A 57,671-nucleotide genomic window follows, 5' to 3' on the forward strand; every position below is an offset into this window, starting at 1 on the left:
CGGAATACTAAAGCCCAGCGCATAAGCGGCATTAACCTGCCCCTCAGGCAACGACTCAATACCGGTACGTACCTGTTCGACGATACGCGCGGCGGTAAATAGACCCAGACCAATACTCGCTGATAGCATGGCGGAGGTATTTGGCGATAAATCCTTATACCACCACTCTTGAATCGTGGGCGTAAGCCACCCAGGGGCAATATAAAACCAAAAAAACAGCTGAACAAGCAGTGGAATATTGCGAAAAAATGTCACATAAGCCGTACCAATTGTACGAGCGGTCTGATTGGGCAAGGTGCGCATGATACCAAAAACAGTACCCACCACCATGGCGATAACCCAGGCAATACTGCCAATCAGTAACAGCCAGCCAAGCCCCGTAATCATCCAATGGATATAAAGCTCGTTACCGATACCCGTATGCTCAAAGAGCACACCCCAGTTCCAGCTATAATTCATGCTTGTCTCTCCGAGCAGCGACCAAAAAGCCAACGCGCCAGATTAACTGTGTGTGTCAATCCGAGCGCGCAAGCAAGCTATGTTGAAGGACAGTAATTACTGTGCAGGCGCCGCTTTTGGCTGCGCGCTATCATGGGGATTGGCAATCAAGGTTTTTAAGTTGTCGGACATCTCAAAGTTTAGATTGACGTTTTTCGGCGGGATCGGGTTCAAGAACCACTTGTCATAAATGCTATTGATCTCGCCTGAACTAAAGACATCGGTCAGTGCTTCATCGACCACCGCTTTGAACTCTGGGTCATCTTTACGCATCATACAACCATAAATCTCAAACGACTGCGGCTCACCCACAATCACCCACTCATCAGGATTTTTTGCTTTGGCTTTTTCGCCAGCCAGCAAGACATCATCCATCATAAAGGCATCGGCGCGGCCATTTTCTAGCATAAGAAAGCTTTCGCCATGGTCTTTTGCTGAGATAATATTGATGTCCATGTTGTTTTCGTCATTGTATTGACGAATGTAACGTTCTGAGGTCGTTCCCGCTGTCGTCACCAAGGTTTTGCCTTTTAGATCAGCAAAGTCTTGAATACCAGAGTCTTTTTTGGTCAACAAACGTGTCCCAATTTCAAAGAAACCGTTAGAGAACGCCACTTGCTTTTGTCGCTCTTCGTTGTTGGTGGTTGAGCCACATTCAAAATCTACTGTGCCGTTTTGTACCAGTGGGATGCGAGTTTGTGAGGTAATCAAGTTATAACGAACATTGAGATCTGGCATGTTTAGCTTTTGCTTTACAGCCTCGACCACTTTCATTTCTAGATCATGCGCATAGCCAATAGGCTGATTGGGGTCATCAGCGATATAAGAAAATGGAATAGAGGAGTCACGGTGACCGACCACGATGGTGCCAGAGTCTTTGATTTTTTGTAGGGTGCCGTTGGTGTCTGCGGCGGCTTCTGTCGTTGTTGCATCGTCTGTTGACGCCGCATCAGTCGAAGTCTGATTGCTGTTATTACAGCCTACTAGGCCTAGCGCCATAAAGGCGGCCAGCGTCAACGGCTTGGAGAGTAAATAGCTCATGAAATACATCCTTTTATCACAATATTGAACGAGTGTTTTGACACACAGGCCTGACTATTCGACCTTATTGCCACGCATCCGTGTGGTTGTTGCTGTTGTTTATCACAATGCAACTTAATGTTACTGTACAACAAATTAAGGGGTGTAGGTAAACTTTTTTTAAGGAGACTGACATTTAAAAATTATTAGTCATTTGCGTTAATGACAGCGTAATAAGAAGACAGCATTTATGGACGACCCTTACCTCTATTTATCCCATACATTCTGTCAAAGAGGGACCATACCTCTCGGAAAACTGCTATAGGCAATTGATAAATCACAAGGAATCCCCATAAAGCTAACAACTTCTTAATACTACAAATGACCTATGACACAAGATACTCAAGCCCCAAATACAGAACGCCAAACCGCTGGCAACCATAGCGACAACGACGTACGCCAACGCTTCTTTATTGAAGATTCACCCGTGCGCGGTGACGTGGTGCGCCTATCACGCAGTTATGCAAGTACCATTGCCCAAAAGCCCTATCCTGAAGCCATCAAACGCCTGTTGGGTGAAATGCTAACAGCCGCAAGTTTGCTTATCAGTACCGTGAAAATTAATGGTCACCTGTCCATTCAACTACAGTCATCAGACAGCGACAGTTTGCTCAATTGGGCGATGGCTGAGTGCGATCAAGACGGCATCATTCGTGCCCTTGCCAGCTGGAAAGGCGAGACTGATGAGCAAGTGCAAGCTTGGGAAAACATGACGCATGCCAAAGAAGCATTTGCTGAACTGGGCGCAATGGGCCAAGGTGTGTTGTTTATCAATATTCAGCCGGAAGGTGGCGAACCGTATCAAGGTATCGTTGAGCGTAGCCATGATAATTTGGCTGACTGCTTAGCACATTATCAAAAACAATCGGCGCAGATTCCAACGCTCATTAGCTTAGCATCTGACGGCTTACAAGCAGGTGGCATGTTGGTACAAATGCTGCCTCGTACCGCTGAAGAAAACTATGAAGTTGAGCAAAACCAAGATGCGGGTATCGATGATGATTTGTGGACACGCTTGTCTGTATTGACACGCACCCTCAAGTCAGAAGAGCTGACCACACTGGATGCTAATGAAATTCTGTATCGCTTGTACCATGAAGAAAACGTGGTGGCACCCGAGCCGGTTGAGCTATCGTTTGGCTGCACCTGCTCACGCGAAAAATGTGAGATGGCAATCGAGCAAATTGGCGAGGCGGAAGCTTTGGATATCGTCGAAGAGCAAGGCGGCACGTTTGAGATGGATTGCGGTTTTTGCGGTGAAATGTATAAATTTGATAAAGATGATGTGGCAGCGATATTCGCCGACTAGTTTTTCTGAACAATCTAGGTTTAATCGTAAATTTAAAAACCCCTAAGCGTGATGCTTGGGGTTTTTTGTTTTTAGAAGTTTTAAAGGTTGTCTCACTACTCTATTTGAACCATTTTTATTTTTTTACTATTTTCTATATAGTTAAAAAAAATATCTATAGCGATAACGCCAAACTTTTAGGGTAAGAGTATATCCGAGGTTTGTCCACGTAGTCGCTGCGGCCATTGTCTAGTAACCATGCAACCACTTGCTCACGAACCCTTCTACTATGGATTAAGTTCACATGACTCACGCCATAAAACACCGCTTTATGCCCCTCTGGCACAAATAACGCGTGCTCAGCATCGTCCTCGCCCAGCGCAGATGCGACCGACACCAGACCATCACCCAAGAGACTGGTCATTTTAGAGTCATAATGCGTCTCGACCAAAGCGCTAGCGACAAAATAGGTTTTGATACCACTTGGCAAACGTGCAGGATGGCGAAAGTCTTGTGGCAGTACGCTGCGTCCCTCTAGCGCCTTCCAATCAGCATCACGGGTACTGCCATGCCGCAGATCAATAATACCCGCACTACGCATGTCACCAAGCTTGGCAAGTGAGCCTGCAAACGGCAGCTTGGCGATTATATCCTGTACATGATTGCCAATACGCTCTAGCATCGCACCATGATGCGGCGAGCCGAGCGTGATGAGATTGCCCACTCGTTTTACCCAGTCCAAGTGATCTTGCTCCCCGTAAAACAGCGCACTACGCGCGACCAAGCCGCCCATACTATGGCCGACCAAATCTATCTGACTGATATTGGGGCTATTATCGACCAATTCTTGCAGCACTTGCGAGAGCTTACGACCACTACGTGAGATACGTCGTCCCGTATTATAATCAAGATATAAAACTGTCGCCGCAGGCTGGCTGCGATCGATGGCATCGCCTAGTCCATGACCGTCTGTTGATTGCCAGCTCAAATGACTCATACACAGACCATGACATAAAATGATGACGCGCCCTGATAGAGCCTCGCATTGCGGATTGCCGTCTTTGTCATATAGCACCATCGGAATCGCAAGGGCGTTTTTATGATTCACCAGATGGTCGCCCATGACGCCATTGATCACATTGACCAGTTTTTTTAATGAGTCCGGCAATGGCTGAGCGTTTTTTTGGCTCATGACGGTTTTATACAGTCGCAGCACTGCTGCTAGATTGTTACCTACCTTCAGCATAATGTGGCGTATCGTGCCATAGATACGCCCAGTGATACCGCGCTGCCAATTATTCAGATGCCTGTCGTTAAATCGTCCTAAAGGACGCAATATCACTTCTCGGTGGATGGCCTCCACAATATCAGTCACCTCAACCACACCCATGGTCGCAAGCTGCGCCAATCCTTCAAAGAAGTCAGCCAATGTGACAGGCTTCGTTGTTGTCTCATTGCCATCATCCGCCAGCAGTTTGCCCAACTCTTCCACATCGATTGCTTCGAGTTGGTCGATCTGCTCATACACATCACTGTGTGATGGGACACTGCTGTCTGAGGAAAAATGCGCCTCAAGCTCATGCCGCGTCCGAGCACCGCTATTGGTGCTGCCACAGCGAATACTGTCGTTGTAAAACAAGTTGGGACTACTCATAGCGTTCATGACATTGGCACATTTAGCGAAAAAGGATAGCTTTCTATACTAGCTCTTAAACCTGATAAATAGAAGAGAGTGATTTGTATATAAGTTTGTTCGCAGAAAAACAAAAACCCCAAGCCATCACTTGAGGTTCTTACTGTCTAACCGTTCAATGCCTTTTAGATACCGATAAGCTTTTTATGTCGCACTATCTGTTGCATTAAATGACTCTGCCAGTATGACATCGCCATCTTCCTTAGTAATCATCACCGTTGCTGAGCGCGGCGTACTACCGCCTGCGACCGCTCCCCATGTATTACCGGGATGTTGGATATTAATAAAGAGTGTTTTGAAGTCTGGGGTCATGGTAATCCCAGTCACCTCGCAGCCTTCAGGGCCGACAAAAAACCGTTTGATATTATCATTACTGGCCGGCATCCCAACTCGCGTTTGCTGTCCTGCTGACGTGGTTATGGTAGTGCCATCGCTGACGTTACCAGGCAGCGCTGCCAGTAACATACAGCTGCTGGTATCGGTATAAGCCCCATCATCCGTCTGAATCCACAACACCCCGCGTGGATCAAAGTACAGACCATCAGGAGACGATAAGTCATTACTGGCATTTAATTGCGACAAGTTTTCTGCGGCCAGATCATAAGGCGTGGCAAACAGATAAATATCCCACTCAAAACTCAGCGCCGTATGATCGCCGCCCGCTTCTGCCCAGCGGATAATATGACCATTATCATTGCCACGCTCTTTGCCACCCACTTGATAGCTGCGCGGATTGGCTGCGGAAAGCGGTTGGTCGTCATCGACGCCGCGATTTTTATTGTTGGTCAAGGTCACATACACCTCGCCTGTCATCGGACTGACGGATACCCATTCGGGTCGATCCATTTTGGTGGCACCAACCACATCCGCTGCGGCACGAGCAAAGACCAGCACCTCATCTTGTCCATTAAAAGGCAACGCGCTGTTAGACGTATCCAAGCCATTTTGACCATGGATCAAGGCCTTCCATGCACCACTGCCATCTTCATTAAAAATAGCAACATATAGTGTGCCGTCATTTAGATATTTGTCGCCTGCTTTTAGGCCGCCGCCGATATCCGCATTTGACCACATGGCTTTGGAGACAAACTTATAGATATACTCGCCTCGCGCATCATCACCCATATAAAAGACCACGGGTTTGCCTTGTTCAACTGGCGCATACGCACAGTTCTCATGCGCGAAACGTCCCATTGCGGTACGCTTTTGTGGCACAGAGTTTTGATCAAAAGGGTCAATTTCTGTGATAAACCCAAAGGTGTTAAAGCCATTCCGATAATCTTCAGTAGCGTTTACACCAACCGCTGTCATATCCCAGCGTGAAAACTCATCTGTTAGGGTGGCATCTTTAGCATTAGGCGTGTGCCATAGATATTTTGAGCCGGGAGAATTTTCTGGTGCGCCGTAACGCTCGCGACCATAGTTATGCCCAGCACTTAGTTGACTGGCATCTTGCCCACGCGCAAACACGCCTAAAAAGTTTTCTTCTGTGGTCAGGTACGTGCCCCAAGGCGACAATCCTGCACCGCAGTTATTATTAATGCCGCGAGTCTGAAAACCCGTTGGGTCAAACTTAGTCTTCACCAAATCAGAGCCAGCGACAGGGCCGGCTAGTTGCGCTGTCGTACTGCTGGTGATACGCCGATTGTATTTTGAATTTGCTACCATCTCATAGCCCATGCCATCCGCTCGGCGGGTCATCTCCACCACTGCCACTCCATGACAGTTGACTTCACGGCGCACATCACTGGCAAGACGACGATTTTGAAACAAAGGCGCGGCATCATTGTCTCGAATGACATAGTAACCAAACGGACTTAAATCGCTACTGTTCACGTATTCATGATTCATCACCAGCAGACCATTTTCTGCCGCTTTGGCATCATAGGCATTGCCCTCTTTGCCAAAAAACCACATACCATCATGGTTGTCGCCCATGCGCCATTCAAAGGACTCAGCCGACTGCTCACGATTGTCTTTCCAATCTTCAATCCCAGACATCAGCGGTGTGCCAAGGGGCAATATCATTTCCGCTTTATAACCTTCTGCTACCGTCATGGTTTCGGCCGTTGAGTGCGCCACGGCTGTAAACTTCAAGGTTTCAGGGCGTTTTAAATCACCTTGGGCAGGAATAGCCGCATCATTGCCGTTTTCTATGATAGGCCTGCTACCGTTGTCATCATCGTCACTACAACCAACCAAAGGTAGCGCCCCAAAAAACGCCGCAGCCGTCAATCCTGTGCCGCCTTTTAGAATGCTACGACGGTTTAGACGACGATTGATAACGGTCTGAAAATCAGTGTTATTGGTCGGGTTTGAGTCTTCAACGATTTCGTGCGCGAGTTCTGGTTCTTTATTTAACTCTTTTCCTTTATTTAACAGTGTCATTATCAATCACCTTGCAGTTGGCTGGATTGGCGTAAAACGATGAGCGCGACTTAACGTTCCGTCCGCCAAAGTAAGAATTACGCCTAAGTCTACTGATGGTTTATGACAGTATGTTGAAAACTCGATGACAATCTAATGACAAGATTTGATGAGGGTGATAGCCATTAAGATACCCCTAAAAGCAACAACCCCCAAGCAATCACTTGAGGGTTGTTGAGAATGCACACTGAGTCGAAAAAATATACTATTGCTGCTATAAAAGACTTAGCGAACTTTTACCTGCCACTCATGGGCACCAAGTGTTAGTTTTAACTGGTCATTTTCTTGCAAGACACCCACGCCACTTGGCGTACCCGTCATGATTACATCACCTGCTTGCAAGCTAAAAGCGTGGCTAATCTCTGCGAGTAACTCATAAACCGAAAACAACATGAAGGCGCTATCGCCATCCTGTCGTAGCTCATCATTGATGGTGAGCTGATAATTTACCTGACTAAAATCAGCAAACGCTTGTGGTTCAAGCCAATCAGCCAGTACACACGCGCCATCAAAGCACTTAGCACGCTCCCATGGATGGCCTTTTTCTTTTAGCTTACTTTGAAGGTCTCGTAGGGTTAAATCCAGTCCTAATGTCACAGCGCCAATCGCTTGCTGCGCTTGTTCAACAGTTGCCGCTGACAGGTCCGCTGACAGCTGAATACACAGTTCCGCTTCGTAGTGAGTGTCGCCATATTTCGCGGGGTCAGGACGGACAATATCATTGCGCACACTGACCACGGACGATGCTGGTTTCATAAACAAGATAGGCGATTTTGGGATTTCATTGCCAAGCTCGCGAGCGTGTTCAGCATAGTTGCGACCGACGCAGACCACCTTACCGATGGGGGCTCGCATGCTATCATTAAAATTGGTGACGCTCGTATCCTCATTGACACTGGCAGCAATCGCATTGGCTAAAGACATGTGTGGTGATTGGCTCATACTAGGCGCTCACAGCAAATTATGGATATTTTGATAAGGCAGACGTGTCGCACTATCTACCCTTATTTTCTCACGCTATTTTCGTCACAAACACTCAGGGAACGGTGTTGGTCATCACATCTGGCGGCACATAGCTTGCATGGCGATTCATTCTTTTTTCAAACAATCTAAAGCTAAATAAAATCACCCATGACAATAACAGATAAATAATACCTGCCGCGAAGAACAGCTCCATTAAGGTATAAGTGCGCGCACTAATCGTACGAGCGACACCCGTGATATCCATCAATGCGATGGTTGACGCCAGCGCACTGCCTTTTAGCATAAAGATCACTTCGTTACTATACGCTGGAATCACAATACCAAAGGCGCGCGGTAAGGTAACACGTGTGAGCTTCTGCCACTTTGACATACCAATGGCGTCAGCCGCTTCCAGCTCCCCAACGGGAATCGTTTGGATAGCGCCACGAATGATTTCTGCCAAATAAGCACTGGTATTCATCGTAAAGGCAATAATGGCACACCAGTACGCTTGGCTTAGTACGGGCTCCCATAAGAAGGAATTACGTATGGCTTCAAACTGCCCCAGACCATAATAAATCAAAAATATCTGTACCAGTAGCGGCGTGCCACGAAAAAAGAAGATATAAGAAAACGGTAACACCTGTACCAGCCAGTTCTTTGACAAGCGCAACTGCGCTAAAATCAAACCAAAAAACAGCCCGATGATACCTGAGACAACGACCAGCTGTACGGTCAAAACAGCGCCGTTTAGTAACTCAGGAAGACTATCAAAAATAACCTGCCAATTCCAATCCATAGTATCTCTCCTCTATCCTATGGTCGATTGACGATGGGTTGACTGACGGCTCAGCTTTTTAGCATAGCGCGCCGCTGGATTGGCACGCCACTCAAGCCACATCATAAAACCGGTAATCAGCATGGTCAAACCCAAATAAATAATTGCCGCTGCCATATAAAAAGTAAACGGCTGCTGCGTTGATTGGGCCGCCCGCGACGACTGATACATGATGTCTTTTAGGCCCACCACTGATACCAGTGCCGTATCTTTTAGCAACACCAAAAACAAATTGCCCAAGCCTGGCAACGCAATCTGCCAAACTTGCGGCAAGGTGATGCGATAAAACGTCTGCAAAGGACGCATGCCAATTGCTTGTGCCGCCTCATGCTGCCCTATTGGAATCTCTTGGATCGACATGCGAAAAATTTCAGTCGCATAAGCGCCAAACGCAATAGACAGCGCCATCACGCCGCCCCAAAAGGCACTAATCTCTACATATTCGTTATAGCCGAATTTTTTGAGAATCGTCATGAGCAGTATAGAGCCGCCATAATAGATAAACAGCACCAATAACAGCTCTGGAATACCGCGCATGGTCGCCGTATACACAGTCGCAATCTTACGCAGCAGCCAAATATTAGACAGCTTTGCTGTGGCACCGAGTAGCCCCAACGCCATGCCGATGACTAAGCTGGTCAACGCAAGCTTGATGGTGACGGTAGCGCCGCTCAGTAGGAGCGCGCCAAATCCTTGTAAATCAAACACAATTATCCACTCAGTCTCTTTATATTAGCAATTTGCAAAATATGAGTTAAAAGAATCAGCATCAATCGCTGAGCGCTGCTGACAATCGCATTTTATACCAAATATATATTGGTGCTTTGCGTCATAGAGTGACGTCAAATCAACACGATTGTTGCGGCGGAAATTGACACAGTAGAAATGAGCGCTGATTTTATCATAATCGCTCGCCGCTATGTTAATACTCACACGTAAAAGCAGTGCTTAAATCAACCGTAATTCTCTTAAAAGCCTAGTAAATCAGTCAGATTGACGAAAACGGAGCAGTCAATAGCGATAAATCCTACTGTTTTTTATCAAAAACAAAAAAGGACACCACCATTAAGGCAGTATCCTTTTCATTAAAACCACGCAAGTCCAATCGCTCTAATAGCGACTATTTGAGATGTATCCCACCTACTCCGCCGTTCCTTCTGTCGTTTGCGTGTTTACTGTTGCATCGAGCTTTGGAACCGCAAAATACTTTTGATGGATTTCATCATAAGTGCCATCCGCTTTTATATTGGCCAATGATTGATTAATCTTCTCTTGTAGTGCATCGCCTGGACGTACGGCAATGGCAAAGTTGTCATTGATATCAATCTCTTCACCTTTCAGCGCATAGTCACTACCTGCGCTGGTGCCAAGCCATTCCAAAGCTGGCAGTTTGTCAGATACCATGGCATCAACGCGATTCGAACCCAAGTCCAAAAACGCGTTACTCAGCGTGTCATAAAGCTTCATGTTGGCTTGTGGATAGGTGTTCTCTAACCACTGTGAAGAGATGGTCGAGCGCTGGGCCGCAATAGAGTGTGCATTAATATCGCTGCTATCACTCGGATCAAAGGGGCTGTCTTTTTTGGCTAAAAACACCAAAGTGTTGCTAAAGTAAGGCTCTGTAAAGCTGACTTGTTGCTCGCGCTCAGGGGTCACTGACATGGCAGCCACGATGGCATCGTATTTACCAGCTTTTAGACCCGGAATAATACCGTCCCAATCCTGCGCGGTAATGTCACAAGTCACCTCCATGTCGGCACAAATGGCGTTGGCAATCTCCACATCGAAACCGCCAAGGGTGCCATCAGCATTGGTATAGTTAAAAGGCGCATACGCCCCTTCAGTACCAATACGCAGCACATCACCCGTCGTCGCTTCTTGGCTGACAGTATCATTGGCTTCGTTCTGACCATTACTACAACCTGCCAAAGTCAAAAGCGCAGCCATCGCAATCAAGGGTACTGAAAAGCGTCGCGCCTTTGCGCCATGGCTAACGGGTGTGTACGCGATTGCTTTGTATTGGTCAGAATAATAGTTCATGATCTTCCTTGATGTTTCTTGTGAAAATAACACTCATCGCTATTGCTCAACTTGTTGAAACCCCTCTTAGTGAATCATAGCGATGAGCAACGATATTAGTTAGTGGCCGCTTCTGTTTGTTCTTCGTTCGCGTTGACCGCATCGGCATCAACATTAACGTCAGCATCTTCAACCACCAATACTTCTTTTAAATCTGTGGTTGCCACGGCTTTTTGAGCAGCAGCCGTTGAGCTGGTGCCAAAATAGCTGCCCGTGATTTGATCATAAGTACCGTTTTCTTTGAGCTCAGCCAAGGCTTTATTGAACTTGGCGACCAGAGGATCCCCTTTACGAAACGCAATACCCATCGCATCTTCATCAGTACTGATTTCTTGACCTTTTACTTCATAGTCTTGACCAGCCTCGGTTTTTAGCCAGTCGATACCAGTCACTTTATCGGACATCATCGCCCGCACACGGCCTGAAGTCAGATCCAAATACGCGTTATCTTGGGTGTCATAAAGCTTGATATCAGCGTTTGCATGTTCATCTTGCAAGTACTGTGCGGCGACCGTTGAGCGCTGTGACGCTACAGGCTGCCCTGCCAAATCGGCAACACTAATATCATCGCCTTTTTTACCGATTAGAACGATACCGCTATGAAAGTACGGGTCGGTAAACTCAACCACTTCTTTACGTTCAGGTGTGATCGACATACCAGCAATAATCGCATCGAATTTTTGTGCGTTTAGTCCTGGAATCAGCCCATCCCAATCTTGGGAGATGACTTCACATTCTGCCTGCATTTGCTCACATAGCGCGTCGACCAGCTCAATTTCATAACCGATTAACTTACCATCAGCATCTGTATAGCTAAACGGCTTGTAGCTTGACTCGGTGGCAATTTTTATGTTCATTGGAGTATCGGTTGCAGTATCAGTGGCCGCCCCTTCTTCTGGCGTTGCGCTATTATTACAACCAGCCAACATAAGCATGGCCGCACTTAATGGCGCAAGCCAAAGTGCCTTATTTTTCAGCGCTTTGTTGTTTAGAGGTTGATTGTTTAGAGCTTTGTTTCTTAATGCCTTACTTTTTAGTGACGATGTCATGGATATTGTCATGTCTGCTATTCCTTCATTTTTCAATCAGAAGATTATTGACCAAAGTTCGCTTGCTCAAGACGTGCCAGCTCACCATTACTACGGATTTCGCTAAGTGCCTTATTAAAGTCGTCTCTGAGTGCGTCACCTTTACGAACAGCAATGGCAATATTATCGTTGTTATCGATTTCATCACCGACGATACCAAAGCCTTCAGGGTTGTCTACCAACCATGATTTGGCAGAGACTTTTTCTGCCAGTACCGCATCGCTACGACCAGATTTTAGATCTAGATAAGCGTTGTCATAGTTGTCATACAACTGCACGGTGTTACCGTTTTTGCCTTCATAATTGTCTTGAAGATAAGCGCCAGGAGTGGTTGAACGTTGACCACCCAGTGTGGCGTTTTCAATCGCCATAGGATCAAAATCACCATTGGTGTCGGTCAGCCACACCATGGTGTTGGCAAAGTAAGGTTCGGTAAAATCGACCTTTTCTTGACGTTCAGGCGTAATCGACATGCCCGCTACCACTGCATCATACTTTTGTGCCAACAGGCCTGGAATAATGCCGTCCCAGTCTTGCGCCACAATTTCACATTTGGCCTGCATCTGATCACATAGGGCATTGGCAACATCAATATCGTAACCTGCCAAGCTACCATCAGCATTGGTGTAGTTAAAAGGAGGATAAGCGCCCTCCGTCGCAATACGAATGGTCTGGCCAGACGTATCTGCTGCAGAAGCATCAGCATTGGTATCGGTGGTTTCATTAGCAGGTTGACTACAAGCACTCAGCATCAACGCTGCGGTAACGGTCATCGATGACCACAATAGGCGAGAATTCGACATCATACGTTCCTTAAATTCTGATGGGGTTTGATATAGGGTTCTGATATTTAGTTCTCTGACGTCCCTGCCAGATAAGCAATATAGTTAGTAAGAGATACCAGCAGCCGCCATGATGGGCTGCCTATAAACCTTTTGATAATACCTGAGTAAAATATCAAAAACAAACATTTTGCATACCAACTGTCATTAAACCGTAAGAAACAGTTAACACTAAGGAATGAACCGTCATTTTTATATTCTAGATACCGTGAGAGCGGCGATTTTAGGGTGGTAAGAGAGGCTCCACCCTAGATTTTTATCCAAAGGACTGGTGTTAACGGTGCGACGCCATAAAATCTTTCACACGCTCAGAAGTAGGGTTGTCAAAGACCTGCTCGGGGGTGCCAATCTCTTCAATCACACCTTGATGTAAGAACACCACTTTACTTGATACCTCACGGGCAAAGCGCATCTCATGAGTGACGATCAGCATGGTACGCCCCTCTTCTGCCAGCTCACGCATGACGGCAAGCACTTCATTCACCAGTTCAGGATCTAGGGCGGACGTTGGCTCATCAAACAACAATACCTGCGGCTGCATAGCAAGCGCACGCGCGATGGCCACGCGCTGACGCTGACCGCCTGACAAATTCGCTGGATACGCATCTTTTTTATCGAGTAGACCCACTTTATCAAGCAGCTTTTCAGCATCACTAATGGCTTGGGCTTTTTTGATTTTTAGAACTTGCGTTGGCCCTTCTATGATGTTTTGCAAAATCGTTTTATGCGGCCACAAGTTAAAGTTTTGAAAAACAAAACCCACGCGCGCGCGCAAACTTTCTAATTGCTTGACATCCGCCGCTTGCAGTTCGCCTGACTTGGCAGGCTTTAGGATAAGCTCATCATCACCAATAATGATACGACCTTGGTTTGGCTTTTCGAGCAAATTAATACAACGTAATAAAGTCGATTTACCAGAGCCAGAGGAGCCCAAGATAGAGATCACATCACCATCATATGCGGTGAGTGACACCCCCTTGAGCACGGCCAATGAGCCGTAGCTTTTATGGATGTCTTGTAAATCTAAGGCGATAGGCCGAGTCGGATTTTTTTCAGTATCAAGCATGGTTTAGCAGACTTCCAATAAATATGAGTGAAAACGTAAGTAAAAACAGCCCTAGTATAATATAGGCATTAATCATAGCGTGGCGGTAAGTCCGCTATGTTTGATAAGACAAAGAGAAAAATGTCACATTGTCTCTTATTCAGCGGTAAAAAGGCAAATCTGTTGTGCGCTAGTGAGGGATCACTGAATAATCATCGGTGTAGTAACTGACATAAAGTAATAACTGACACAAAAAAGCCCAGACTGTGGCAACAGCGCTGAGCTATATTTTATCACTTAAAAGTCTTAGGCGTGGTTTTATCTACACGCGGTTTTCTCTGCGCATAATTTTCTCTGAGAGGAGTAACGCTTAGCTAGTCACTTATTTAACCACCCCAGTAAAAACAATTAAAAATAATTTAGTAGGTTGAGATATGTTCTGAGTCCTCGGTACCATCTAACACATCTTCATCATTGGCGGTCACCGCTGCGGCGTCGCCATTATCCTCCACTGCTATGCCGTCATTGGTGCTGCCTATGCCCACATCGACATCGTCGGTGCCGCTTGCAATAGCAGTATTAGTGGCCTCTCCCTCTACTGGCGTTTGGGCATCAACGGTAGGTTCCGTTTCCATTGGGACGTCATCATTTGTATCGCAAGCACTTAGCGTTAATGCCGCTGCCACCAATCCAGCCGTCAGCCATTTTTTTTGTGTATTGTTTCTCGTAGCCATGTTAACTCTCCATTACCAGTCGTATGATCATTGATAGCCATCTAGTGTTGGCTTTGTCATACTGTTATCGTATTAGTGCTTACTATACTGACGATCAGTGATGGCTACCTTAGTATTTACAACACAGTTCTGTTAAAGGTACGTAACGATAAAGTGCTGTGTTAAGCACACTTAACTCGTAAAGGAGGTGAGGTAAGAGTCGTAAAATAGGCCTTCATAAATACTCATAAACGCCTTGTAAAGCGGGTTCTGTTCACAAAATCGTCTTTACTATCGCCTCAATCTCCTCTATGTTAAATAGCATAATGCCATATTGGGCATTCAAACTGCCTTTTTTGCTAAATTTTCGCCTTTTTGGGCACTTTTTTCTGTTTAAAACACTTATTAACATAAGGAAAACGATTTATGAGTCAAACGAACACTACAGACGTTATCACATATATGCAATCTGTCGGCAAGCAAGCCCGAGCAGCTTCACGAGCACTGGCTGCGGCAAATACTGGCGATAAAAACTCAGCGTTGATGGCGATTCATGATGTGTTAAAAGGTGCCAAGCAAGATATTTTAGCCGCCAACAAGATCGATATGGATAATGGACAGAGCAACGATTTAGACGCAGCCTTACTTGACCGTCTTGAATTAAACGACGCGCGCTTTGATGGTATGCTACAAGGTCTAAAAGACGTCGCCGCCCTACCCGATCCTATCGGTGAAGTCACTGATATGACTTTTCAGCCTTCAGGGATTCATTTGGGCAAAATGCGGGTGCCGCTCGGTGTGGTCGGCATGATTTATGAGTCGCGCCCTAACGTGACACTAGAAGCCGCTTCTCTTGCGCTAAAGTCAGGCAACGCCATTATCCTACGCGGTGGCTCTGAGGCGTTTGAATCTAACCAAGCGATTGCCAAGTGTATCTTAGAAGGACTACAAAAAGTCGGTCTGTCTGAGCACAGTGTACAAGTACTCCAAACGACTGATCGTGCCGCTGTCGGTGAGCTCATCACCATGACTGACTATGTCGATGTTATCGTGCCACGTGGTGGTAAAGGTCTCATTGAGCGTATCAGCCGTGATGCCCGTGTGCCCGTGATCAAGCATTTAGATGGCAACTGCCATACCTTTATTGATAGTGATGCGGATGCTGACATCGCCATCAAAGTCAGCGTCAATGCCAAAACTCATCGTTACGGTACTTGTAATACCATGGAGACGTTATTGGTCGATCAATCAGTGGCCAATGAGCTATTACCGAAAATTGCTGAAGCGATCGTAGCCGCTGATGATGCGATGCAACTGCGCCTTGATGAGCAGTCACAAGCCATCTTAAACGACAATGCGGCCCTAAAAGGTCATCTCTCTGCCGCCACTGCTGAGGACTGGGACACAGAATATTTAGCGCCTATCTTAGCGGTAAAAGTAGTGGCAGGCATTGACGAGGCGATTGAACACATCAATACCCACGGCAGTCATCATACTGATGTCATCATTACTGATAACTATACCAAGTCACAGCGCTTCATTCGCGAAGTAGATTCAGCAAGCGTCATGATTAACGCCTCTAGCCGCTTTGCCGATGGTTTTGAATATGGACTTGGTGCTGAGATTGGTATTTCAACTGACAAAATCCATGCCCGTGGCCCAGTTGGTCTCGAAGGTCTTACGTCACAAAAATGGATCGTTTATGGTCATGGTGAGACACGCGCCTAACTTATTAGCGCGCCCCCTGTCATCTACCGTCCCACTTACAGTATAATCCCCCAAAAAAAACGCCAGCTCAATTGCTGGCGTTTTTTTATTATTAACAAATACGCGGCGTAAACATTTTTTGCCTCACAACAACATTCTATAGGAAAATGAGCTCATGCAGAGTGGTGTCATTAAACACTGGTATCAAAACAAAGGTTACGGCTTTATCGAGGTGGACAGTCAGAGTGAAGACGTGTTTTTTCACGTTAGTAAAGTGCGACTGTCACAGCCTATCACTGTTGGCCAAAGTGTCTACTTCACGAGTGAACGTAACGCTAAAAACCAATTGCGAGCTACCAAAGTGACGTCCTCTCCACTGAGTATTCATAACAACATTGAGTCAGGTGTATCCCCGCAAACGCCCAAAAACGCCAGTCGCGGCAATGGCAATCATCATAAAAATCATCGCGGCAGTGATAATGTAAATCACAGTAGCACTAATAAGAGAAGCTTAGGCTCTACCCTGTTTAGTTTCATCGCCATTATCGCCGTCGCTGTATATTTCTTGGGAGATTTTAACTCAACGTTGTTTGTGGATAGGGTTGAGTCGACGACCTTGTCACAAAACGCTGCTAATAATACAAGCCAATCCGTAACTACTGGCATAACCGGTGATGCCCAGATAGACAATACCATCACCCTGATACAGCAAGGTGGGCCGTTTCCTTACCCTCATAAAGATGGCACGACGTTTTATAATCGCGAAGGCAGGCTGCCAGTCCAGTCGCAAGGCTACTACCGAGAATACACCGTTCCCACACCTGAACTGTCGCATCGCGGGCCGCGACGTATCGTCACAGGTGGCCATCCACCCACTGTCTATTACCTGACTGTTGATCACTACGATAGCTTTCGCCGACTCGAGGTCAAATAATATGAGCCACGCCATCCACTACATTAACCAAAACGGTACAGCACAAGATGCGGGCATTCCGGCACAGGCTGTTAACATACCCGTGGGCGAGACACTGACTAAAAATACACTCTTAACGACCTTAGCTGACGCCTGTGATTTTCCCAATTATTTCTCACCTAACTGGGATGGCGCATGGGACTGCTTAACGGACAGCGCAGTGACGCACCTAACGCTCAACTTATCGACGGTGAAAAATATCAATCACGAAGACTTTAAGGTCTTTGTAAGCCTTATTGAAGATGCTTACAGAGATTTTGGTAAGCCGCAGCTGTGGGTTATTATGCCGCCTGCGATCAATGGTTAACCCTACAGATAGCGGTTAAATAGGTGAGGCTTAATCGCTAGTCATGACACCAACCTGAATTCGAGATAAAACCATATTTATCCCGAATTTGGGTTCATTTATTTGTATAGAAAGGATTAATATATGGAAATTACCTTAAACGGCTATTACACGCTGATACTGGCCACTTTAGTGCTGCTGCTTGGGCGCGTTTTGGTAAAAAGAATTAAGTTCTTAGAAGACTTTAATATCCCAGAGCCTGTGGCCGGCGGCTTGGTTGCCGCGATTGTAGTTTATATTCTCAATATCGTTTGGGGATATAGCTTTAACTTTCACCAAGGATTGCAGACAGCCACCATGCTGATGTTCTTTGCCTCTATTGGTTTAAGCGCTGATTTTAGTCGATTAAAAGCGGGTGGAACGCCGTTATTGATTTTTACCATCGTCGTATCCGTGTTTATTATTTTGCAAGACATCGTTGGTGTGGCGATGGCGAGCGCATTGGGACTTGATCCCCTACTTGGTCTTGTGACAGGCTCTATCGCTCTGACCGGTGGTCACGGTACGGCTGGTGCATGGGGCATCACCCTAGAACAAGAATATGGGGTGGTCGGTGCAACGACGCTTGGTATCGCAGTGGCCACTTATGGTTTGGTCGCTGGCGGTATCGTGGGCGGTCCTGTGGCACGTCGCTTGATTCAAAGACTGGGGCTAAAACCTACCCTTGCCAACCCCAATCCCAGTGACATCGAAAAAGTGGCGGGCGCACAATCACTTTATAGCACCAAGCATGACGAAGACTCAGCGCACAGCAATAAAGAAATTTTTGAAAGACCGGATAGTATGCGCTTTATCACCGCCTCCTCTACCATTGAGACGTTGGCCCTGTTTGCAGCCGCACTGGCTTTTGCCGATGTGATGACAATTGTCGCCCAAGACACATGGTTTGAGCTGCCTACTTTCGTTTGGGCACTGGCAGGTGGCGTCATTATTCGTAACGTCTTAACCATTGTGTTCAATTTTGATATGTTTGATCGCTCGATTGATGTGTTTGGCAACGCCTCTTTGAGTCTGTTTTTAGCAATGGCACTACTGTCCTTAAAGCTATGGCAGCTGACTGATTTGGCAGGTCCTGTACTCGTTATCTTATTGGTACAGACCGTCATTATGATCATTTACGTCTACTTTATCACCTTTAAAGTCATGGGCAAAGACTATGATGCAGCTGTGTTATCAGGAGGCCATTGCGGTTTTGGGATGGGCGCCACGCCAACGGCGATTGCCAATATGCAGGCAGTCACAGATCGCTATCTGCCCTCGCCTAAGGCGTTTTTAATTGTGCCCATGGTTGGTGCCTTCTTCGTTGATATCGTCAACGCCACGGTATTGCAGATATTTACCAAGCTGCCCTTTATGTAAGAATAATCAACCTTATCTCAGCTCAGTTAAATAACATAAGCCCCAATTATATTATAAATAATTGGGGTTTTTATTTGGCGCGGCTTCTTAGTTAAAAATTTGGGTACAAACCGCTGCGTCCTAGTTACGCAATTGATAATGACATAAAAGCCGGTAAGCGTTATCAATATTGTAGTCAAAGATATTGGGACGTACTATGTTAATTTTCGCAGTTATTATCGTGGTCTCAGGCGCACTTGTCATAGGCGCGCTTTGGGGACTATATGGCCGTTTACCTAGCTGGTTAGAGGGTAATTTACTGGCTATCGCGGGTGGCGCGCTGATGATATCAGTGGTGATTGAGTTGGTACAACCAGCCTTGAGTGGCAGTGGGATTTGGATAACAGCGGCATTCACTTTACTGGGCGCTTTGGTGTTTGCTGGGATTGATTATCTGATCGATGAAAAACTCAATTCGGATAGTGGCGCCGGGTTGTTGGCGGCCATTACTCTTGATGGTGTGCCTGAAAACCTAGCACTAGGCGTGTCCTTACTAAGCGGAAATGTGATGCAAGTGGCAGCTTTAGCTGGCTCTATTTTGTTATCCAACCTGCCAGAGGCGGCAGGCGGTGCCAAAGAAATGCGCAAAAACGGTAACAGCAATAAAAAAGTGCTCATGCTTTGGATCGGTGCGGCTGTTTTATTATCGCTGGCCGCCATCTTAGGTAAAATGCTGCTCAAGGGTGTGAGTGAGTCCGTTATTAGCGCTATCGATTGCTTCGCCGCTGGTGCTGTCATTGCTTCGCTTGCGACTGAAGTGTTTCCTACTGCTTTTAAACGTGGCAACCATTGGGCGGGTATCAGTGCTACCATTGGTCTGATCTTAGCGTTGGGCTTAAGCCAGCTTGGAGGCTAGGGTTTTAAAAGTATGGATAAAAAAACCGCCTAGCCATTGAGCTAAGCGGTTTTTTTAATGCTAAATCAGTACAGATTTAAGATTACTGATTTTTTTCGTAAACGGGCAGCTCTTTACAAATCGCTTCTACTTTACTGCGTACTTCGTCAGCCACTTTTTCATCGCCACGGCTGTCTAGCACGTCACAGATCCAACCTGCCAAATCACCTGCTTGCGCTTCATTGAAGCCGCGTGTGGTGATCGCTGGCGTACCAATACGAATACCAGAGGTCACAAATGGAGATTTTGGATCATTTGGTACCGCGTTTTTGTTGACCGTGATGTGGGCATCACCAAGCCATTTGTCGGCTTCTTTACCGGTCATTTCTTGCTTCACTAAACTGATCAGCATGAGATGGTTTTCAGTGCCACCAGAGATGATTTCATAACCGCGATCTTGGATGACTTTTGCCATGGCTTGCGCGTTTTTCACCACTTGCTGCTGGTACGTTTTGAAGTTGTCTTCTAGCGCTTCTTTGAAGCAAACCGCTTTTGCCGCGATGACATGCATGAGCGGGCCACCTTGATTGCCTGGGAATACGGCAGAATTGAGCTTTTTGGCCAGCTTTTCATCACGCGATAAGATCATACCTGAGCGTGGTCCACGTAGGGTTTTGTGCGTCGTCGTGGTCACAACATCAGCGAACGGTACGGGGCTTGGGTAAACGCCGCCAGCGATAAGACCCGCCACATGCGCCATGTCGACCAGCAAGTATGCACCCACGTCGTCAGCGATCTCACGGAAACGCTGCCAATCCACCACTTGTGAATACGCTGAGAAACCCGCAATAATCATTTTAGGCTTGTGCTCTTTTGCCAAACGCTCAACTTCATCATAGTCAATAAGACCAGTGCCCTCTACCAAGCCGTACTGTACGGCATTGTAGTTCAGGCCTGAGAAATTAATATGCGCACCATGGGTCAAGTGACCACCAGCATCTAGGCTCATGCCAAGTACCGTGTCGTTTGCTTCTAGTAATGCTAAAAATACCGCAGAGTTTGCTTGGCTACCTGAATGCGGCTGAACGTTAACGTACTCCGCACCAAACAATTCTTTTGCACGGTCAATGGCCAACTGCTCAACGACATCAACATGCTCACAACCACCATAATAACGCTTACCAGGATAGCCTTCTGCATATTTGTTGGTCAGGTCAGTGCCTTGCGCTTCCATTACCGCTTGTGAGCAGTAGTTTTCTGATGCAATCAGTTCAATATGGTTTTCTTGACGAACGCTTTCAGCAGCCATCGCTTCAGCAAGTACAGGATCAAAATCTTTGATAGAAATATCTTTAAACATAGTAATATCCTAGGTAGTGATTGTTATAAAAAACTGTCATTGAAAAAGTGTCATTGAAAAGAAGCTGATAGCCTGTCCACAATAAAACGAATACAGTGCAATGTCGCTTAAAGTACGGTTGGCACTTTTATACTCGGTCTTATGGTGATTAAATTATTGTGAATGGTGTCTATTAGCAAAAATAAGTAGCAGTAGGCCTGAGCAATTAGCCTGTCAGTAACTTGTCCCTTTCGGCAATAAAGACGACACGCGCTTGCATCGAAATCATCGCTAAAGATTAAGTGTAACATGAAAATTTGTGGAGCGAGCGCAAAAAAACCTCACCCTAAGCTGAGTAGATTAAATGGCCGTATCACACAGATAAATAGCCAATAAAATAAGTGATTTACCCATTTTTACTGAGCAACTTTATCTGCTTTATAACCACGGTTTCACCATAATTTTTTGTCAAACATACATTGATCAAGCACGCTCAGACAGAAATGCCGGTAAAAACACTTCACTAATCAGCAGCTTGCGGCCGTACCAGTCATAACGCGTTTGCCGTTGCCAGCCATCAGCAGTGAGCTGAATAAAACGTTGATTGGGCAGCGTACGACTGCGCTTAAACAACACATAGCCGATGGGCACGCCCTTGAGCTGCTGCAGTCGACGCGCGCGTCCTGTCAGACTCGGTAGCGGAAAGATACTCTGCGCCTGCACCCACGGCCGCTCATCATTGCCATACAGTTGTACCTCACGCACCCAAGCCAACATAGGACGATTCAGCATGGTGCCTTGTACCCCCAGTTGCTTTTTTTGCGTTACCGACAAGGGTCGATACCCTTCAAAGCTGCGTTTTACGCGCAGCGGCTGCCCTGCTTTAACCTCTAGCATGGCAGTCAGCGAGCCTTTAGCATTGAGCCATGATACTAACTCGTTGGGAGGTGACAGATGGGTAGAACAAGAAAAATGATGGTGGGTCATAGTGTATGGCTAGAAGGCAGTTATTGAGAACAAATAGGATTAATAGTTGTGATTAAAATCTGGCATATTGTCCGCATTAAACGGCAAAGCCGCAAACGCTTGCTGACGATATTGCGCCATATACAACCGATCTTTGGTACAAAAGTCACGAATCGCTGGTACAAAACGCGGATCATAAATACGGTGGATAGAGTGGGTGGTGGTGGGAATAAAACCGCGAACCAGCTTATGCTCCCCTTGTGTCCCCGGATCAAAAGACGTCAAGCCTTGCTCGATGGCAAACTCAAGCCCTTGATAATAGCACAGCTCAAAGTGCAAACTGTCGTACTCACCAAGCGCACCCCAGTAGCGACCGTATAAAGTGGCCGTATCACTACCACTGTCGCTATTAGGGTTATCATACAAGAACAAACTACTGGCAATAATTTCACCACTCGCATCGAGCGCTTGTGCCAACATAAGGTACGTAGGCAGTGTCGCTGCCAAGGCCTTAAAAAACTCTATTGTTAGATAAGGCTGCTGCCCACGCACGGCATACGTCATCACATAACAGTGATAAAAAGCGTTCCAGTCCTCATCGGTGATGGCATCACCGCATTTGCGCTGGCAGGTGATACCTTGCTCAGCGACCTTGCGACGCTCAGCACGAATGGTTTTGCGCTTTTTGGCTTTTAGCGTCAGCAAAAACGCCTCGAAGTCTGCAAAAGGCTGACTGTCATTGAGTAGATCTTTATTCTGCCATAAAAACTGACAGCCCTGCCGCTCAAGTATCGGCATATCGATAGGTGCTGACTCTAGCTCGTTATCTTGGGCGGCTATCACCTGCTCTATGTCAATATCAGTTGGCATGGAGGTGGTCGCAATAGCAGCCAGCTCAGGCGTGACAAACAGCCCATGCCAGCTCGACGCCCCCACTTGCTGGGCAACATCATCGATACCCGCGATGGCTGTTTTTACAATATTCTCAGTTAAGGTCTCGCCTTTTGCCAACCAAAAACGCTGACCAGTAATGGGTGTGTAAGGCACGCTCGTAACCAGCCGAGGATAATAGTCGACACCATATCGCGCATAGGCTTCTGCCCACGCATGGTCAAACACAAACTCACCGCGATGGTGACCTTTGATAAACACAGGCAGCACCGCAATAGGATGCGTTATGGTTGGCGCAGCTTGACTTGCCGCCGTATTTTTTTCACTGTTTTCACCGTGATCTATCGAGCCATCTTTGGCACGGTATACCAAAATAAATATCGGTAACCAGCCTGCCTGCTCGCCAATTGCGCCCGTGTCAATCAATGCTTGCCAAAATGCAAACGACATAAACGGCGTGTCTGGTGTTTGCCAGTCTGTTTGTCCCTGCCAACTGGTGTCATTCATCAGCGCGTACTTTAAATTCATACTCATCGTCACTATAACCGCTGTATATTTATCGTTAATCTGTCTACTAGTGACTTAGCCTAGCAAATTTTTGCTAACTTGCTGTCACAATTTGCAAAAATTTTCTATCTCCCACAAAAAACCACCTACAGTAATATAGGTGGCTATTTTTTATAATAGTGCGACTGTCCTACTGTTTTTCTCAATGTAAATGCCAAGGAAAAGGCAGTAGTTGTGTGGAAAAGATGATATCGAAGCGGATGACTGGTAGAATAAGGTTGTTATTAGCTTAATATAATTCAGATACATAGGATATGAGCGAAAACAGTATACTTAGTTCATGATACAAGATTGACATCGTAGCGGAATTATAGTGGATTGACTATAATATACCGTCAGCACCTTACTTTCAGGCAGTTTTACGCAGACAGTCAAAGTGCCGTCTTGAAGTGCCATTTTAATAACTGTTAACCCACGTTAGCAAAAGAAAGACTTTTAGTAGCCTCAAACGTTTAAGAGACTACATGTGATGAACTTGATCTAACCATATAGTTCGCTATAGCACAGTATGATCTAACGATACTTAGCATTATATTTGAGCTTTATTATTCACCACAGCCTATAGGAATACCCTACTAACATGTCAAAAATTATTTATACAAAAACTGACGAAGCCCCAGCGCTAGCGACGCTATCCTTTTTACCTATTGTTAAAGCGTTTACACAAACAGCAGGCGTCTCTGTGGAGACCAGTGATATCTCTGTCGCCGCGCGCGTGTTGGCCGAATTCCCTGAGTACTTAACGGAAGAGCAGCGTGTACCTGACAACTTAGCTGAGCTAGGTCGTCTAACGCAAGATCCAAACACCAATATCATTAAACTGCCTAATATCAGTGCCTCAGTACAGCAGTTGAAAGCGGCCATTAAAGAGTTACAAAGCAAAGGCTACGCCATCCCTAACTTTCCAGAAGATCCAAAAACTGATGAAGAAAAAGCCATTCGTCAGCGTTATGGTAAGAGTTTAGGCAGTTCGGTTAACCCTGTTTTGCGCGAAGGTAACTCAGACCGCCGTGCACCAAAGGCGGTTAAGAACTTTGCACGCAAACACCCGCACTCTATGGGCGAGTGGAAGCAGTGGTCAAGCACCCACGTATCGCACATGCACAGTGGCGATTTTTACGATGGCGAGCAGTCGATCACTTTAGACAAAGCTCGTACCGTACGTATGGAGCTGTTAACTGATGATGGGGCTACCAAAGTCTTAAAGCCAGAGATCGCTTTGTTAGACAAAGAAGTCATCGATCTTATGTTCATGAGCAAAAAATCGCTGCTTGAATTTTATGAGCAAGAAATGGAAGACTGCCGCGAAGCCGGTATCTTGTTTTCACTACACGTAAAAGCCACCATGATGAAGGTGTCACACCCTATCGTATTTGGCCACGCCGTCAGAATCTACTACAAAGATGCGTTTGAAAAACACGGCGCTTTCTTTGATGAACTAGGCATCAACGTCAACAACGGCATGGCGGATCTGTACGACAAAATCTCTACCCTTCCAGCATCAAAGCGTGAAGAGATTGAACAAGATTTGCATGCTTGCCAAGAGCATCGTCCACGTCTTGCGATGGTTGACTCTTCAAAAGGTATCACCAACTTCCATTCACCAAGTGACGTGATCGTCGATGCCTCTATGCCAGCCATGATCCGTTCAGGCGGTAAAATGTGGGGCGCGGATGGCAAAATGTATGACTGTAAAGCGGTCATGCCAGAGTCTACCTTTGCCCGTATCTATCAAGAAATGATTAACTTCTGCAAATGGCATGGCAACTTTGATCCAACCACCATGGGCACCGTGCCTAACGTGGGCTTAATGGCACAAAAAGCAGAAGAGTATGGCTCGCACGATAAAACCTTTGAATCTAGCGATGCAGGTATCGCTCGTATTGTCGACGTTGAGACGGGCGAAGTATTGCTTGAGCAGCGTGTTGAAGAGGGTGACATCTGGCGCATGTGTCAGACCAAAGACTTGCCGATCCAAGATTGGGTAAAACTGGCCGTTAGCCGCGCTCGCGAATCAGATACGCCGGTCATCTTTTGGTTAGATCCGTACCGTCCACATGAGAATGAGTTGATCAAAAAAGTTAAAACTTACTTAAAAGATCACGACACAACTGGCCTACACATTGAAATCATGTCTCAGGTGCGCGCCATGCGTTATACGTTGGAGCGTGTCGCTCGTGGCCTAGATACCATCTCTGCAACGGGTAACATCTTACGCGACTACCTAACTGACTTGTTCCCAATTCTAGAGTTAGGCACCAGCGCTAAAATGCTATCAGTGGTCCCTCTAATGAAAGGCGGCGGTTTGTTTGAGACAGGCGCTGGTGGTTCTGCACCAAAGCATGTGGAGCAGCTGGTAGAAGAAAACCACTTACGTTGGGATTCATTGGGTGAGTTTTTAGCCTTGACCGTGTCTTTGGAGCATTTGGCCAAGAACGACAACAATGCTAAAGCTAAAGTACTGGCTGATACCCTTGATAAGGCGACAGAAAAACTGTTGCTGAATGACAAATCGCCCTCACGCAAAACTGGTGAGTTAGATAACCGTGGCAGTCATTTCTATCTGTCTATGTACTGGGCAAAAGAGCTGGCGGCGCAAGATCAAGACGCTGATCTAAAAGCAAAATTCACACCGCTTGCGCAAACGCTTGAAGACAATGAAGCGGCAATCGTCAAAGAGTTGAATGAGGCTCAAGGCAAATCGGTAGATATCAAAGGCTACTACTACGCTGATGAAAAGTTGGCTGAGCAAGTCATGCGTCCAAGCACCTTATTCAATGAAGCATTAGCCTCGTTGTAATGAGCTTAGGAGCTGGGCTTAAGACGCTATTTACCAAAGGCTTTTGAGTCCGCTTAATAAAGCATAGAAAACGCCCCTTAGATCTAAGATCTTTGGGGTGTTTTTTTGCATCTCAAAAAATAAACAACACCCTAAATCATGATAAAACACCCATAAAAAAACCGTCTACTTTATGGCAGACGGCTCCTTTTCAACTGACTTTACAGTCTCATCATTAGAACTAGGCTACATAAGTACTCAGCTATTTAGGCATTCATGTGCTTGACGATCGCTTTACCAAATTCAGAGGTACTAAGCAAGATCGCATCTGGCATGAGACGCTCAAAATCGTAAGTGACTGTCTTATTAGCGATGGCGCCTTGGATACCGCTAATAATGAGATCAGCAGCTTCCGTCCAACCCATATCACGTAACATCATCTCAGCAGACAAAATTAACGAGCCTGGATTTACTTTATTCTGACCTGCGTACTTAGGGGCAGTACCGTGTGTCGCTTCATAGACTGCGATGGCACCCCCTTTGTTAGCGCCTGGTGCGATACCAATACCGCCCACTTCAGCCGCTAGCGCATCAGAGATATAATCACCGTTTAGGTTTAAGGTTGCTACTACTGAGTAATCCGCAGGACGCATCAAAATTTGCTGTAAGAAGGCATCAGCGATCACATCTTTGATGATAATGTCATTACCTGTTTTTGGATTTTTCATCGTCATCCAAGGGCCGCCATCTAACAGCTCCGCTCCGAAACGCTCAGCGGCTATCTCATAGCCCCACTCCTTAAACGCGCCTTCGGTAAACTTCATGATATTGCCCTTATGCACTAAAGTCACACTTGGCAAATCATTATCGATAGCGTGCTGGATGGCTTTGCGTACTAGGCGCTGTGAGCCTTCTTTTGATACTGGCTTGATGCCGATACCGCAGTCATCATCGAAGCGGATTTTGGTCACACCCATCTCATCTTTTAAGAAGTTAATGACTTTTTTGGCCTCTTCACTGCCCGCTTGCCACTCAATACCAGCGTAGATGTCTTCTGAGTTTTCGCGGAAAATTACCATATCTGTCAGCTCAGGATGCTGAACGGGGCTTGGCACGCCTTCAAACCAGCGTACGGGACGCTGGCACACATATAAGTCCAGCTCTTGACGTACCGCAACGTTTAATGAACGAAAACCACCGCCGACTGGCGTGGTTAGCGGCCCTTTGATACTGATCACGTAGTCTTTTAAAATCTCTAGCGTCTCGCTGGGTAGGTAGTCACCCTCATAAATTTTAGCCGCTTTTTCACCTAGGTATGCTTCCATCCAAACGATTGACTTTTTACCGTGATAGGCTTTATCCACCGCCGCATCGACTACCTTTATCATGACAGGCGTAATATCTACACCGATACCATCCCCTTCCACAAATGGGATGATGGGATGATTGGGCACATTTAACGATAAATCAGCGTTTACGGTAACTTTTTCGCCATCTCTTGGTACGATAACCTTATCATAGGACATGGATAACACTCCTTGGTTGTATGTTAGGTATCACAAGCGCACTTAGTACTCTTTTATGCTAGAGATTCTTTTATGCTAAAGATTCTCTTATGATTATATGGCTCTAGTTGCTTGTTAACTGAGCACAGTTTTGATGAGCAAAGCACTTGCGGTATAGTATTGATTTGTCTTAAAAAGTAGCTTCATTTGAGAAGCGGTAAAATCAAAACAATATTGCCAACTGATATGAGTCTAGGCAAACATGAACGATCTTAAAGATGCTAAGCATGAAATATTGTAATAAATAAAGGTCTGTTCGACAGTTTCCTTTATATATAGCACGTGTATAGAGCATGTTTTTGACTAGCAATCACCATAAAACCACTATTACAGCATGGATTTAATAAGCTAAAGAATCCTACTCATGATGCCCCATTTATACGGGCACATGTGTAAAATATAGTAATTCAAACGTCTCATCTTCAAGCCTATTTTTAGCAAAAAATTTGTGTCAATCAAATAAAAACGCCCCTAATTCATCCATGATTTATATGTAGGAACCACCATTTTATGTCGACCTCTAGCCTTATTTTATTTAACAAGCCGTATGGGGTGCAAAGTCAGTTTCGCGATGACAGCAATAATGACCACACCACCCTCTCTCAGTATTTTACGGACAAGTCGTTGCGAGTGGCTGGTAGGCTCGATGCCACATCCGAAGGGTTACTGATTTTGACAAGCGATGGACGGGTAAATAAAGCCATTACCCAGCCGCCCACTGCTGCCAACTTTACAAAGAACAAGCATAAACAAGGTAAAACTTACTTGGTACAAGTCGAAGGCGTGGCAACGACAGCACAGCTTAATGAGCTGGCCTCTGGCGTCACCTTAAAAGACGGCAAGACGCTACCTGCGACTGCTACCGTAGTAGAAGAGGCAGACTTACCCATTGACTTATGGCAACGCGAGCCGCCTATTCGTGAGCGTAAAAACGTACCCACATCATGGCTCATGCTCACGATTTATGAAGGTAAGAACCGTCAAGTCAGACGCATGACAGCTCATGTGGGATTGCCTTGTCTGCGTCTAATACGCTGGTCGGTGGCAGGTTTTGAGCTCGGTGATTTAGCAGTTGGTGAGTTTGTGCGTCTTCATTTAAACCATGAGCGCTGTCGGCAATTAGGCATTCTTGATTAACGCTATCTTACCTAGCTGCCCACTTTAGCGATGGATAGAGTGTTTTTAACATAATATAAATATATTACGACCTGTTAAACATAGCGTCTCGAATGGGTAAGGTTTATCTGTTAACATTCAGCACTTAATTGGTTATGTATAATAAGCCTCACTCACTTAACATTTGGTCTTTTTATAATAGGGATATGTCATGATTGCTTCTCACCGTTTTGCTTTGTTGGCCACCAGTATTTCTACGGCGCTACTATTGAGTGCCTGTCAGCCAGCAACAGAGGACAATCAGCCTACTCCGATAGAGGAAGTAACGCCGCCAGTGACTGACACCTCCCATGCTCACCACGAAAACATGGCTGATGGGGGAGTGACAGAAAACGGCAGTGGCGCAGACGATACTCATATGACCGACATGCTGAGAGACTATACAAGGTCGATGACCAGAATGCATGAGGAGATGATGATCGGTATGGGTTATAACGACCCTGACACCGCTTTTGCAAAAGGCATGCTCGGACACCATCGCGGTGCGGTAGATATGGCAGAAATTCAGCTGAAATACGGTACGGATGCAGCCATGCTAAAGCTTGCTCAGGATATTGTTGATGCACAGCAAGTTGAAATCGATACTTTAAATAAATGGCTCGCAAGCCACCCTGATGCTGTCAAACCTAAGCCCAATACTGAAGCGATGCAGCAAGCTTATGCGCAAAGCATGGAGACGTTACATGGTGATATGGTCTTGGGGGTCGCTGATCCTGTACCCGACATGGCGTTTGCGCGCGGTATGCTACCCCATCATATTGGCGCCGTAGAAATGGCGAAAATACAGCTCAAATATGGGACTGATGAGGAGATGCGTCAATTGGCACAAAATATCATCGATACGCAGCAGGCTGAGATTGAGTTGATGCAGCATTGGATTGCAGCGCTTGAGACGGATAAAGATACAGCAGCTGCCAAAGTCAAAAGCGAAGAGGACAATCAGCAGCCTGTTTCTTAGACGCTATAATGCCATTTAGACAATACGAAACGTCTAAAAAGTCTCAGTCTTGTTCACTCACTCCCCTACTAAATACAGTCTTTAGTAGGGGTTTTTGTTTTTACGGGTTGTTATAAACGGTGGCTGAAACCACTACGTCTACATTCATGTATTTAAACCTGATAACGCTCTATAGCATTCAGCCAAGACTGCCAGCTTGCTTGTACTTGGTCGGCATCGCCTTCTGAGCTTGCCACACTTTTTGATAAATGCAGACTTACTTTATGAGGAAATACTGTCTCAGTATTAGCGTCACTACCGGCAACATTGTGGTCTTGGGCGTCAATAGCAACTTTCGGCCGCACACTGACACACATCAATTCGTCACGGCGGAAGAAATAACAGTCAACGTCGCGCTCTGCGTTACTAAGTGATGCCAGTTGCTTATTGTCCGCTTTGATACCGTCAATGGCAATAATGACATCATGCGCTGAAAGTCCAGCTTTGGCAGCCACGCTATCACGTTGCACGCGATTGATCTTAAGTCCAGCAGGTGTTTCGGTACAGCGTAACCCCCAAGGCACATGCTTATCAGCCGTCTCTTTGGTATTGGTCCGCATTTTAACACCGTTTGCTGCAAGCAATGCTTCAATAGGTAGCTCTTCGACGCCATTGACGTAACGACTCTCAAAGTCCTCCCAATCCGCTAACGGCATAAACTGCCCAATCACCACCCCCATATCTGCACTACTGATCCCGATGCGCTTATTGTCATTTTGTTTGGCTTGAGCATAAAAAGCTTTGACCACATCAAACAGACGATAGCGACCAGCGCTCTTTTGTAGCAGTGTCAAATCCAAACATAACGCGACCAGCGCCCCTTTATTATAATAGCTGATCCCCGCATTGCCTGTATTTTCATCATTGCGATACAGCTTGATCCACGCATCAAAGCTCGACTCGGCGACACTTTGGTGCATGCGGCCTGAGGTTTGATAGTAGCGATTGATTTGTTCAGCGAGTAGCTTGAGATAACTTGCCTCATCAATCACGCCGGACGCTTGCAACATAAAGTCATCGATATAAGAGGTAAAACCTTCAAACACCCATAATAGTGGCGTAAAAGCCTCGCGTCGCAAATCAACCGTCAGCATGACATCAGGACGGACGGTTTTGACCCACCATGAATGAAAGTACTCATGGCTACATAAGCCCAAAAATCGCTGATAATCGGCGCTTGGTACTTGTGGCTCCTCATGGGTTGGTAAGTCGCGGCGCGGCGTAATCAGACTGGTCGAATTGATGTGTTCCAGACCGCCATAGTCCTGACCACTGGCAAACGTCATAAACGTATAATCAGCAAATGGCGCATCGCCCAACCAGTCTATATAAGTTTGGCAAATCTGAGTCACATCTTGCTGCAACCTACCCATATTGGCATTATGCTTACCTGAGAGGTAAAAGCTATGGGGTAGCGTCTGATGCTTATCATCATGAACGATAAAATCAAACCTGTCTTGTTCGGCAATCTCAAACGGATAATCAATCAGCTCGTGATAACTGTCTGCCTCTAGCCCGTAACTGGTTTGAGTATCATCGGGTAGAAGATCTTTGTGTTGAACATCACAAAGTGGCCCACCTGGAGGTAGCTGGGTAGCGTTTAGACCACATGCCAATAGCACCCGATGCTCATCTTTGTCTGCCAAAAATGCATCTGGAACGATTAAGCTTACCTTTATCGGCGAGCGCTCTTGATCGTTCACTGCCAACGCCAAGGAGGTAAAGTTACCGTAGAGGCGCTGCTGATCGATATAAGCGGTACGCACGGATAAATCATAGCAGTAGACTTCATACGTCACCGTTACCGTCTGCCCTGCCTGAGCTTGTGATAGCTGCCATGTGTTTTTATCTGTTTTCTGCGCGCGATAAGTCTCAGGCTGTTTATCATCATTTGTTATCTGGTAATGCACAGCCGTAATGTTTCTCGCGAACTCACGCATCAAATAACTGCCCGGTATCCACGCTGGCAACCACAGCTGAGGAGCATCCGTTGTAGCCGTAAAGGTGAGCGTTACATCAACCAAGTGCTCAAAAAACCGCTCGAAATCGAATCGATAATGGATATCAGCCCTTATACTGGCACTTTTATTGATATCACTGGTATTGATGTCACTGGTATTGATGTCACTGGTGCTTATTGGCTGCTTATTTGACGTATTGGCAAGTGAAGTCATTGTATGGTTCATCCTTATTTTTATCATTATGGTAGAAGTCCTAGCCCCAAAACGCAACTGGCAAACCACAAACACGCATGAAGCCGCTATAAACCACTACCAAATCAACAAAAACAGCGTTTATTTTTATAAAAATACTATTTATTAAGATTAAATGGCATTTTTTATGGTTTTTACCTTGAAACTTATATGGGCCATCTCAATTAAAGATGCTAACTGCTAAAGTTACTTTAATAAACTGATGATAATTGACTAATGACGTGGCTATTTGGCTTGCCGATTGGATTTTTTAGGTTTATTGCAACCGTATTTAATTTTTTACACAGATATATTTAGGATAACTTATGACTACTATCGCAAAAGACACCGCCGTCAAATTCAATTACACTCTAAAAGACGACGAAGGCAACATCCTTGACCAATCTCCAGAAGGTCAACCACTGGCTTACTTGCATGGCCATAGCAACATCATTCCTGGTCTTGAGCAACAACTAGAAGGTAAATCTGCTGGCGAAAAAGTAAATGCCGTTGTTGAGCCTGCTGATGGCTACGGCGAGTATCAAGAGCAAGCGGTACAGCATGTACCACGCGAAAACTTCCAAGGCGTTGATGATATCCAGCCTGGCATGCAGTTTCAATCAGAAGCCGGTGGCCAAGTCATGCTTGTTACCGTAACTGATGTAAATGACAAAGAAGTTACTGTTGATGCCAACCATCCATTGGCTGGTAAGCGTTTAACGTTCGATGTTGAAATCCAAGAAGTACGTGCGGCAACTGAAGACGAACTAAACCACGGCCATGTACATGGCGCTGGTGGCGTTGAGCACTAATCTCTTCTAGAGAGAGTGAAAAAGCGTTAGGCTATAAGCGGTTATTGAGCTTATAGCCTACTCTAAAAGGTCAGCGGCTGTGCCTGCTGACCTTTTTTTTGGGCTGGTGATTTATCGCTTTAATGCCAGTTAACGGAGCGTGTCATAAGTAACGCCTCTTTATGAACCACCCTGCCGCGATAAATGACTATTCTACAGACATAACAAAGCCGTATAACGACAAGCGTTATACGGCTTTTATTACTAACCATCCATGTTAATGTTACGTGATACCTAATCCCGGGGTATCTCATAACTGACAGGCTTCCAGCCTTATCATCCCTAATCAGCAAACCACCTATCCCAGATGCGACCTTTAAGATACCAATCCCTAGTATCAATGAACCGTTTCGTTCAATCGTGCCGTACAGTTATAATCGCAGATTGACCTAGGGTTAGTAAGAGGTCTAAACGTCAATCCATGTAAGCATATGCTTACATGGACCTTAAATACAGATTCTAGGACATATAGCATTCATTTTTCTATAGCTTTTCTTCAGGACTAAGCAGCGCTTTGGGTTCAGCGCTAAGCATGAGATAAGCCGCTTCATTGATGAAGACTTCGTCCTCCGGCAACTCTGGGCGCTCAGCGGCTTTCATACGACTGCGCTCTTCAAATTTTGCATCCATCGCTGCTTGATAAACATTCCAATTCGAATACGGGCGTTCACCAGTAGCGATCAGACGCTTGTTTTCAGCTTCCAACGAACGCTTTTCAATCAGCTGCATCTTGGCTCGGCGGCTATTGATATCGAGTTTGATAGGCTTTTTCTCATCTTCCATATCGCGGATATCATTTAGCGTCGACAAATAAACAAACTGGGGATTTTGCTCTTGGCGAATTTTAGACTGTTGATTGAGCGTTGCTAGCGTATCAGCCGTGAACTTGCCTTCAGGCTTATAAGGTGCGGTTTTAATAGTATCCCAAGGCAGCGCTTTTTTCTGCGCCCGCTCCCCAAAGGTTGCGTCATCATAGATATTGACCAATTCAATATCTGGCACCACGCCCTTATTCTGCGTACTACCACCCGTGACACGGTAGAATTTACGTTGCGTCAACGTAGCAGAACCAAGCGCCAAATTATCCAGCTGGATTTGGGCGGAGCCTTTACCAGTGGTGGTACTCCCAACCACCAATCCACGACCATAGTCTTGAATAGCGGCGGCAAATATCTCACTAGCTGAGGCTGAGGCTAAGTTAGTGATGACGACCATCTTGCCATCATAAAGTTGCTCGCCGCCGTCATTGTCACGGTAGACTTGGACATTACCGCGATTGTCACGAATCTGCACCATCGGTCCACTCTTAATAAAGAAGCCCAGCATTTTGGCAACCTCATCTAGCGAGCCACCTGGATTATTACGTAGATCGACCACCAAGCCATCGATATTTTCCTTATTCAACTCCTTCAACGCGTTTTCGGTATCGATACTGACGCTACGATACTCTTCGCCATTTCGGCGGGCGCGATAGTTCAAATAAAAACTTGGTATCTCAAGAACACCAATGCGTTTTGGTGTTTTATCAATGTTAGGACGCTGTACCTCTATGACGCGCTGAGAAACCCCAGATTCCTCTTGTTCAATAATATCACGAACCACCGTCACGTTACGGGCACTGGCGTCTGGTGTATTGGGCTGACGCACTTTGATGGTCACAGATGTCCCGCGTTTACCGCGAATCATACTGACGATCTCACGCGTTGACCAACCCACTACATCAGTCATGGTCTCGCCGTCTTTTGCGATACCGATAATCAAATCATTGGGCTTAATCTGACCAGATTTAGCAGCTGGTCCACCATCTACTAGCGTGACGATACGAGTGTAATCTGGGTTTTTACGGTCAGGACGAATAGAAACCCCAATCCCTTCTAACTGTAGACTAGATTGGATCTGCAATTCATTTGCCTGAATCGGCGCATAATAATTACTGTGTGGATCGTACGTTAGCATCGCGGTATTTAAGATAGTCTCCATGATTTCATCATCTTTGAGACGTTCGAACTGCGCTTGCTGCCGCGATAGACGGTTTTGTAAAATCTCACTTGGCGTACGTTGATCGTTGCGTACCAAATCCTGCCCACGCGTGATATCTGGATTGCTTAAAAACACTTTTTCTTTGGCTTTTTCGTCTTCTTGACCCAGCGTAATACTCATCAATTGAAATTTTAACTGACGTGTCCAATAGTCACGCTGCTCTTTTTTGGTCTTAAAATGATTAAGTTTTTCACGGTCGAGTATGATTGTCTCGTTGCCAGTCAAATCAAGATCTGTTTTTAGCATCTTGCTTGCCATTGTAAAATACTCATTTGAGCGTTTACGGTAGCGCTCATAGACTTCTACGCCTGCAGATAAATCGCCACGTTTGAGCCGAGCGCCAAAATCATCGGCATATTTTTTCTTAAACTCATCGACATCTGACTGCAAAAACAAGGTATGGTTTGGATCAAGACTATCAATATACATAGACAAGATCTCACTACCAGTTTTGCTGTCTAACGGCTGATTGAGGTAATGACTGCGATCTAATAAGGCAGCTACTTGACGGGTGGTGACTTTTTGTTCGGGTGTCTGTACGAACCCTTCCGTATTGGTTTCTGCTACGGCGGTGCCATAGCTTTGGGTAAGAATAATACCGGCGATGCCCACTGACGCTGCACTGAGTAACCACTGGGCTGGTTGTTTTTTCATCATATGTACCTAGTTATTTGAAGTTAATAATATTATGTGTTTTTGCTAAATGCTAAATGACCGAATCTATGGCGACTTATTAACACTATTTTTTATATACTTTGAGTGTTTTCTTATTTGCCATTATCTATCAAACATTTATTCAATTGTATTCTTTAAATTTTAGTCATAAGTGGCAATATTTTGTTAAAAATCAGTCAATAATATCATGGGTATAAACACTGAACTGTCTCAAACTGTATAAGCAATATTACACGCTACGCTGGCACATACCAAACATTCTGTCATATTTATTATGTCTACCTAGGTCGCTATCTTACTCACAGTAACAGTCATATTTTAGCCCACGACGTCGTCAGATTATGCGCCATTCATAATAGCTGTCATAATAAGGCACTCTTGATATGAGGCTAGAGAGATATCCTGCCGGCACTCTTATCAAGCAAACCTAACTTATAACACAATACAGCCAATACGTGAGGAGTACGCTATGTATGGCGTCTTAATGATAGATATCGATAGCACCGCCTTAACGCCTGAAGATGTGAGCTTGATCAAACAAGCCCAAGTCGGCGGTGTCATACTGTTTGCGCGTAACGTCACCAATGCCGCGCAAGTACGAACGCTGTGCGATGATATACGCTATCACAATCCTGATATATTAATTGGAGTCGACCAAGAAGGCGGCCGCGTCGCTCGGCTACGTGAGGGCTTTACGCCCTTACCCGCTATGGGCAGGCTTGGTGATCTATTTAATCAAGACCCAAACCGGGCACTTAGCTGTGCTTATGACTGTGGCTATCTGATGGCGGCAGAGGTATTGGCTGTGGGCATTGATCTAAGCTTTGCACCTGTACTCGATAGAGGCGGCATTAGCCAAGTCATCGGCGATCGCAGCTTTCATCATGAGCCGCAGGCCATTACTGCTTTGGCAACCCAGTTTATGCGCGGTATGAAGGCTGCAGGCATGGCAACCACCGGTAAGCACTTCCCCGGTCATGGGGCGATTGCGCCTGATTCCCATGTGTCAGAAGCCATTGATACACGCAGCTTAGATGAAATTATCAATACTGATATGCAACCTTTTGCCCAGACGCTGCCATGGCTAGATGCACTCATGCCAGCGCACGTGATATTTTCGCAAGTAGATAATAAGCCTGCAGGGTTTTCTAAAATTTGGCTAAAAGACATCATTCGTGACAAGATTGAGTTTGATGGCGTACTCTTTTCTGATGACTTATCGATGGCAGGAGCCAAAGCGGCAGGCAATGTCAGCGCCCGCGTAAAAGCCGCTATTGGGGCCGGTTGTGATATTGCACTGGTCTGTAATGATCGCGTCGCAGCCCATGAAGCAGCAGAAGCAGCACAAGAGTTGCCTTACCCTAATCAAGATCGGATTAAAACGATGTGCGGTAACATTCCCACATGGCAGGGCGATCTTGAGTCTACTTGTCAGCAGTTTGCTTATTGGCAACAGGCCAAAGACAACATCACGCAGACTTTCTTTGAGACGCAGTCTTCAGCTGATACCAGTACTGCCCCCGATCAATCGTCAGACCCTACCCACTATAAGTAGCCATAGTAATATTTAAGTCATGTTCAATTTTTATCAATCCCAGCGCATGATGTTTTATGTTGCCAAAATAAAAACCGCCTCTTTATCAGAAGCGGTTTTTTAACATTAGATATTCGTTCGTTATTTTATACAAATAATCGACTATTAGTTGGTAGGATCTAACTCAGTACCTTGAGTCGCGTCATCACCATCTGGTAATAGATCATCATTGTTACCATCAGTTGGATTTAAATCTGGATCTAATTCATCATCAGTCATGGTTATATCACCACTATCACCTGCAGTCACAGAGATACCTTCGTTACCCGTTACGGTAGAGTCATCATAAACGGTGAACTCAATGCGGCGGTTACGGAAACGACCTTGTGGAGTAGAGTTATCGGCAATTGGATCTGTCTCACCCAGACCTTTTGTGCTCAGTTTGCTAGGATCAGCACCTTGTGACACCATATACTCTTTTACCGATTCGGCACGTTCACGTGATAGCTCCATGTTATAAGAGTCAGAAGCCAGTTTATCAGTATGGCCAATAATCATCAGCTCCATATCTGGTACTTGTTCCATAATTTGAACCGCACGGTCTAACAACGGCTTATTGACCTCAGGAATAAAGGCTTTATCTAGCTCAAAGTTGATAACCTGTAGACTTAAGGCGCGGGCAACATCACGTGGATCTGGATTTTCCCCAAGGTTGTTAAGCGCAAGCTCGGCTGCAGTCATGCTACTTTCAATCTCGTTGCGCAAGTCTAATGGGCCTTCTGCCATAACAGTCATAGACGGTACTGCTGCTCGCAAGTCATTAACCAGTTGATCTAAAATATCGGCATCAGGTGAGTTAACAACAATTTCTTCACCTTTAATGATCATACTGGCATTTGGTACGCTTCTGATGAGTTGTAGAATCTCAGGCAATTGTGCGGCAGCTGGCATATCAGCGGCAAAGCTATCATCCACGTCAGCACGGCACTTGTCAGTTTCACCCGCGGCAAACGTGCTGGTTAATGCATCTATCACGGTGGTTTGCAGCGCAGCATCACCTACATTCATACGGCAAGCGTATAAAGTATTATCTGCACCAGTGGCAATACGCAACGAAGCAGGTACAACATCCGCTGCCACCGCTACTTGCTCATCACCTACATTTTCTTGCTCCTCAACTACAACTGGCGTCGCTACAGGCTCAGGGTCTTCTTGGCAACCACGCAGTAGGGCCCATGCAAGCGCACCTAAGATAATCAAACCAATAATAGGCAGTAGCGCTTTCATAAAGCTGCCCTGTTTTTCTTCTTCACGTACGAGTGGGGCCGTACTAACGGTATCAGAGATACGCTCACCAGCAGGGGCAGCCGCGACCATACCGGCGGGTAAGACAGTACCTGCCCACGCTGGAATGTGATGCTGATAACTAGAGAGATTGTCATTTAAGAACTGTGGTACTGGGGTATTACCTGCCAAGCTTTTGATTTCGTGAAAAGCAAGGGGTGCGGCCATCGCGATCAAACCACGAGCTTCTGTCGTATCAACGTTATGCTTGCTGGCTAACTCACGCGAAATCTGATCGCGGTGTGAACCCTCTGTCCACACTCGATCATAGAAACCTTGGTCATCACGAGCGATATTTTCGTTGGCGAAGCGACCATAAGTGTCTTTGTCAGCAAGACGGGCGGCAAAAATAGCGTAAAACTGCTCAAGCAAATTTTGCTTAGCGGGATTACGATCATCGCCTAAGACGGCTGGCGTGACTGTCCGCGTTAAATGATTAATAATATCCATAATATAATTCCTCCATTAATACTTATTGGTATAATTTGATTAGTGAAAAATAAAAAAACAACGTAAAATTTTAATATCAAATTTTTTGATATACGATAAAACCATCACAGTTAACGCTGGCGATGGCTATATTCAACCATTGTTATTATAAAAGTCTTAAGCCCGAGTTCACAATCAACACGTTGTTGTACAAATGATACGTTAGGTAATGTTTCAGTTATGGCACGTAACCAAAAAAGCGTTCAGGTACAAGTCACTAACATATTAGCCATAGGTAGCGACAGAATAAGCGACAAATTATGGAAGCGTTGAAGTAGGTGATGGCTAACAATTTATAAGCTAAAACAAGCGGGCTATCCTATACCTGAGGACAGCCACTTATAACACTTAATTATTACCTCACTTGTGCAGGCTCAGCGACGATGATGGTGCTCGCCATGTCCTCTACTTCTGACTGCGAGATAGGGCCTGATGGTCTATTATTCGTTGGTACATTGTTAGGGGTATTGCTCAGACCATTATTGTTACTATTAAAACCACTGTTGCTGGGTGCCGGCGTAGGCCTCACACGATCGCCAGTATCGTCATCTGGTGCCTGATATTCTCCAGATTCGCCGCCGTTATAGTCATTACCATACTGAAGATTTGAAGTTGTCCGCTCATTTCCAAATTGATTGTTTTCACCATTCATGTCTGCGGTGTTGTTCATCGTCTCACCCTGATTGTTATCAGGCAATGGTAGAGGCGCTGCGCTATCTACGGTCAGTGCTGGTGCTAAAGTCCGTACATCTGTGGCCAATCGCTGCAGCAACAGGCTATCTGGTGCTTCTAACATGAGACGGTCATTTTGCAAATGCAGACGCGCAAATGGAGTGGCTCTCAGCAGGGTCAACACATTGGGCAACACCTCCACTGGTAAATTGGCCAGACTATTTGCGACACCTTTTTGCACAGTCAGCTCACAAATACTCGCCTGCTCGCCAAAACTTGTGCTTAGCGCCTGTTGTAATGTACTTTGTAGCGAGTCATCACCAACTATAGCGCTACAGGTATACAAACTGCCACTGTCGTCTACCCCAACGATTAACTCAACTGGCGTTACTACCTGTGCTACTGGCGCAGGTGCCACAACCACAGGCGCTGGCTCAACAGGCTCTACTGGTGGTGGACTGTTAGGGCGGAAGTACAGCGCCCAAGCAGCCAGCCCAGTGGCCACAACGGCTACTGATAATAAAAATATTCGTACCAGTAAATCGTTGCGTTGATTACGGGTGCGTACTTTTTCGTGCTTCATGCTGCTGTTTTCTGCCTGATGATGAGTTGATGGATTGGCATGAAAGGCATCATTATTTGCTCCAAAGTGGGTCTCGGTGCTCTCTATACTAGCGCTTTTAGTATCAGCATTTGCCAGATAAGCCACTGTGGCGCTTTTGTTTGTCTCAGACTCATGAAGCTCATTTAAAGAAGGGTCACGCACTGGTACGGTATTAGCGTCGCCTGTAATTTCTGAGTTTATGTCTGAAGCATAACTAACGCTGTGAGCAGCGGTAATAATAGGTGCCGACCATATCGGTAAATAAGGACGCAACCTAGCCTGCTCTCCTTGTAAGAACGCGGGTAAAAACTGACCGTTGGCCAATATTGTGAGCTCTCGATAAGCCAGTGGCGCGGCATTGAAGAGCAACTGTGCGGTAGTCTGTTCATCAATATGAAAACTGGCTGCCAATTCTTGGATAAAAACCTGCTGCAACCTTTGATCTGGCCACAACTGTTCCAATAGAGGGACATCTGTAGCAGTGGCAATGCTAGTCACTTGGTTGGCACGCAGCAGCTGTGAGTAAACCTGTGGCAGTGCCAAACGCGCCGCTAAAATGGCGTAGAATTGCTCCAGTAAACTGACATAAGCCACATTATCTTGGCGATCACCCTCACCTAGCACGGCTGGAGTGACACTTTTTTCTAGTTGATCGATAATACTCATCGTTGCCTGCCTTTTTCGTCCTTCACCATCCGCCTACGAAATTATGAAGGGCTCATTTTATTTGTTTTATTGCGCTTCCATGCTCTCGAGCATTGCCCGCATTCATAACAACACTACCGTCAAGATACGAAGCATTACTCAACTGCTCTCATACCCTGCTATATTATTCACTGTAAAAGCATAAAAAAGCATCGTTTTGTCACATAATAAGTTTTTGCATTATGATAACTACTGTTAGTATGACTTTATTATTAACCGCTACCCCTTAATAATAAAGTCATTGGTCATATTCAGTTTTCACTCAGCCGTAACGCTTAGGCGTTGAATATAGTCAGTTATAGCCATTTGTAACATATCAGGCACGGCCTAAGGATTTCCCTTTGTTAAACCATACGACCCTTATCATTATTATCACGGTTATTGTCAGCTTAGTGGCTTGGCAAAACAAGGCATTGTTTAATCGACTTATTTTTTATCCACCTGCCGTCAACAATGGCCAGTGGGATCGTTTTGTGACGCATGGCTTTATCCATGCCGATAGTATGCACCTGCTTTTTAACATGTTTACCTTGTACTTTTTTGGTCGTGCTATTGAGGGCCTGTATAAACCTTTTTTATTCGGTTATGGTTTTGTGGTTTTTTATGTGCTGGCGATTATCATCGCGATGATTCCAAGCTATATTAAGCATAAAAATACGGCCAGCTATTTAAGCCTTGGAGCCTCAGGCGGTGTCTCAGCCGTATTGTTTGCGTTTATTTTGCTGGCTCCGTGGGAAAAAATCTACCTATTTGCAATTATTCCTATCCCAGCGATATTATTTGCGATCGCTTATGTCGCTTATAGTATCTACGCTGATAAACGTGGCGGCTCAAACATCAATCACATGGCACACATGTGGGGCGGCGCGTTTGGCGTTATAGCCACGATTATTTTAGAGCCACAAGTACTGCCACACTTTATCAATGCGCTACTGTCGCCTGGTTTTTAGATGTAGATAAAGGATTTTGCTCAAACAGTAGCAACAGCAAATCAAAGCAGTAATAATGGCAATAGCAATAGTTTTAACAACAACTTCTTCAGTCCCTGCGAATATGTGAGTTCAGTATAAAAGCGATACCGTGGGACTGGATGAATTTTTTGCAGCCTCTGTCTGCGTAGGCACAGCACGCCAGAAAAACTGATACCAGTTCCACATCAGAATATGATGTCTCTGTTTTATTTAGAATTGACTATAGCGATCGATGTGGTGGCATCACTTTACAGGTTGCGGACCTTTATACATTAAGATTTGATAAATAATTATGATTATAGATATTATCGGTGACATTCACGGTTATGCAGACAAGCTGGTAGGTCTACTACAGCAGTTGGGCTATCGTCATAACGGCCGTTACTTTGTGCCGCCCGTCGGTCATCGTGCGCTGTTTATTGGTGATTTAATCGACCGTGGGCCTCAGCAGCTAGCCACCTTGGAGATTGTTTTTGCCATGTTGGATGCCGACGTGGCTGATGCGGTGATGGGCAATCATGAATATAACGCATTGGCCTTTGCCACGCTTGACCCTCACGATCCTAGCCAGTATTTGCGCTCGCACAGTGAGGTGCATGTGCGCCAACATGAAGCGTTTTTAGCCGAAATCCCTTTTGGTTCAGACAGCCATAAATATTGGCTACAGCGCTTTTACGAGATTCCCTTATGGATTGAGACTGACTATGCCTGCTTTGTGCATGCCTGCTGGGATATCGATAGCATGGCGGTACTAAAACCATTGCTGACTGACGATAACTGTCTCACATCGCACGGACTGACAGTCACGGCAAAAGAGCACACCGTCCCGTTTGATGCGCTAGAGCGGGTCCTAAAAGGTGTCGAGACGCCACTACCGAACGGTCTGGTGATGGTCGATAAAGAAGGCACGAAGCGCACCCGCGTCAGGGTCCGCTGGTGGCTAGATGAGCTAAATACGCGCACACTTTACGAGGTGGCACGTGCGCCTATGTCCGCGTTGGCCCAAATTCCAAGTGATGCACTGGCAGAAAACATTGATTTTGCGCTAAAAACGCATAAGCCGGTGTTTGTCGGTCACTATTGGCTGACCGGCACGCCTGAGCCCCTTAGCCCGCAAGTCGCCTGTACCGATTATTCAGCAGCGGTAGACAGCGGTTACTTGACTTGTTATCAGCTTGATACTGAGCGTCCACTGCCCCTAAAAGCCAGTAACTTTATCCAATACAACCATGATGAAGACGCAGGTACAACACAATAAAAACAGCGCCATTCATAAAGCCTTGACATTAAACCGCAAACTTGGCTTTACGAGGACCGCAAAACTTTTGTATGATGGGCTTTTTGAGGATATCAAAGCATGAGTACAACATCGGCTACCATGTCAGCGACCGTCAATTCTGTTGAGCAAAACGGACCTATCACCTCTCCTACGGGTCAACCAAAAGTTGGCATTATCATGGGCTCACAATCTGACTGGGCAACCATGAGCGCCGCTGCACAGTTGCTAGCAGACTTTGATATCGCCTTTGACTGTGAAGTGGTCTCAGCACACCGTACGCCTGATAGGTTGTTTGATTATGCCAAAAGCGCAAAAGATAATGGCTTACAAGTCATCATCGCTGGAGCAGGCGGTGCCGCCCATCTGCCCGGTATGTGTGCCAGTCAAACGCCGCTGCCCGTCTTTGGTGTGCCGGTAAAATCCTCTATGCTGAGCGGTTGGGACAGCTTGCTGTCTATCGTGCAGATGCCTAAAGGGGTAGCGGTTGGGACGTTAGCGATTGGTACGGCAGGTGCGTATAACGCCGCCCTTCTTGCCATTCAAGTCCTAGCCTTGCATGATGAAGCGATTGCTACTAAGCTAGATGACCTGCGTCAATCGCAAACCGACACCATTCTTGCTAGCCCAACACCCGGTATTATCAACCATTAATCGATAATAGTTATCGAGCATTTATCGCAAATACTGTTGATACCAACGATATGGATAGTCTTAACTTGATATTTGTTTTTAGATGGGTTCTACTTAATACAAGGTGCAGACAATGCACCTTTTCCTATTTTAATAGATTAATCTTTAGCGTTTAATATCCCAAAACCCTTACTCATTTTTAATTTAAAGAGCCTGCCATGACTACAGCAAACGCTTACCCTGTTACCCAAACCATTCTTACCATCGGTATTTTAGGCGGTGGTCAGCTTGGTATGATGCTTGCCGAAGCAGCCATGCCGTTAGGTTATCAGTGTGTGTTTTTAGAAGACAATGCTGACTGCCCTGCCAGCCTGTATGGACGCGTCTTTCACAGCGAACAATTAGAAGCCTTTATTGCGGCAGCGGACGTCTTTACGCTAGAGTTTGAAAACACCCCAACCGCGACGGTCAAGCAGCTGACTGACTTGTCAAAAGCTGGGGATAAACAAGGCATGTTTCCGCCACTGATCGCTCTTGATATCGCGCAAGATCGCTTAAAAGAAAAGCATATGTTTAACGCGCTAGACATCGCCACTGTCCCCTTTAGGGAAGTCAGCTCTGAAGCGGAATTGCAGCAGGCTTGTTACGAGTTGGGGCTACCGATCGTGTTAAAAACCAGCCGTGGCGGTTATGACGGTAAAGGTCAGTTTTTCATCAAGCAAGACAGCGATATCAAGGCGGCATGGCAGGATCTTAAAGATGCCGTTAGTGGTAAGGGTTCACTGACGCCAACACCAGCCCCTTTGATTGCAGAAGGTTTTATCAACTTTAGCCGTGAGGTATCTATTATCGCGGTCCGAGGACAAAACGGTCAGGTACGCTGTTATGATTTGGTCGAAAATCACCATCATCACGGGATTTTGGCCAAAACTCAAGCCCCCGCAGTGGGTACCAGTCACTTATTTCAGCAAGCAACCAATGCAATTACCACGATTATGAATCATTTAGGCTACGTTGGTGTCATGGCACTTGAGCTATTTGTGACCAAAGACGAGCGCGGTAATGATGTTTTGCTTGCCAATGAGATTGCCCCGCGCGTACACAATTCTGGGCACTGGAGCATTGAAGGCGCGATCACCAGCCAGTTTGAAAACCACATTCGTGCCGTCGTTGATTTACCACTGGGTGATACTGACAATGTCCATCCAGCGATTATGATCAACGTCTTGGGACAATATCCTGATATCAGCGCTGTGCTAAATATTGATGGGGCCCATTACCATAGCTACCATAAGGGTGAACGTGACGATCGCAAAATTGCTCATATTACCTTGATGCCTAATGATGTGGCAGATTTAGACCCTGCTTTAGCCAAGCTCGTTGCTGTACTGCCCAATAAAGTTGGTCTGGATAAAAAATCGAGCCCTATCGATAACAAGTCAGCAGCAGTCGATGCTCCTACTAACACTGAAACTAAATCCGAAAAAACTTTAGAAGACACAGATGTATCTGCTGAAGACCGTCAAACAGAGAAACCTGTAAAGGCAGATGTCAATAAGGCTAAGAAATAATGCAGATTTGGGTAGATGCGGATTCAGTGCCATTGATTGCCAAAGACTTGATCATCAAAACTGCTGAGCGTACAAAGACCACAGCGATATTTGTCGCCAATCAGCCCATTAAACTGCGTAAGTCACCGCTGCTCGTGATGACAGTGGTGCCCTCAGGGTTTGATAAAGCCGATGATTACATCGTGGAGCAGATACAACCGGGTGATCTTGCTATCACCAGCGACATCCCTTTGGCCAATGATATTTTGGACAAGGGCGGTATGGTACTGACGACACGCGGTGTGGTCTACGATAAAAACAACATTAAACAAAAACTCAATATGCGCGACTTTATGGATACCATGCGCGGTACGGGTGTCCTAGAGCTGCAAGAAATGAGTGGTCAAAAACCTTATGGCGACCGTGATAAAAAGGCATTTGCCGATGGCTTAAACCGTTTGGTTCGTTAGCACTGATGATCGCAAGGTGACAGCTATCGCATCTATCCGCTCTTGTCTGCTACTTGTTTCTCTATTTCTGTCTTGCCTCCTTGCAAACGGTATACACTCTACAACCAAACACTATGTAATCGGCACGCATCATAACGAAGCGTGCCGCCTTTTCTTGTTACGCTGTATTCAATTTATAGATCTACCATCTATATAAACGATCATACACATAACAATAGGAATAATTATGAAGGTTTTAATCATTGGTGCAAGTGGTCGCGTGGGTTCTGATTTGGCAAAGCAGCTGTTAGCCTCAAACCATCAAGTCATTGGTACCACACGTCAGGAAGAAAAATTATTTGATGCGGACAATTACAGTCAATTGGATTTAGACATCACCGCTGGAAAAGACTCCATCCAGAGCCAACTGGATCAAGACATCGATACGGTTTATTTCGTTGCTGGTTCTGGCGGTAAGGACGTATTGGAAGTGGATTTGCACGGGGCGGTTAAGACCATGCAAGCGGCACAAGACAAGGGCATCAAACGCTATATTATGCTTAGTGCCGTATTCTCATTGGACACCAGCAAATGGGACAACCCAGGTATAGCCGACCTCAAAGAGTACTATATCTGTAAACATTATGCCGATCAGTGGCTGGTAAATAACAGTACGCTTGATTACACCATTGTGCAAGCAGGGGCGCTAAAAGAACGCCCAGGTACTGGTAAAATTGCCGTTAATGATGGTGACTCTGGTGAAAACTCGATTGAAGATGTCGCCACCACGTTAGCTGCTGTGCTAAATGCAAACAACACTATAAAGAAAGTCTTTAGTATGCATAACGGTACAACGGCTATTGATGAGGCTATCGCTAGCGTATAAGTCTATTATTGATAAATAATAATTATCGTTAAATAAGTAAAAAAGGGTCGATTCTCATTGGTAGCACCTCCGCTAGCCGATTGAGTATTGACCCTTTTTTTATGGGTTTTATTTAGCCCCTACTCCTTTACTACACGACTAAAACTTCTGCCTTAAATACGAAAACCAACCCTCCTAAGCTAAGCCGCTCGGAAAACAAATGACCTCCTCCAAGCTGCTGGCACCTGTGATTACCATGAGTAATCTGTCTATCCCAACCGCAATCCCGCTACAAGGTATTAACTCATCAGAGGCGGTAATTAGATGCTCATCGATTGGCATTGGTGGGAGCTGATGACGCTTGCGCAATTGGTTGTCTTTTTCAAAACGCTCCCTCAACGCCTGCCCATCTGCCAGTTCATCATAAGCATTGGCAATCTCCACACCTTTGATGTACAGCTCAAAACGCTTCGCAATCTCATTTCCCTCTTTATCAAGGGCGGTTTTTGCCAATGCGGCCGTAGCAGGCGGATACTCTACAATCAACGTTGGCAAATCGTGTCCCAGATTTGGCTCTACCGCGTGACTAAACAGCAAGTCCAACCAGCTTTGCCGGCGGTCTTGTTCGCTGTCTGTTGCACAACTTGCCTCGCTATTAAAATCAAACCCCAGCAACCCTTTGTCCTCTGCCACCGCTTGTAGCGCAGACAGGCTCGCTGTTAGCGGATGAATGCCCACAAAGTCCATAAACGCATCAACATAGCGATAGTGATTCATCACAATGGGATAGCCATACAGCACTTCTAGCAGTGCGCCAACCTCTGATGCCATATCTGCTAAACTATAATTTGGCTGATACCATTCCAGCATGGTAAATTCAATATTGTGCCTGATCCCTATTTCATTGTCTCGAAACACAGGACAAATCTGATAAATAGGCACCTGCCAGCTGGCCAACACACGCTTCATGGCAAACTCGGGTGACGTATGCAGATAATAAGTACGTGGCTTGTCTTGATAAGTGACTTGAGCGGCAACTGACTGCAAAAAAGTATCGGTATTACCGGCTTGTGACAACAGCGGCGTCTGCACCTCTAGCACGTGTCGCTCAATAAAAAACTGACGAATGCGGTTTATAAATTGCGCGCGCTGCTGCGCCATCGCCAGTGTCATGGTAGGTGCATAGCTCGGCTTATGGAAAAAAGAGTGGTTTGCTTGGCTCATGGTGATCTACTGCAACTGACGAATAATAGGGTGGTAAACTGAATTTCTACATTGTTTTTCTAAACGGTGCTTCTAAAACGCATCTTTAAGTTGTTTGCCCATTTTTACCGCTGCCATTCACGGCGTAAACGATACTCACGGCGCAGTTTGTCAAAGTCAGCGCCACTTACTTGACCATCAACTGCCTTACTTCTCAATGCTGCATCGTCTTGTTGGATATCATAAAACGTGGCCAACCTCTCTGGATGCGTTTTTAACTCCGTCCACAAAAACGTATTGAGCGGTAATAGCGCCTGCATAGATTGGGCAGGTGTGACGGCTAACGTCTCACATAGGGCATCATAGATGATTTGCGTACCACGCAGCTTACCTTCTACCGTATAACCAGCAATGTGCGGGGTAGCAATAGCAAGCTTGGATAACAAATGCTCAGACACTTTCGGTTCATGCTCAAACACATCAAGTACCACTTGCCGCTCAGTACGCGCAATATCGGCTTCAAGGTCGTTTGCATGAATGACAGGTCCCCGCGCGCTATTAATCAGCATCGTCTGTGCTGGCATCATGGCCAACGTCTCCGCATTGATCAGATGGCGCGTTGGATAATCGTTGCTGTCGCTCGCCCCCTTAGCATCCGCGTTTTTATTATCCGTACCTTTTTTGTCCGTGAGTGGGACATGTAAGCTGACCACGTCACTTTTGCTAAGCACCTGCTCGAGGCTGGCATTATTGATATTTGCGGCTGGTAGCAATGGGTCATAACCCAATACCTGCCAGCCCAAATCATTCGCGTAATGAGCAAGCGTACTGCCAATATTACCCAGCCCAATAATGCCAAGCGTGATGGATTGCTGCCAATACTGCGGGCGCAAGGTCAAAATAGCGGTCAATACATATTGCGCGACAGAGTGCTTACTACAACCAGCCGCATTGGCAAAAGTAATGTTACGTGCCGTCAAGTAGTCCTGATCAACATGATCGGTACCGATGGTGGCCGAACCAACAAACTGCACACTCTCATTGTCAGCCAACAACGCCGCGCCGACTGGGGTCACAGAGCGTATTAATAGGACATCAGGTTGCAAATCTGCGAGCAATTGTGCGTTGATATCACGTCCAGCAGCGGTGATAATATTGACGGTCTGCATCGATGCTTGCCCAAGCGTTGCCGCATTAAAAAACTCGTCCAAACTAGCAATATTGCTATCGGCCACAATCGTTATATTTTTAATAGTATCCATCCTGCCCTTCTTAATACTTGCTTACTTGTTTACTTAGTATTTCAAAATGACCGCTAGGGATCTTCTATAGAGATCCTTTTATTTTAAAATAACGATCGTGCCTCTCTGCATACTTACTCTGGCTGCACACTTACTCTAGCTGCACAGTTACTCTGGTTTATCAATTAGGGGAAGAGGCGGGCTAGCAGCTAGCCCCTCTTCTTGTGGCGCAAATATCTCATTTTTGTGATTTGAGATCCATTCACGCCATACCGCCAGACCGATTGCCAGCACCACAGGGCCGATAAACAAACCAACGAAACCAAAAGCAGTTAGACCACCCAATACACCGATAAAAATAATGATAAAAGGAATCTTGGTCGCTCCACTAATCACAATAGGGCGAATGAGATTATCAACCCAACTAATCACTAAGGTGCCCCACAGCGCCAAACCAATCCCTTCGACCGTATGACCTTGACTTAACAACCAAATGGATACGCCGCCCCACACAAAGGGCGTGCCAAATGGTATCAAGGCAATGATAAAGGTGACAATGGTGAGCAAAATAGGACTTGGCGCACCAGCGAAATAGTAACCAACCCCTGCAAGCAGAGCCTGCGCCAATGCGGTCAAACCAATACCATAAACCACCGCACGAGTGGTTGTACCCACAGAATCAATATAGCCATCAATACGATTGCCAATGATATTGCGTAACGCTTGACGGATTTGGCGAACCAAACTGATGCCATCTCGATAGAAAAAGAACAGCGTCATCAGGGCCATGCCAAGCTTGGCAAGACCACTAAACACCACATCAAAGGCTACTTTGCCATAATATAAGTGTGACTGCACCCAAATCCGAAACGCTTCAAGCGTCCCCTCGGGGTTTTTATTGATTCTCCACAGCACGTCTTTCACTTGCTGTCCGATGATAGGCAGATCTTTAATAGAGTCCGGCACATCTAAATAGCCAACTTTGATACGATAGATTAAGTTGCTGATTAGGCTCAATGCTTCTTGTTGTAAGATAAAGACGCCAATGACGAGCGGCACCCCTATAATTAAGGAGATACTCACCGTCATAATAGCCGCACTAAAACTAGGGCTCAGTTTTACTTTTTCATAAAAAAAGTTATAAATGGGAAAAGTCACATACGCTAAAATCGCCGCCCAGAGCGCCGGTACAATAAAAAACTGTACCACCTGAAAACACAATACGAACAACACGACCAATAAGGTAACGGCCAGCAAGCGCTGAATAATAAATTCTTTTGTCCAATTTTCAATCATAGCGTATAAACCAAGAGCAGACAGCAAAGCTCTATCATGACTTTGCTGGCAAGTTTATAAATGTGAGATGAATATCGACTTATAGGCCATGCCCATAAACGGTATCCATTAGCGAGGGTGGTAAATCATTACTACATAGATAAAAATCTGCTTTGTGAGCGGCAACTCATAGGGCACGGTAACATATTTACCATCTATCATTCAGACTAAAAAAAGATTAAAAAAGCAGTTATCAGACCTCATTATGCAACAAAATAGGACAATTATATAACGCTATGTTGTAATCTTTACTTACAACTTTCTCTATGCAACCTTACTAGAGAATAACGCCCATACAAATAACGCAAAACGTGGCTTTGTGATGCAAAAACAATGCACTAAACGCCTGTTTTATATTCACACTGTAAACTGATATCTTGCCAGCTAATTCACTGGCGCGTTCTATTTGTGGCTGCAATTGATGTTATACTAAAGCAATTATTTTAAGCTTTTCAACAGCGTTAAGTGAGTTTGCCCTTATTTATTTTGATGGTTGTACAGACCCAGCAATGTTCAGACTGTCAGCCAAAACCCTCTTTTATCGTCCTTCTCTAGACTATCATAAGATCTACCCTTTAGAGCGGCGCCATAATTTTGGATATTATGCGTAAGCGTTATATAGTGGCTTATGCAAGATTTAAGCTCATCATACAAGTTCAATATTAGAATGGATGTGACTGAGTACTATTTTGAGTTAATGTCGGACTTATTTTGATTTGATTTTAAATCAATACTGACCCACCAAATTTTAAACATATCGATAGGAACAATAACAATGTCAAAAGACACTGATAACCCCAATATTAATCCCTCAAACGAGGCCAATAAAAGCAATAAACCACAAGAAACCGTTACTGTTGCGTTGGCACAGTCGCATTTCTTGGTGGGTGATATTACTGCCAATGCCGAAAAAATGCGCACACTAGCATTACAAGCCCGCGAGCAAGGCGCAGACGTCATTGTCTTTCCAGAGCTGGCTCTTTTAGGTTACCCGCCTCAGGATCTATTGCTACGTCCAAGCTTGTCAGGCCGTGTGAAAAGCGCCTTATCTAGCTTAAGTGATATCGACGATATCGTGATGATTGTCGGCTATCCTCATGTCGACCATCATGGTACCTTTAACTCTGCGGCCATCTTGCATAATGGCCATCAAAAAGGGTTTTATCATAAGCAAGTTTTGCCAAATTATGGCGTGTTTGATGAGCGCCGTTACTTTGATAGAGGCCGTAACCAAGTCCTATTTGACTATAAAGGCATCACTATCGGTCTACTTATTTGTGAAGACTTGTGGGAAAAAGGTCCTATCGCTGAGCTTAAAAAACAAGGTGCTGATCTAGCAGTTAGCTTAAATGCGTCACCTTTTGAGATTGGCAAACAAGACAACCGTAAAACGATGCTTGCCAAACGTAGCCGTGAAAACAATTTGCCTATCGTGTATGTCAACGCCGTTGGCGGTCAAGACGACTTGGTGTTTGACGGTGGCTCTATGGCAGTACAAGCTGACGGCAGCGTTGCCCACGAAGCGCCGCGCTTTATGAACCAGCTGCTTTTAGCCACTTTAGATGTCAAAACCGCTACGTTCGATAGCCAAACTAAAGCGCCATTAACACTGAGCCGTGAGTCGGAGATGTATCAGGCGTTGGTCGTTGGCTTACGCGACTACGTCAATCACTCAGGATTCTCTGGCATTATCGTTGGTCTGTCAGGCGGTATTGATTCGGCGTTGACACTTTGTATCGCCGTTGACGCCTTAGGTGCTGACAAGGTGTATGCCGTCATGATGCCGTACGAGTATACCTCTCAAATCAGCTTAGAAGATGCACAAGCACAGGCCCGCCGCTTAAACGTTTCTTATACGGTTTGTCCTATATTTGACGCTGTTGAAGGCATACGTCATACCCTAGCCCCGTTATTTAACAAATCGCCTGCAGACACCACCGAAGAAAACATCCAAGCACGTGCTCGCGGTGTGGTCTTAATGGCGTTGTCCAACAAATTTGGTCATTTGGTCATCACCACTGGTAATAAGTCAGAGTTAGCCGTTGGCTACTCAACCTTATACGGTGATATGGCAGGCGGCTTTGATGTGCTAAAAGACGTGTATAAATCACAGGTCTATAAGCTGGCAAGTTATCGCAATCGTTTAGAGGACACGCCTGTCATCCCTGAGCGCGTCATCACTCGTCCGCCATCAGCAGAGCTACGCCCTGATCAAAAGGATCAAGACAGCTTGCCTGATTACGATGTATTAGATGCTATCTTAACCTCGTACATCGATGAAGACATGGGTTATCAAGACATCATCGATAAAGGTTTTGATGCAGATATGGTCGCAAAAGTCATTAAGATGGTCGACAACAGCGAATACAAACGTTTGCAATCCCCCATTGGTACTAAGATTAGCCATAAAGCTTTTGGCCGCGAGCGCCGCTATCCACTGGTCAATAAGTGGTCGATAAAAGGCTAAGTCAAACGAGATAGTGAGGCTCGCCCAACCTCTGTTATTGAAAGGTTGGGAGATGCCAATAGTCTAATTTCTTTACAGAAATTTGGTTTTTTTTATGATTAGCTGGGTAATTGCCCAGCTTTTTTAGTTTCTTTTTTTTAGTTTTTATAATTAATTTCTACAAACCGTCATTTTTTAACGATAACGCTTTCCTCTTGGCTCTACCCCATTTCTTTTAGCTTCACCACTTTTAACTTCAACTATTATTACTTTTAATCCCTACACTTTTTACCGAGTCTGTCATGAGTTTGCTAACCGCTAGTATCTTCCTTCTTTTATTGCTTGCCCTAAGTGCTTTTGTCTCTGCTGCTGAGATTGCCATCGCAGCAGGGCGCAAAATTAAGCTGCAAATCATGGCAAAAGAAGGAGATGTTCGGGCATTTGACGTGCTAAAAATGCAGGAGCATCCTGGTAGTTTTATCACAGTCGTACAAGTCGTTTTAAATGCAGTGGCTATTTCTGCGGGGGCTGTGGGTGAGTCAGCCATCAGCCCTTATCTACAGCGCTTGGTTAATAATGAAGCTGTATCCTCCGTTATATCATTCGTAGTGATCACCAGCTCATTTTCCCTACTCGCTGATTTGATGCCCAGACGTTTGGCCATGTCAAATACTGAGACTATCGCTGTGCGACTTGTACGCCCGATGATGCTGTTGATTTTCCTATTTAAACCTGTGATTTGGGTGTTTGATGGCGCCGCCAATGTCCTCTTTAAACTGTTTGGCATCTCAACCATACGGCAGGACGATATGACGCCAGAAGACATTTATGCCGTCATGGACGCAGGTGCCGAAGCGGGTGTGCTCAAAAAACAGGAGCATCACCTGATCGAAAACATTTTTGATATGCAAGAACGTACGGTAACCTCGGTGATGAATCCACGCGAAAACATCGTATATTTCGATACCCAAACCAGCACCGAAGCCGTCGTCGAGGTTATGATTGAACAGCCACATAACAAGTTTTTGGTCTGTCATGATGATGACTTGGAGCACATCATTGGTTATGTAGAGTCGCGCAGTTTTTTAGCGTTGGTTCTGAACCAGCAAGAAGTGAGCTTAACCGACAAAGCCTTACTCAAGCCTGCACTCTTCGTCCCTGATACCTTGTCTTTATTTGAAGTGTTAGAGATGTTTAAATCCACAGGGGCAGATTTTGCGGTCATTGTTAATGAGTACGGGCTAGTCGTGGGGGTTATCACTCTCAAGGATGTGATGAGCATCGTCATGGGTGAGCTTGTGACCATGGAAGAGCAGGCTATCGTCCAACGTACTGATAACTCTTGGCTAATCGATGGTATGACCCCAATTGAAGACGTGGTTCGCGCTTTGGATATCGTCAATCTACCACGCAGTCAAAACTATGAAACCATCAGTGGCTTTATGATGTACATGCTACGCAAAATTCCAAAGAAAACCGATACGATCGAGTATGCCAATTATCGATTTGAAATTATCGCGACCGACAATCTCAAAATCACCCAGTTGTTAGTGACTAAGTTTGAAGATACGGTGTAAGACCTGCCTATTTATGACTTTACCATTATCTATAAAGGCGAATTGAGTTTTTGCAAAGGCTGTATGCTGTTTGATTATAGTGACGCCGTTCTGCATCCATACTTAAAAAATGTTAATGTGGGATTTTTTGTGTGCCCATTTTAATAATGATGGGTTTATTGAAAAGGCAAACACATTATGGACGTAGAAAATAAAAAAGTGGGCTTTTTGGCTACCATTTTGATCGTTGGTTTAGGAATAGCCAGTCTTTCCATTTGGCTATTTTCTGAACTGGCAGAAGAACTGCTGGAAAATGAGTTGAGACACTTTGACAATAGTATCATTCGTCTTTTTGCCGCTATAGAAACGCCCACCCTTGATGCGGTTTACGTTTTAATCACCGAGCTTGGGTCGGTCTGGTTTTTGACCAGCTTAACGGTACTCATATTGTTATGGCTTTGGTTTAAAGCCAAAGATAAATGGGGCGCGCTTTTCTTTCTTATCGCCGTAGGAGGCAATGGGGCGTTGACGTGGTTATTAAAACAACTCTATGAAAGAGAGCGTCCGTCTATCAATGAAGCAGTCGATGCCATTGGCTTTAGTTTCCCAAGTGGCCATTCGATGGGATCGCTTGTTTTTTATGGATTCATCACTTACTTAATTGTACGAAGCACCCAAAAAAAAGCGGTCAAAATCTTGGCTTTCATATTTTTTAGCATAATTATTGTGCTCATTGGAACGAGCCGAATTTATCTAGGCGCCCACTTCCCAAGTGATGTGATTGCGGGCTATCTCGCAGGCACCATCTGGCTGACGCTCTGTTTATTGGCGCTCGAATGGATTCAATGGCAAAGCCATAGCCAAGTAAACCCTGTCCATGCGTTGCGGGATCTGTTAATCGCCAGTTTCGGCGCGCTCAAGCAAAAACGCGACCGGTGACCCTGCACAGTAACCAACACTAATAAAAGAAAAACAGCGAGCGTGCAGGCGATTAAACGACTGCGGCTCTGCTTAGAAGGTTTGATAGTGGTTACCGTGATCTACAGCTAATAATTAATGACGCTCACCAAAGATTGCTGTCCCGACCCGTACCATCGTAGAGCCTTTAGCTATCGCCTCCTCCATATCACCACTCATACCCATACTTAGCGTATCCCAACCATTAAGCTTCGGATGGCTTTGCTTGATCGCGTCAAATAACTGCTGAGTTCGAGCAAACGCATTGGTATCTGTCTTAGCAGGAATAATCATCAAACCGCGCAGTTGCAGTCGCTCATACCCTTTGATGGTGGTTATCAACTCAGGTAATTGCTCTGGTAAACAACCGGATTTACTTGCTTCATTATCAATATTGACTTGAATCAGTACGTTTAGTGGTGGCATTTCTGCTGGGCGCTGATCATTTAGACGCTTGGCAATAATGTCACGCTCAACCGTTTGTACCCAGTCAAAATGCTCTGCGATATCGCGGGTCTTATTGCGCTGGATACTACCGATATAGTGCCACACTACCCCTGCACATTCAGGCTGCTCTTTTAACGTCTCAATTTTTTCGATGGCTTCTTGCAGGTAGTTTTCACCAAAATGCCCTTGTCCTTGTTGAGCTAATATAGCAATCATACTAGCAGGCTTGGTTTTAGAGACTGCCAACAACGTAACGTCCTCAGCCTGCCTGTTACTGTGTTCACAAGCCTGCGTCATTTGCCTGCTAACTTGTTGCCAGTTCTCAATAAGGCTTTGGCTATTCATACTGTTTTCAATATCTTTCATATACCACTCACAAGGATAATTAATTGATTCATTTCAGTCAGCTGTTATTGGTTTTTTCAACTATTTTTTATTAAAGTCAGTTCGACATAAAATTGATTTTTTGAGGATTGCAGCTACGGTCTCGGTTTTAAAGTAAAGCTGCGATAGCAGCCCCCTCAGATTTCGCTAACAGAGTGCCGCTTAAAAAATGTCGGTTGCGAAAACATCGATCGTAGTTCATATATAAAGTAAGTTTAAGAAGGACTAATTTTACATTTTATTAATCGTGTAGATGGTTAAATACCAACAGTCTTGTTATTATATTGTTACATGGTTTGACCCATGCTACTGAATACCATGATAAGGGTAAAGAGCTTCTTTTGTCCTTTATTAAAGTAATTGGCCTACTCACGGGCAACTATCGATTGGCAACCACACACTTTTATACTCTTTTGTCTTACCCTTATTGATTGATAGGAATATCCGATTATGGCTGAAAAAAACAGTTTAAGTATCGAAGACTTGCTGCGCTTTACCGTTAAACATAAAGCATCAGACTTACATATTTCGGCTGGTATGCCAGCAATGATTCGCGCCGACGGTGAGATGACCCGAATCAACATGCCGCCGATGACGCATCAAATGGTTCATCAGCTTATTTATGACATCATGAATGATCGGCAGCGCGCTGACTTTGAAGAGTTCTTTGAAACGGATTTTTCTTTCGAGATTCCGAATTTAGCGCGCTTTCGGGTAAACGCCTTTAATCAAAACCGTGGCGCGGGCGCTGTTTTTCGTACCATTCCTTCCAAAGTTTTGACTATGGAAGACTTGGGTATGGGCGATGTCTTCAAACGCGTCTCGGATTTTAAACGTGGCGTGGTGCTAGTCACCGGCCCAACAGGCTCAGGTAAGTCAACCACGCTGGCTGCTATGATTGACTACATTAATGAAAACCGTAAAGAGCACATTTTAACCATCGAAGATCCGATTGAATTTGTCCATGAGTCCAAAAAAAGCCTGATTAACCAGCGTGAAGTACATCGTGATACCTTAGGCTTTGAGCCTGCATTGCGCTCTGCCCTACGTGAGGATCCCGATGTGATTTTGGTTGGTGAGCTTCGCGACCTTGAGACCATTCGTTTGGCCTTGACTGCGGCCGAAACTGGACACTTAGTATTTGGCACCCTCCACACCA

At 45.5% G+C, this 57,671-nt stretch carries 45 protein-coding genes (2 of these 45 cut by a window edge); 21 read left to right on the forward strand and 24 right to left on the reverse strand.

Annotated elements, in window-relative coordinates; genetic code table 11:
• Positions 1-459, reverse strand: the 5' portion of a protein-coding gene (locus JFC06_RS05250; protein ID WP_198334228.1) for an amino acid ABC transporter permease. 288 nt of this gene lie to the left of the window's left edge; the window shows 459 of its 747 coding nt (coding positions 1-459); its start codon is at positions 457-459; its stop codon lies beyond the left edge, outside the window.
• Between the two features lie 96 nt (positions 460-555).
• Complete coding sequence (locus tag JFC06_RS05255) at positions 556-1,539, reverse strand: glutamate/aspartate ABC transporter substrate-binding protein (RefSeq protein ID WP_193006824.1); 984 nt, start codon at positions 1,537-1,539, stop codon at positions 556-558.
• Positions 1,540-1,906: 367 nt separating this feature from the next.
• Here JFC06_RS05255 and hslO point away from each other — a divergent pair, with 367 nt between their 5' ends.
• Positions 1,907-2,887 (forward strand): Hsp33 family molecular chaperone HslO, encoded by a 981-nt coding sequence (gene hslO / locus JFC06_RS05260; RefSeq protein WP_198334229.1) that lies wholly within the window; start codon positions 1,907-1,909, stop codon positions 2,885-2,887.
• A 154-nt stretch (positions 2,888-3,041) separates the two neighbouring features.
• Here the strand turns inward: hslO and JFC06_RS05265 are convergent, their stop codons facing one another.
• From JFC06_RS05265 to JFC06_RS05310, 10 genes are all read right to left on the reverse strand, one after another.
• Entirely contained in the window at positions 3,042-4,520 is a 1,479-nt protein-coding gene (locus JFC06_RS05265; protein ID WP_198334230.1) for an alpha/beta fold hydrolase, read from the reverse strand.
• Between the two features lie 183 nt (positions 4,521-4,703).
• Positions 4,704-6,947: a PhoX family protein gene (locus tag JFC06_RS05270; protein WP_198334231.1), complete on the reverse strand. Its 2,244-nt coding sequence runs from the start codon at positions 6,945-6,947 to the stop codon at positions 4,704-4,706.
• Between the two features lie 264 nt (positions 6,948-7,211).
• Complete coding sequence (locus tag JFC06_RS05275) at positions 7,212-7,841, reverse strand: fumarylacetoacetate hydrolase family protein (protein WP_226949573.1); 630 nt, start codon at positions 7,839-7,841, stop codon at positions 7,212-7,214.
• A 181-nt stretch (positions 7,842-8,022) separates the two neighbouring features.
• Positions 8,023-8,748: an ABC transporter permease gene (locus JFC06_RS05280; RefSeq protein WP_193006829.1), complete on the reverse strand. Its 726-nt coding sequence runs from the start codon at positions 8,746-8,748 to the stop codon at positions 8,023-8,025.
• Positions 8,749-8,760: 12 nt separating this feature from the next.
• The gene (locus JFC06_RS05285) at positions 8,761-9,495 is read right to left on the reverse strand and encodes an ABC transporter permease (RefSeq protein ID WP_193006830.1); all 735 of its coding nucleotides are present in this window, start codon (positions 9,493-9,495) and stop codon (positions 8,761-8,763) included.
• Positions 9,496-9,927: 432 nt separating this feature from the next.
• Positions 9,928-10,734: an ABC transporter substrate-binding protein gene (locus JFC06_RS05290; protein WP_198334273.1), complete on the reverse strand. Its 807-nt coding sequence runs from the start codon at positions 10,732-10,734 to the stop codon at positions 9,928-9,930.
• 188 nt (positions 10,735-10,922) lie between these two features.
• Positions 10,923-11,801 carry a transporter substrate-binding domain-containing protein gene (locus JFC06_RS05295; protein WP_198334274.1) on the reverse strand — a complete coding sequence of 293 codons (879 nt, stop codon included), beginning with the start codon at positions 11,799-11,801 and terminating at the stop codon, positions 10,923-10,925.
• Positions 11,802-11,959: 158 nt separating this feature from the next.
• Positions 11,960-12,760, reverse strand: a complete 801-nt coding sequence (locus JFC06_RS05300; RefSeq protein ID WP_198334232.1) for a transporter substrate-binding domain-containing protein — start codon at positions 12,758-12,760, stop codon at positions 11,960-11,962.
• Positions 12,761-13,070: 310 nt separating this feature from the next.
• Complete coding sequence (locus tag JFC06_RS05305) at positions 13,071-13,862, reverse strand: ABC transporter ATP-binding protein (protein ID WP_193006832.1); 792 nt, start codon at positions 13,860-13,862, stop codon at positions 13,071-13,073.
• A gap of 398 nt (positions 13,863-14,260) precedes the next feature.
• Positions 14,261-14,575, reverse strand: a complete 315-nt coding sequence (locus JFC06_RS05310) for a hypothetical protein (RefSeq protein WP_198334233.1) — start codon at positions 14,573-14,575, stop codon at positions 14,261-14,263.
• Positions 14,576-14,980: 405 nt separating this feature from the next.
• Here JFC06_RS05310 and JFC06_RS05315 point away from each other — a divergent pair, with 405 nt between their 5' ends.
• From JFC06_RS05315 to JFC06_RS05335, 5 genes are all read left to right on the forward strand, one after another.
• Positions 14,981-16,282 carry a glutamate-5-semialdehyde dehydrogenase gene (locus tag JFC06_RS05315; protein WP_198334234.1) on the forward strand — a complete coding sequence of 434 codons (1,302 nt, stop codon included), beginning with the start codon at positions 14,981-14,983 and terminating at the stop codon, positions 16,280-16,282.
• Between the two features lie 154 nt (positions 16,283-16,436).
• Entirely contained in the window at positions 16,437-17,195 is a 759-nt protein-coding gene (locus JFC06_RS12330) for a ribonuclease domain-containing protein (RefSeq protein ID WP_198334235.1), read from the forward strand.
• Position 17,196: 1 nt separating this feature from the next.
• Complete coding sequence (locus JFC06_RS05325) at positions 17,197-17,541, forward strand: barstar family protein (protein ID WP_198334236.1); 345 nt, start codon at positions 17,197-17,199, stop codon at positions 17,539-17,541.
• A 123-nt stretch (positions 17,542-17,664) separates the two neighbouring features.
• Positions 17,665-18,939 (forward strand): sodium/glutamate symporter, encoded by a 1,275-nt coding sequence (gltS, locus tag JFC06_RS05330; protein WP_193006837.1) that lies wholly within the window; start codon positions 17,665-17,667, stop codon positions 18,937-18,939.
• Positions 18,940-19,135: 196 nt separating this feature from the next.
• The gene (locus JFC06_RS05335) at positions 19,136-19,834 is read left to right on the forward strand and encodes a ZIP family metal transporter (RefSeq protein WP_227670213.1); all 699 of its coding nucleotides are present in this window, start codon (positions 19,136-19,138) and stop codon (positions 19,832-19,834) included.
• An 82-nt stretch (positions 19,835-19,916) separates the two neighbouring features.
• Here JFC06_RS05335 and glyA read toward each other — a convergent pair whose 3' ends face one another.
• The 3 genes from glyA to JFC06_RS05350 form a co-directional block, all read right to left on the reverse strand.
• The gene (gene glyA, locus JFC06_RS05340; RefSeq protein ID WP_198334237.1) at positions 19,917-21,173 is read right to left on the reverse strand and encodes a serine hydroxymethyltransferase; all 1,257 of its coding nucleotides are present in this window, start codon (positions 21,171-21,173) and stop codon (positions 19,917-19,919) included.
• Positions 21,174-21,635: 462 nt separating this feature from the next.
• Positions 21,636-22,139: a chorismate--pyruvate lyase family protein gene (locus tag JFC06_RS05345; protein ID WP_198334238.1), complete on the reverse strand. Its 504-nt coding sequence runs from the start codon at positions 22,137-22,139 to the stop codon at positions 21,636-21,638.
• Positions 22,140-22,178: 39 nt separating this feature from the next.
• The gene (locus JFC06_RS05350; RefSeq protein ID WP_198334239.1) at positions 22,179-23,537 is read right to left on the reverse strand and encodes a GNAT family N-acetyltransferase; all 1,359 of its coding nucleotides are present in this window, start codon (positions 23,535-23,537) and stop codon (positions 22,179-22,181) included.
• Positions 23,538-24,156: 619 nt separating this feature from the next.
• Between JFC06_RS05350 and JFC06_RS05355 the strand changes: the two genes are divergently transcribed.
• A complete protein-coding gene (locus tag JFC06_RS05355; protein WP_193006842.1) occupies positions 24,157-26,376 on the forward strand; it encodes an NADP-dependent isocitrate dehydrogenase in 2,220 nt (739 codons plus the stop codon).
• Between the two features lie 245 nt (positions 26,377-26,621).
• On the opposite strand, the gene icd is transcribed toward JFC06_RS05355, so the two are convergent.
• Positions 26,622-27,881, reverse strand: coding sequence for an NADP-dependent isocitrate dehydrogenase (gene icd, locus JFC06_RS05360; RefSeq protein WP_198334240.1), 1,260 nt, complete (start codon positions 27,879-27,881; stop codon positions 26,622-26,624).
• Positions 27,882-28,430: 549 nt separating this feature from the next.
• On the opposite strand from icd, the gene JFC06_RS05365 reads away from it, so the two are divergent.
• A complete protein-coding gene (locus JFC06_RS05365) occupies positions 28,431-29,057 on the forward strand; it encodes a pseudouridine synthase (RefSeq protein ID WP_198334241.1) in 627 nt (208 codons plus the stop codon).
• A 190-nt stretch (positions 29,058-29,247) separates the two neighbouring features.
• On the forward strand, positions 29,248-30,054 hold the full coding sequence (gene copM / locus JFC06_RS05370) for a CopM family metallochaperone (RefSeq protein ID WP_198334242.1): 807 nt from the start codon (positions 29,248-29,250) through the stop codon (positions 30,052-30,054).
• Positions 30,055-30,206: 152 nt separating this feature from the next.
• On the opposite strand, the gene JFC06_RS05375 is transcribed toward copM, so the two are convergent.
• Positions 30,207-32,267 (reverse strand): M61 family metallopeptidase, encoded by a 2,061-nt coding sequence (locus tag JFC06_RS05375; RefSeq protein ID WP_198334243.1) that lies wholly within the window; start codon positions 32,265-32,267, stop codon positions 30,207-30,209.
• A 344-nt stretch (positions 32,268-32,611) separates the two neighbouring features.
• On the opposite strand from JFC06_RS05375, the gene JFC06_RS05380 reads away from it, so the two are divergent.
• Positions 32,612-33,097 carry an FKBP-type peptidyl-prolyl cis-trans isomerase gene (locus JFC06_RS05380; protein ID WP_193006847.1) on the forward strand — a complete coding sequence of 162 codons (486 nt, stop codon included), beginning with the start codon at positions 32,612-32,614 and terminating at the stop codon, positions 33,095-33,097.
• 522 nt (positions 33,098-33,619) lie between these two features.
• On the opposite strand, the gene JFC06_RS05385 is transcribed toward JFC06_RS05380, so the two are convergent.
• Complete coding sequence (locus JFC06_RS05385; RefSeq protein ID WP_198334244.1) at positions 33,620-35,830, reverse strand: carboxy terminal-processing peptidase; 2,211 nt, start codon at positions 35,828-35,830, stop codon at positions 33,620-33,622.
• Positions 35,831-36,320: 490 nt separating this feature from the next.
• Between JFC06_RS05385 and nagZ the strand changes: the two genes are divergently transcribed.
• Positions 36,321-37,406, forward strand: coding sequence for a beta-N-acetylhexosaminidase (nagZ, locus tag JFC06_RS05390; RefSeq protein WP_198334245.1), 1,086 nt, complete (start codon positions 36,321-36,323; stop codon positions 37,404-37,406).
• A 144-nt stretch (positions 37,407-37,550) separates the two neighbouring features.
• Here nagZ and JFC06_RS05395 read toward each other — a convergent pair whose 3' ends face one another.
• Together JFC06_RS05395 and JFC06_RS05400 are read right to left on the reverse strand one after the other, a co-directional pair.
• The gene (locus tag JFC06_RS05395) at positions 37,551-39,179 is read right to left on the reverse strand and encodes an OmpA family protein (RefSeq protein WP_198334246.1); all 1,629 of its coding nucleotides are present in this window, start codon (positions 39,177-39,179) and stop codon (positions 37,551-37,553) included.
• Positions 39,180-39,573: 394 nt separating this feature from the next.
• On the reverse strand, positions 39,574-41,160 hold the full coding sequence (locus JFC06_RS05400; RefSeq protein ID WP_198334247.1) for a hypothetical protein: 1,587 nt from the start codon (positions 41,158-41,160) through the stop codon (positions 39,574-39,576).
• Positions 41,161-41,540: 380 nt separating this feature from the next.
• On the opposite strand from JFC06_RS05400, the gene JFC06_RS05405 reads away from it, so the two are divergent.
• From JFC06_RS05405 to JFC06_RS05430, 6 genes are all read left to right on the forward strand, one after another.
• Complete coding sequence (locus JFC06_RS05405; protein ID WP_198334248.1) at positions 41,541-42,149, forward strand: rhomboid family intramembrane serine protease; 609 nt, start codon at positions 41,541-41,543, stop codon at positions 42,147-42,149.
• Between the two features lie 313 nt (positions 42,150-42,462).
• Positions 42,463-43,428: a metallophosphoesterase gene (locus tag JFC06_RS05410; RefSeq protein WP_193006853.1), complete on the forward strand. Its 966-nt coding sequence runs from the start codon at positions 42,463-42,465 to the stop codon at positions 43,426-43,428.
• A gap of 99 nt (positions 43,429-43,527) precedes the next feature.
• Entirely contained in the window at positions 43,528-44,100 is a 573-nt protein-coding gene (gene purE / locus JFC06_RS05415; RefSeq protein WP_226949570.1) for a 5-(carboxyamino)imidazole ribonucleotide mutase, read from the forward strand.
• Between the two features lie 197 nt (positions 44,101-44,297).
• Positions 44,298-45,650 carry a 5-(carboxyamino)imidazole ribonucleotide synthase gene (locus JFC06_RS05420; protein ID WP_198334249.1) on the forward strand — a complete coding sequence of 451 codons (1,353 nt, stop codon included), beginning with the start codon at positions 44,298-44,300 and terminating at the stop codon, positions 45,648-45,650.
• Positions 45,650-46,099, forward strand: coding sequence for a YaiI/YqxD family protein (locus JFC06_RS05425; protein ID WP_198334250.1), 450 nt, complete (start codon positions 45,650-45,652; stop codon positions 46,097-46,099). Before JFC06_RS05420 ends, JFC06_RS05425 begins: the two co-directional genes overlap by 1 nt.
• 226 nt (positions 46,100-46,325) lie before the next feature.
• Entirely contained in the window at positions 46,326-46,964 is a 639-nt protein-coding gene (locus tag JFC06_RS05430) for an NAD(P)H-binding protein (RefSeq protein WP_193006856.1), read from the forward strand.
• 174 nt (positions 46,965-47,138) lie between these two features.
• On the opposite strand, the gene epmA is transcribed toward JFC06_RS05430, so the two are convergent.
• The 3 genes from epmA to JFC06_RS05445 form a co-directional block, all read right to left on the reverse strand.
• On the reverse strand, positions 47,139-48,167 hold the full coding sequence (epmA, locus tag JFC06_RS05435) for an EF-P lysine aminoacylase EpmA (RefSeq protein ID WP_198334251.1): 1,029 nt from the start codon (positions 48,165-48,167) through the stop codon (positions 47,139-47,141).
• A gap of 104 nt (positions 48,168-48,271) precedes the next feature.
• A complete protein-coding gene (locus tag JFC06_RS05440) occupies positions 48,272-49,399 on the reverse strand; it encodes a 4-phosphoerythronate dehydrogenase (protein ID WP_198334276.1) in 1,128 nt (375 codons plus the stop codon).
• 156 nt (positions 49,400-49,555) lie between these two features.
• A complete protein-coding gene (locus tag JFC06_RS05445) occupies positions 49,556-50,683 on the reverse strand; it encodes an AI-2E family transporter (protein ID WP_193006858.1) in 1,128 nt (375 codons plus the stop codon).
• An 814-nt stretch (positions 50,684-51,497) separates the two neighbouring features.
• On the opposite strand from JFC06_RS05445, the gene JFC06_RS05450 reads away from it, so the two are divergent.
• From JFC06_RS05450 to JFC06_RS05460, 3 genes are all read left to right on the forward strand, one after another.
• Positions 51,498-53,189, forward strand: a complete 1,692-nt coding sequence (locus JFC06_RS05450; RefSeq protein ID WP_198334252.1) for an NAD+ synthase — start codon at positions 51,498-51,500, stop codon at positions 53,187-53,189.
• A 281-nt stretch (positions 53,190-53,470) separates the two neighbouring features.
• Positions 53,471-54,745 (forward strand): hemolysin family protein, encoded by a 1,275-nt coding sequence (locus JFC06_RS05455; protein WP_193006860.1) that lies wholly within the window; start codon positions 53,471-53,473, stop codon positions 54,743-54,745.
• A 177-nt stretch (positions 54,746-54,922) separates the two neighbouring features.
• The gene (locus JFC06_RS05460; protein ID WP_198334253.1) at positions 54,923-55,663 is read left to right on the forward strand and encodes a phosphatase PAP2 family protein; all 741 of its coding nucleotides are present in this window, start codon (positions 54,923-54,925) and stop codon (positions 55,661-55,663) included.
• A 114-nt stretch (positions 55,664-55,777) separates the two neighbouring features.
• Here the strand turns inward: JFC06_RS05460 and JFC06_RS05465 are convergent, their stop codons facing one another.
• The gene (locus JFC06_RS05465) at positions 55,778-56,494 is read right to left on the reverse strand and encodes a YggS family pyridoxal phosphate-dependent enzyme (RefSeq protein ID WP_198334254.1); all 717 of its coding nucleotides are present in this window, start codon (positions 56,492-56,494) and stop codon (positions 55,778-55,780) included.
• Between the two features lie 468 nt (positions 56,495-56,962).
• Here JFC06_RS05465 and JFC06_RS05470 point away from each other — a divergent pair, with 468 nt between their 5' ends.
• Positions 56,963-57,671 carry the 5' portion of a type IV pilus twitching motility protein PilT gene (locus tag JFC06_RS05470; RefSeq protein ID WP_198334255.1) on the forward strand. It continues 347 nt past the right edge of the window, so the window shows 709 of its 1,056 coding nt (coding positions 1-709); its start codon is at positions 56,963-56,965; the stop codon falls past the right edge of the window.

The sequence above is a fragment of the Psychrobacter namhaensis genome (genome assembly GCF_016107545.1).
GTDB classification, from domain to species: Bacteria; Pseudomonadota; Gammaproteobacteria; order Pseudomonadales; family Moraxellaceae; genus Psychrobacter; species Psychrobacter namhaensis.

What these genes read in the sequence shown, in the direction of transcription:
- glyA (WP_198334237.1), bottom strand. Translation starts at nt 21,173, where the DNA reads ATGTTTAAAGATATTTCTATCAAAGATTTTGATCCTGTACTTGCTGAA.
- JFC06_RS05255 (WP_193006824.1), bottom strand. Translation starts at nt 1,539, where the DNA reads ATGAGCTATTTACTCTCCAAGCCGTTGACGCTGGCCGCCTTTATGGCG.
- gltS (WP_193006837.1), top strand. Translation starts at nt 17,665, where the DNA reads ATGGAAATTACCTTAAACGGCTATTACACGCTGATACTGGCCACTTTA.
- copM (WP_198334242.1), top strand. Translation starts at nt 29,248, where the DNA reads ATGATTGCTTCTCACCGTTTTGCTTTGTTGGCCACCAGTATTTCTACG.
- JFC06_RS05465 (WP_198334254.1), bottom strand. Translation starts at nt 56,494, where the DNA reads ATGAAAGATATTGAAAACAGTATGAATAGCCAAAGCCTTATTGAGAAC.
- JFC06_RS05410 (WP_193006853.1), top strand. Translation starts at nt 42,463, where the DNA reads ATGATTATAGATATTATCGGTGACATTCACGGTTATGCAGACAAGCTG.
- JFC06_RS05355 (WP_193006842.1), top strand. Translation starts at nt 24,157, where the DNA reads ATGTCAAAAATTATTTATACAAAAACTGACGAAGCCCCAGCGCTAGCG.
- JFC06_RS05425 (WP_198334250.1), top strand. Translation starts at nt 45,650, where the DNA reads ATGCAGATTTGGGTAGATGCGGATTCAGTGCCATTGATTGCCAAAGAC.
- JFC06_RS05345 (WP_198334238.1), bottom strand. Translation starts at nt 22,139, where the DNA reads ATGACCCACCATCATTTTTCTTGTTCTACCCATCTGTCACCTCCCAAC.
- JFC06_RS05450 (WP_198334252.1), top strand. Translation starts at nt 51,498, where the DNA reads ATGTCAAAAGACACTGATAACCCCAATATTAATCCCTCAAACGAGGCC.
- JFC06_RS05280 (WP_193006829.1), bottom strand. Translation starts at nt 8,748, where the DNA reads ATGGATTGGAATTGGCAGGTTATTTTTGATAGTCTTCCTGAGTTACTA.
- JFC06_RS05430 (WP_193006856.1), top strand. Translation starts at nt 46,326, where the DNA reads ATGAAGGTTTTAATCATTGGTGCAAGTGGTCGCGTGGGTTCTGATTTG.
- JFC06_RS05445 (WP_193006858.1), bottom strand. Translation starts at nt 50,683, where the DNA reads ATGATTGAAAATTGGACAAAAGAATTTATTATTCAGCGCTTGCTGGCC.
- purE (WP_226949570.1), top strand. Translation starts at nt 43,528, where the DNA reads ATGAGTACAACATCGGCTACCATGTCAGCGACCGTCAATTCTGTTGAG.
- icd (WP_198334240.1), bottom strand. Translation starts at nt 27,881, where the DNA reads ATGTCCTATGATAAGGTTATCGTACCAAGAGATGGCGAAAAAGTTACC.
- JFC06_RS05385 (WP_198334244.1), bottom strand. Translation starts at nt 35,830, where the DNA reads ATGAAAAAACAACCAGCCCAGTGGTTACTCAGTGCAGCGTCAGTGGGC.
- JFC06_RS05305 (WP_193006832.1), bottom strand. Translation starts at nt 13,862, where the DNA reads ATGCTTGATACTGAAAAAAATCCGACTCGGCCTATCGCCTTAGATTTA.
- epmA (WP_198334251.1), bottom strand. Translation starts at nt 48,167, where the DNA reads ATGAGCCAAGCAAACCACTCTTTTTTCCATAAGCCGAGCTATGCACCT.
- JFC06_RS05455 (WP_193006860.1), top strand. Translation starts at nt 53,471, where the DNA reads ATGAGTTTGCTAACCGCTAGTATCTTCCTTCTTTTATTGCTTGCCCTA.
- hslO (WP_198334229.1), top strand. Translation starts at nt 1,907, where the DNA reads ATGACACAAGATACTCAAGCCCCAAATACAGAACGCCAAACCGCTGGC.
- JFC06_RS05420 (WP_198334249.1), top strand. Translation starts at nt 44,298, where the DNA reads ATGACTACAGCAAACGCTTACCCTGTTACCCAAACCATTCTTACCATC.
- JFC06_RS05460 (WP_198334253.1), top strand. Translation starts at nt 54,923, where the DNA reads ATGGACGTAGAAAATAAAAAAGTGGGCTTTTTGGCTACCATTTTGATC.
- JFC06_RS05310 (WP_198334233.1), bottom strand. Translation starts at nt 14,575, where the DNA reads ATGGCTACGAGAAACAATACACAAAAAAAATGGCTGACGGCTGGATTG.
- JFC06_RS05380 (WP_193006847.1), top strand. Translation starts at nt 32,612, where the DNA reads ATGACTACTATCGCAAAAGACACCGCCGTCAAATTCAATTACACTCTA.
- JFC06_RS12330 (WP_198334235.1), top strand. Translation starts at nt 16,437, where the DNA reads ATGCAGAGTGGTGTCATTAAACACTGGTATCAAAACAAAGGTTACGGC.
- JFC06_RS05295 (WP_198334274.1), bottom strand. Translation starts at nt 11,801, where the DNA reads ATGCTTATGTTGGCTGGTTGTAATAATAGCGCAACGCCAGAAGAAGGG.
- JFC06_RS05290 (WP_198334273.1), bottom strand. Translation starts at nt 10,734, where the DNA reads ATGGCTGCGCTTTTGACTTTGGCAGGTTGTAGTAATGGTCAGAACGAA.
- JFC06_RS05365 (WP_198334241.1), top strand. Translation starts at nt 28,431, where the DNA reads ATGTCGACCTCTAGCCTTATTTTATTTAACAAGCCGTATGGGGTGCAA.
- JFC06_RS05300 (WP_198334232.1), bottom strand. Translation starts at nt 12,760, where the DNA reads ATGATGTCGAATTCTCGCCTATTGTGGTCATCGATGACCGTTACCGCA.
- JFC06_RS05375 (WP_198334243.1), bottom strand. Translation starts at nt 32,267, where the DNA reads ATGACTTCACTTGCCAATACGTCAAATAAGCAGCCAATAAGCACCAGT.
- JFC06_RS05265 (WP_198334230.1), bottom strand. Translation starts at nt 4,520, where the DNA reads ATGAGTAGTCCCAACTTGTTTTACAACGACAGTATTCGCTGTGGCAGC.
- JFC06_RS05315 (WP_198334234.1), top strand. Translation starts at nt 14,981, where the DNA reads ATGAGTCAAACGAACACTACAGACGTTATCACATATATGCAATCTGTC.
- JFC06_RS05350 (WP_198334239.1), bottom strand. Translation starts at nt 23,537, where the DNA reads ATGAATTTAAAGTACGCGCTGATGAATGACACCAGTTGGCAGGGACAA.
- nagZ (WP_198334245.1), top strand. Translation starts at nt 36,321, where the DNA reads ATGTATGGCGTCTTAATGATAGATATCGATAGCACCGCCTTAACGCCT.
- JFC06_RS05270 (WP_198334231.1), bottom strand. Translation starts at nt 6,947, where the DNA reads ATGACACTGTTAAATAAAGGAAAAGAGTTAAATAAAGAACCAGAACTC.
- JFC06_RS05275 (WP_226949573.1), bottom strand. Translation starts at nt 7,841, where the DNA reads ATGCGAGCCCCCATCGGTAAGGTGGTCTGCGTCGGTCGCAACTATGCT.
- JFC06_RS05325 (WP_198334236.1), top strand. Translation starts at nt 17,197, where the DNA reads ATGAGCCACGCCATCCACTACATTAACCAAAACGGTACAGCACAAGAT.
- JFC06_RS05335 (WP_227670213.1), top strand. Translation starts at nt 19,136, where the DNA reads ATGTTAATTTTCGCAGTTATTATCGTGGTCTCAGGCGCACTTGTCATA.
- JFC06_RS05395 (WP_198334246.1), bottom strand. Translation starts at nt 39,179, where the DNA reads ATGGATATTATTAATCATTTAACGCGGACAGTCACGCCAGCCGTCTTA.
- JFC06_RS05400 (WP_198334247.1), bottom strand. Translation starts at nt 41,160, where the DNA reads ATGAGTATTATCGATCAACTAGAAAAAAGTGTCACTCCAGCCGTGCTA.